Origin of the sequence: Kitasatospora sp. NPDC085879, assembly GCF_040686255.1 — a bacterium.
Taxonomy (GTDB): Bacteria; Actinomycetota; Actinomycetes; order Streptomycetales; family Streptomycetaceae; genus Kitasatospora.
Map to the genome: position 1 here is coordinate 1 of NZ_JBFBJZ010000043.1, position 55721 is coordinate 55721.

Below are 55721 nucleotides of genomic sequence, written 5' to 3' on the forward strand. Positions count from 1 at the left end.
CCCCGCCGCCCCGCCCCCCCCCCCCCCCGGGGCTCGCGGCGGTCGGCGCCGCGAGGGCGCCGACCGTGCGGCGGTCAGCCCTCCACGGCCGCCTCGGGCTCGGCGGCGGGCCGGCGGCCGCCGACCAGCTTGGTGCCGAGCCGGTCGAGGCCGACCACGACGGCCGCGAGGACGACGAACTCGACGGTGAGCCGGCCGATCTGGCCGGCCACCCAGCCGTAGCCGTCGGTGCTCGGGTCGAGGAAGAAGTAGGGGTACTTCAGCGGGAAGGACGGGAAGAGGATCGCCCGTGCCTCGGTGATCAGCGCGTACCCGAGCGGGAAGGCCAGCCAGAGCGGGAGGTCCTTCCAGCGGGAGGCGTTGCGGGGCTTGAGGAACAGCCAGTCGCCCACGACGAGCACCGGGGTGACGTAGTGCAGGAAGAAGCTCGACCAGTGCTGCAGCCGGTCCGGGCCGGAGACCAGGCCGGGCAGCGGGCTCTCGCCGTGCTGGAGCAGGATGTGCGAGACCAGACCGGTGATGACGATGTACAGCGTGGCGGCGCCGCGCAGCCGGGGCGCGGGCGCGTCGACCGTGTCGCGCTTGATCATCCAGTACACGGCGGAGATGAAGTAGCCGAGCACGACGACATTGCTCTCGACGGTGAAGTACACCAGTGAGCTGTTGCTGAGGACCAGCCCCAGGCCGGCCGAGAGCACGATGGCCATCCGCCACCACAGGGCGGGCTTGGTCCGGACTGTCATGGTTCACCAGTTCTCGTCGGAGTGCGGACACGGCCTGCCCGGGGACGGATGGGTCGAAAGGCGGACCGGTCGCCGCACTCTACCCGCCGGTAGGGTTGCTGTGGAAGCCGCGTGCGCGAGCGCAGTGGATCACCCGGCGGCCACGAATCCGGACCGGTAGGCGATCACCACGGCCTGGGTGCGGTCGCGGGCGCCGAGCTTCGCCAGAACGCTCCCGACGTGCGTCTTCACCGTCTCCGGGCTGACCACCAACTGCTCGGCGATCTCCGCGTTGTTCAGCCCGTCCGCCATCAGCCGGAGCACCTCGCGCTCCCGCCCGGTCAGCCGCTGCGGCAGCCCCGGGGCCGCCGCCTGCTCCGTCCCGGCGGCGGTGCTCTGCTGCCCCGGGTCCGGCACGAGCCGGCGCACCGTCGCCGGGAACACCAGGGAGTCGCCGCCGGCGACCGTTCGGACGGCCTGCACCATCTCCTCCGCGCGGGCCCGCTTCAGCAGGAATCCGGCCGCGCCGGCCCGCAGCGCCGCGTACACGTGGTCGTCGTGCTCGAAGGTGGTGACCACGAGGACCCGGGGCGGCTCGGGCTCGGCGGTGAGCAGTTCGGTGGCGCGGATGCCGTCCGTTCCGGGCATCCGGACGTCCATCAGCACCACGTCCGGTCGCAGCTCGCGGACCAGCGGCAGGACGGCGGCGCCGTCGGTGGCCTCGCCGACCACGGTGAGGTCGGCTTCGGCGTCCAGCACGACCCGCAGGCCGGTGCGCACCAGCCGTTCGTCGTCGGCGACCACGATCCGGATCATGCGCCCGCCTCCTGCCCCGCGCGGGCCGCGGTGTGCCGCGGGGAGGCCGGGCCGTCGGCGGGGAGCGGGATGCGGACGGCGAGCCGCCAGTGGCCGCCGGCCGGATCGGGCCCGGCGCTGCTGCGGCCGCCCAGCGCGGTGACCCGTTCGGTGATCCCGGGCAGTCCGCGTCCGCCGCCCGCCCTGGTCGGCCGTCCGGCCCCCGGCGGATTGGTCAGGTCCAGTTCCAGCTCCCCGTCGTCGACGACGATGCGCAGCCTGGCGGGCACCGGCCCGGCGTGGCGCAGCACATTGGTCAGGCCCTCCTGGGTGATCCGGTAGACCTCCCGGGAGAGTGCGGCCGGCAGCTCGCCGAGGCCGGGGCCGAGTCGGGTCTCCACCGCCGCCCCGGCCCGTGCGGTCTGTCGGAGCAGGGCGTCCAGGCGGTCCAGGCCGGGGCCGTGTCCGGCCGCGGCCCCGGCCGGGTCGTCCGGCGCGGCCGGTGCGGGCCCGGCCGTCGCGTCCTCGCGCAGCAGGCCGAGGACGGTGTCGAGTTCGCCGACGGCCTCGCGGGCGACGGCCTCGATCGCGGCGATCGCCTCGGCGGCGAACTCCGGGTCACTGCGGAGCACCCGGCCGGCCGCGGACGCCTGGATCGCCACGGCGCTCAGCGCATGCCCGACGGAGTCGTGCAGTTCGCGGGCCAGTCGGTTCCGCCGGGCGAGGTCGAGGGCCCGCTGCTCGGCGGCGGCGATCCGCTCGGCCGGAGTGGGGCCGAGCAGCGGGCGGGCCGCGCGGGCCAGGACGGCGCCGGCCGCCGCGTTCGTCCCCAGGAGGAGGACCAGCAGGCCGAGGGCCAGGAGCGGCGCGGGCGGCGGGTGCGCACCGAACCAGAGCCGGCGCCAGGCGCCGTTCGGCATGAACAGCAGCCCGACCACGGCGGGCGGGACGGCGAGGGACATGCCGGATGCCACTCCGCCGAGGAAGAGGTGCAGGGTGAACCAGGTGGCGGTGCGCCGCCGGGCGGCCCAGGAACGCGAGGGCGTCACGGACAGCTCGGCGGCCGCCGCGCCCGCGCAGAGTGCCCGGGCGGCGGCGCTCTCCAACGCCCGCACCGTCGGGACGAGCCCCGTCACCGCGGCCACCGGGAGCGCCCCGGCCAGGGCCAGCAGGTCCGTGACGACGGAGTGCCGCGGTCCCTCGCCCGGCAGCAGCACCCCGACCACGACGGTGGCCAGCAGCCAGAACGGCATCAGCAGCGCGCCGCCGAGCACCAGATGGACCCAGCGCAGCGCGGCCCGCCGCCCGAGCAGTGCGCTGGGCACGCCGCGACGGCGAGCGGTCACTGCGGTCGACGCGCGGGCCGCGGGTGCGGTGGGGCCGGTGGTGTCCATGGCCCCGACCCTGCCACTCCCGGCCCGGGGCGCGCATCGGAGGAGAGGAGGTGGTCGACTCCCCCTGTGGGGGGAGCCGGCCACCCGTCCTGTCGGAGGATCAGACGACGGTGCAGACCGCGCCGTTCAGCGTGAAGGCGGTCGGCACCGGGTTGCTCGCGCCCCAGCTGCCGTTGAAGCCGAAGCCGTAGGAGGCGCCCGGGGCGAGGGTGGCCGCCCAGGACGGGTTGGCCGCGGTCACCGTGGCACCGGACTGGGTGAACACCGCGCTCCAGCCCTGGGTCACCTGCTGGCCGGCGGCGAACTGCCAGCCGACCTGCCACGGCCCGATCGCCGTGGTGCCCTGGTTGGTCACGGTGACGTCGGCGGTGAAGCCGCCCGTCCACTGGTTGCCGATCCGGTACGCGACGGTGCAGCCGCCCGGCACGGGGGAGGAGCTGGGCGAGGAGCCGGGGGACGCGGAGCCGGACGGCGAGGCCGAGGTGGACGGGGACGGGCCGGCCGTGGAGCCGCCGAAGGCCGCGGCGACCGCCGCCCACGCGGGCTTGGCCTGCAGGTTCTCGTCGTAGAGGGTGGCCGCGCCGTAGCCGGAGAAGACGCCCGGCACCCAGGAGTCGGCGTCGTCCAGGCCCCAGACGGTCACGCCCACGCAGCGGGCGACGGCCCGGCAGGCGGTGACCACCTTGCGGTAGTCCTCGGCCTGGGTGGCGAGGGTGGTGGCGTTGGACGGGGTCTGCATCCGGACGTCCAGCTCGGTGACGGCGACGTCCACGCCGAGGTCGGCGAAGCGCTGCAGGTTGGTCGTGAGGTCGGCGGGCACCTGGCCGAGCACCAGGTGCGCCTGGAAGCCGACGCCGTCGATCGGAACGCCCTGCTGCTTCAGCGACCTGACGAGGTTGTAGAGCGCGGTGCTCTTCGCGTTGACGCCCTCGACGCTGTAGTCGTTGATGTACAGCTTGGCGGCCGGGTCGGCCTGGTGGGCCCAGGTCAGCGCGTCGGCGATCCAGCCGTCGCCGAGGTTGTCCTGCCAGATGCTGCTGCGGCGGGTGCCGTTGTCGTTGAAGGCCTCGTTGACGACGTCCCAGGCGTAGATCCGCCCGGCGTACCGGCCGGCCTCGGTGGCGATGTGCTGCTGCAGCAGGGTGCGCAACTGGGTTGCGCCGAAGCCGCCGTTGGTGATCCAGCCGGGCACCTGGCTGTGCCAGGCGAGGGTGTGGCCGCGGACGACCTGGCCGTTGGCCCGGGCGGTGGCGACCAGCCGGTCGGCGGCGGCCCAGTCGAGGTTGCCCCGGCTGGGTTCGACGGCGTCCCACTTCATCGCGTTCTCGGCCGTGACGGAGTTGAACTGCCCTGTCACGAGCGAGCTGTAGGCGGTGGAGCCGGTGAGCCGGTTGTCCGCGACGGCGACACCGATCTGGCGGCCGTCCGCCGACGCGAGGGCGCGCAGCGGCGTGTCGGCGCCGTGGGCGCTCAGCGAGGACAGCGGGAGGAGCACGGCGGCGAGCAGGGCGGCGAGTATCGCGACCAGGCTGCTGCGGCGCGGAGTGGAGGCCACGGGGGCGTCCCTTCTGCGTGAGGTGTGTACCGGGGGTACTGCGACACGCAGAGACCCGGAGGAGTGTGGTGGTGCCTCCGAGGGTTGGTGCGGACGCTACGGGTGGGGCGCGGGCACGTCAACGGGTCCGGCGCGGGTGCGCCGGACCCGCCGGGGGACTGCTGGGTCGGAAGAGCGGGGAGCGGGTCAGAAGGTCAGCCGGGTGGACTCGTGGGTGCGGGTCTCGATCCCGTTGGCGGCCTTGTCGATGAGCTGGTGCGCGAGGTTGGAGCAGGCGCGGGCGGCGGCGAGTTCCTCGCCGATGGTGGAGTCGGGGGAGTCGTCGGGGTTGCGGCGGGCGATGCCGATGCCGCGCACACCCGGTGCGCTGAAGCCGCTGAGCGAGGCGGTGCAGCTCGTCCGGCTCTCGTCCTCCTCGAAGTTCAGATCGACGATCCAGTGGTTGCGCATGCGGATCACCTTCTCGGGCGTCGGTCGTCAGCCCCAGAATCCGCCTGCCGGGCGAGGCCCGCAAGCGTGGCGGGGCGGCGGCGGGCCGGTCCGGGCGGACCCTTGTTACCGGCGGGTCACATGTCTATCATCGCGACTGTGACAGCTGAACTGTCAAACCAGACGGCCGCGACCCTCCCCGCCGCCCACGGCCCGCTGACCGGTGTGCGCGTGGTCGAACTGGCAGGCCTCGGGCCCGGCCCGTTCGCCGCCATGCTGCTCGCCGACCTCGGCGCCGACGTGGTGCGCGTCGACCGCCCCGGCCCGCCCCCGCTCGGCCCCGGGCCCGCCCTCGACGTCACCAACCGCAACAAGCGCTCCGTCGTCGTCGACCTCAAGGCGCCGGACGGTCCGGCCGCCGTCCTCGACCTCGTCGAACGCGCCGACCTGCTGATCGAGGGCTACCGTCCCGGCGTCGCCGAACGCCTCGGCATCGGCCCCGAAGCCTGCCTCGCCCGCAACCCCGCCCTCGTCTACGGCCGGATGACCGGCTGGGGCCAGGACGGCCCGCTCGCCGACCGGGCCGGCCACGACATCGGCTACATCGCCACCGCCGGCGTGCTCGGCCTGGTCGCCGGCGAGGCCGGCGGACCGCCCGGAGTGCCCGCCAACCTGCTCGGCGACTACGCGGGCGGCTCGCTCTACCTGGTCGTCGGCCTGCTCGCCGCCCTCCACCACGCCCGCGCCACCGGCACCGGCCAGGTCGTGGACGCCGCCATCGTGGACGGATCCGCCCACCTCACCGCGATGCTCTGGGGCCTGAAGGCGGCCGGCCACTGGCACGACACCCGCGGCGCCAACCTGCTCGACGGCGGCGCCCCCTACTACGCCGTGTACCGCACCGCGGACGGCGGGCACATGGCCGTCGGCGCGCTGGAACCGCAGTTCTACGCCGAGTTCGCCCGGCTGCTGGGCCTCCGCCCGGACGCCCCCGGCCAGCACGAGGTCGCCCGCTGGCCCGAGCTGCGCACCCTGATCGCCGCGCGCTTCGCCACCCGCACCCGCGCCGACTGGACGGCCGTCTTCGAGGGCACCGACGCCTGCACCGCCCCCGTCCTCTCCCTCGGCGAGGCCGCCGACCACCCCCAGCTCAAGGCCCGTGGCAGCTACACCGAGCACCACGGGCTCGTCCAGCCCGCCCCGGCGCCCCGGTTCTCCGCCACCCCCGGAGCGCTGCGCCGCCCGCCCGCGCTGCCCGGGGCGGACACCGCGGCGGTCGCCCGCGACTGGAACGTCCCCGCCCTCGCCGACCGCCCGCAGGACAGCGCGTCCGAGCGGGCCGGCACCGACCGTCCACACCACTGAGGAGCAGCAGGTGCAGCGCGAGATCTACACCGAGGAGCACGAGGCCTTCCGGGAGACCGTCCGGGCGTTCCTCGCCAAGGAGGTGCTGCCGCACCAGGAGCGCTGGGAGCAGGCCGGCATCGTCGACCGCGAGGCCTGGCTGGCGGCCGGCCGGCACGGGCTGCTCGGCCTCGCCGTGCCGGAGGAGTACGGCGGCGGCGGCACCGCCGACTTCCGCTTCCCGGCCGTGCTCGCCGAGGAGTTCACCCGGGCCGGGGTGAGCGGGCTGGCGCTCGGCCTGCACAACGACATCATCGGCCCGTACCTGACCTCGCTCGCCACCGAGGAGCAGAAGGAGCGCTGGCTGCCCGGCTTCTGCAGCGGCGACATCGTCACCGCGATCGCGATGACCGAGCCCGGCGCCGGCTCCGACCTGCAGGGCATCCGCACCACCGCCGTCGACGAGGGCGACCACTACCTGCTCAACGGCAGCAAGACCTTCATCTCCAACGGGATCATCTCCGACCTGGTGGTCGTGGTGGCCCGCACCACCCCCGAGGGCGGTGCGCACGGGCTCAGCCTGCTGGTCGTCGAGCGCGGCATGCCCGGCTTCGAGCGCGGCCGCAACCTCGACAAGATCGGCCAGAAGTCCCAGGACACCGCCGAGCTGTTCTTCGACGACGTCCGGGTGCCGAAGGCCAACCTGCTCGGCGAGGAGAACCAGGGCTTCGTCTACCTGATGCGGAACCTCGCCCAGGAGCGCCTGACGATCGCGGTCTCCGCCATCGCCGGCGCCGAGCACCTGCTGGAACTCACCACCCGGTACGTCCAGCAGCGCACCGCGTTCGGCAAGCCGCTCGCCAAGCTGCAGCACGTCCGCTTCGAGATCGCCGAACTCGCCACCGAGTGCGCCGTCACCCGGACGTTCGTCGACCGCTGCATCACCGAGCACAACCGGTACGCGCTCACCCCGGTCGACGCCTCGATGGCGAAGTGGTGGGCCACCGAACTGCAGAAGCGCACCGCCGACCGCTGCCTGCAACTGCACGGCGGCTACGGCTACATGGCGGAGTACCCGGTCGCGAAGGCGTTCACCGACGGCCGCATCCAGACCATCTACGGCGGCACCACCGAGATCATGAAAGAGATCATCGGCCGCTCCCTCCTCGGCTGACCGCCCCGGTCACCTACCGCGAAAGGCACCCACCGTGACCACTGAAGCGTTCGTCTACGACGCGATCCGCACCCCGCGCGGGCGCGGCAAGGCCAACGGCTCCCTGCACGGCACCAAGCCGATCGACCTGGTGGTCGGCCTGATCCACGAGCTCCAGGCCCGCTTCCCCACCCTGGACCCGGCGGCGATCGACGACATCGTGCTCGGCGTGGTCAGCCCCATCGGCGACCAGGGCTCCGACATCGCCCGGATCGCCGCCATCGCCGCGGGCCTGCCGGACACCGTGGCCGGCGTCCAGGAGAACCGCTTCTGCGCCTCCGGTCTGGAGGCGGTCAACCTGGCGGCCGCCAAGGTCCGGTCCGGCTGGGAGGACCTCATCCTGGCCGGCGGCGTCGAGTCGATGTCCCGGGTGAAGATGGGCTCCGACGGCGGCGCCTGGGCGATGGACCCGATGACCGCCTACGAGACGAGCTTCGTCCCGCAGGGCATCGGCGCCGACCTGATCGCCACGATCGAGGGCCTCGGCCGCACCGACGTCGACGCCTTCGCCGCCGAGTCCCAGGCCCGCGCCGCCAAGGCCCAGGCCGACGGCCACTTCGACCGCTCGGTGGTACCGGTCCGCGACCGCAACGGCCTGATCGTCCTCGACCGCGACGAGTTCATCCGCCCCGGCACCACCGTCGAGACCCTGGCCGGCCTCAAGCCGTCCTTCGCCGTGATCGGCGAGGCCGGCGGCTTCGACGCCGTTGCCCTGCAGAAGTACCACTGGGTGGAGAAGATCGACCACGTCCACCACGCCGGCAACTCCTCCGGCATCGTCGACGGCGCCGCCCTGGTCGCCATCGGCTCCCGCGAGGTCGGCGAGCGGTACGGCCTCACCCCGCGCGCCCGGATCGTCTCCGCCGCGGTCTCCGGCTCCGAGCCGACCATCATGCTCACCGGCCCCGCCCCCGCCACCCGCAAGGCCCTCGCCAAGGCCGGGCTCACCCCGGACGACATCGACCTCGTCGAGATCAACGAGGCCTTCGCCGCCGTCGCGCTGCGCTTCATGCGCGAACTCGGCTTCGGCCACGAGAAGGTCAACGTCAACGGCGGCGCCATCGCCCTCGGCCACCCGCTCGGCGCCACCGGCGCCATGCTCATCGGCACCCTCGTGGACGAACTGGAGCGCCGCGACCTCCGCTACGGCCTGGCCACCCTCTGCGTGGGCGGCGGCATGGGCGTCGCCACCGTGATCGAGCGCATCTGACCACCCCACTCCCTGGAGAGACTTCCCCATGACTGCAGCAACCGCCATCCGCTGGGAGCAGGACCAGGACGGCGTGGTCACCCTCGTCCTCGACGACCCGGCCCAGTCCGTCAACACCATGAACGCCGCCTTCACCGAGGCCCTCGACGAGACCGTCGCCCGGCTCAGGGCCGAGGACGGGCTGCGCGGCGTCATCGTCACCTCCGCCAAGAAGACCTTCTTCGCCGGCGGCGACCTCCACCTGCTCTCCTCCGTCGGCCCCGACCAGGCCGCCGAGACCTTCGAGCACGGCATGCGGATCAAGCGCGCCCTGCGCGCCCTGGAGACCCTCGGCAAGCCGGTCGTCGCCGCGATCAACGGCGCAGCCCTCGGCGGCGGCCTGGAACTCGCCCTCGCCTGCCACCACCGCGTCGCCCTGGACACCCCCGCCACCAAGATCGGCCTGCCCGAGGTCACCCTCGGCCTGCTGCCCGGCGGCGGCGGAGTCGTCCGCACGGTGCGGCTGCTCGGCATCACCGACGCCCTGCTCAAGGTCCTCCTGCAGGGGCAGCAGTACCGTCCGGCGCAGGCCCTGCAGCACGGCCTGGTCGACGAACTCGCCGCCACCCCCGAGGAGATGCTCGCCAAGGCGCGGGCCTTCATCGACGCCCACCCGGAGTCCGTGCAGCGCTTCGACGTCAAGGGCTACCGGATCCCCGGGGGCACCCCGGCCACCCCCGCGCTCGCCGCCAACCTGCCCGCCTTCCCGGCCAACCTGCGCAAGCAGCTCGGCGGCGCGCCCTACCCGGCGCCGCGCAACATCCTCGCCGCGGCCGTGGAGAGCGCCCAGGTCGACGTCGACACCGCGATGGCGATCGAGGCCCGGTACTTCACCGAGCTGGTCTGCGGCCAGACCGCCAAGAACATGATCCAGGCCTTCTTCTTCGACATGCAGGCCGTCAACTCCGGTGCCGGGCGCCCCATGGACGTACCCGCGCGGAAGGTCGAGAAGGTCGCCGTGCTCGGCGCCGGCATGATGGGCGCCGGCATCGCCTACTCCTGCGCCAGGGCCGGCATCGAGGTGCTGCTCAAGGACGTCACCGCGGAGGCCGCCGAGCGCGGCAAGGCCTACTCCGCCGCGCTGCTCGACAAGGCGGTGGCCCGCGGCCGCACCACCCCCGAGGAGCGGGACGCCCTGCTCGCCCGGATCACCCCCACCGCCGTGGCCGCCGACCTGGCCGGCTGCGACGCCGTCATCGAGGCCGTCTTCGAGAACCCCGAGCTCAAGCACAAGGTCTTCCAGGAGGTCCAGGACGTCGTCGCCCCGGACGCCCTGCTCTGCTCCAACACCTCCACGCTGCCGATCGGCCTGCTCGCCGAAGGCGTCGACCGCACCGCCGACTTCATCGGCCTGCACTTCTTCTCGCCGGTCGACAAGATGCCGCTCGTCGAGATCATCCGCGGCCCGCGGACCGGCGACGAGGCGCTCGCCCGCGCCTTCGACCTCGTCCGGCAGATCCGCAAGACGCCGATCGTCGTCAACGACTCCCGCGGCTTCTTCACCTCGCGCGTCATCGGACAGTTCATCAACGAGGGCGTGGCGATGGTCGGCGAGGGCCTCGACCCGGTCTCCGTCGAGCAGGCCGCCGCCCAGGCCGGCTACCCCGCCAAGGTGCTCTCGCTGATGGACGAGCTCACCCTCACCCTGCCGCGCAAGATCCGCAACGAGTCCCGCCGGGCCGTCGAGGACGCCGGCGGCAGCTGGCAGCCGCACCCCGCCGACACCGTCATCGACCGCATGGTCGACGAGTTCGGCCGCCCCGGCCGCAGCGGCGGCGCCGGCTTCTACGAGTACCGGGACGGGCAGCGCAGCCACCTCTGGCCCGGCCTGCGCGAGCACTTCACCCGGCCCGGCAAGGAGATCCCCTTCGAGGACATGAAGGAGCGGATGCTCTTCGCCGAGGCCCTGGACTCCGTCCGCTGCCTGGAGGAGTCCGTCCTCACCTCGGTCGCCGACGCCAACGTGGGCTCCATCCTCGGCATCGGCTTCCCCGCCTGGACGGGCGGCGTCCTCCAGTACATCAACGGCTACCCCGGCGGCCTCGCCGGATTCACCGCCCGCGCCCGCGAGTTGGCCGCCGCCTACGGCGAGCGCTTCACCCCGCCCGCCCTCCTGGACGAGATGGCCGCCGACGGCCGCACCTTCCGGGACTGACACCCGACCGCACCGCCCCGCCCCCCTCGGGCGGGGCGGTGTCCGCGGCGGCGGCTACCCTTGCTCCGAAACGATCATCCGGAGGAGGGGGACCGCGGATGAAGCCGCTGTCGTGGGACGAACTGACGGCGTACCGGGCGAGGGTCCGCGGCTGCCTGCTCGGCGGCGCGATCGGGGACGCGCTCGGCAACCCGATCGAGATGAAGTCCATGGTCACCGTCGAGGCCGAGTACGGCCCGACCGGCATCACCGGGCTCGTCCCGGACCGCGAGGGCGTGGTCGGCCGGATCACCGACGACACCCAGATGACCCTCTTCACCGCCGAGGGCTGGCTGCAGAGCTACCGCCGCATCATGGCCAAGGGCATCAGCGGCGCCGAGACCGCCATCGTCAAGGACGCCTACCTGCGCTGGCTGGACACCCAGCAGCACGCCGCCCCGCCGCCCGCCGACGGCCTGCGGCACCGCATCGGACAACTCCGCCACGAGCAGTGGCTGTACGCCCGCCGCGCCCCCGGCCGCGCCTGCGAGTACGGGCTTCAGCAGGACCACGTCCCCGACGCGCACGCCCCGGTCGACGGCACCCAGGGCCCGGTCAACCCGGACGCCAAGGGCTGCGGCTCGGTGATGCGCTCGGCCCCGTTCGGCTTCGTCGGCCGCGGCGCCACCGGTCGGGGCGACGAGTGGGCCTTCGAGGTCGCCGCCCGCTGCGCCCGGATCACCCACGGCCACCCGACCGCCCAGCTGGCCTCCGGCGCCTTCGCCGCGATGATCAGCCGGCTGGTGGCCGGGGACCCGCTGCCGGAGGCGGTGCGGCGCGGCATGGACCTGCTCGCCCGCTACCCCGGGCACCAGGAGACCCTCGCCGCGCTGCGGCGGGCCGTCGCCCTCGCCGAGGCCGGCCCGGCCACCCCGCTGACGGTCGAGAGCCTCGGCGGCGGCTGGACGGCCGAGGAGGCCCTCGCCATCGGCGTCTACGCGGCACTCGCCCGCACCGACCACTGGCGCCACCGCACCCCCGTCGAGTCCGCCTTCCTGCTGTCGGTCAACCACTCCGGGGACAGCGACTCCACCGGCGCGATCTGCGGCAACCTGCTCGGCGCCCACCACGGCGACGGCCTGCTGCCCCCGGAGTGGCTCTCCCGGATCGAGGGCCGGGCCGTGATCGCCGCCCTCGCCGACGACTTCGCCGCCGAGGTCCACCCGGGCGAGGACCGGCCCTGGCTGCACGGGATGCAGCTCGCGGGGTCCTGAGACCCGGTGGGAGTCCCCGCCGGGAGTCCCACCGGGCCCGGGCGGGCTACCCCAGGCGCGCGTCGGCGGCGAGCGACTCGACGAGCTGGTCGACGCGCGCCTCGGGCAGGCCCCGGGAGGCGAACCAGGCGCCGACGTTGCGCACGTCCCGCTCCAGGAAGGAGCGCGCGCGGGGGTTGGCGACGAGGTCCACGATCTGCGGGACGTCGATGATCACCAGCCGGCCGTGGTGGACGAGGATGTTGTACGCCGACAGGTCGCCGTGCGCGTAGCCGCCGAGCGCGAGCAGCGACAGGCTGCGGCCGAGCTGCTCCCACAGCTCCTCGATGTCGGCTTCCTCGGTGCGGAGTTGGGCGAGCCGGGGCGCGGCCGTGCCGCCCGCGTCGCCGACGAACTCCATCAGGATCTCGGTGCCCGTGATCTGCACCGGGTACGGGACGGCCACCCCGGCCGACCAGAGCCGGCACAGTGCCGCGAACTCCGCCGCCGCCCACTGCCCGGCGATCGCCTCCTTGCCGAACGCGGTGCGCTTGGCCATCGCCCGGCTGACCCGGGACTCCTTGTGCCGGCGGCCCTCCAGGTAGCCGGAGTCGCGGTGGAACATCCGGTGCTGGGCGTCCCGGTAGCGTTTGGCGGCCATCAGGGTGCGCCGCCCGGTGCCGGGCACACCGCGTTCCAGCAGGAAGACGTCGGCCTCCTTGCCGGTCTTCACGATGCCGAGCTCGGTGTCGACGGCCGCCAGCTCGGTCACCACCCAGGCGGGGCGCGGCTCGGGCCCCTTCTCGGTGGGCGTGGAGCGGTCCCAGGTGGACCAGCGGTCGCCCTCGGCGGGGCCGTCGGCGGCGGGGGAGGGCGAGGCGGGGTCGTCGAGGGCCTCGGGGAACCCGGCCGCTTCGAACGGGACGTACTCGGGCTCGAAGTCGTCGAACCGGTCGGACCTGCGGCCGCGCCGGGACCCGCCCTTGGGACGGATGCGGGAGAAGGAATCGCTGTCGGCAAAGCGCTCGCGCACTGCTGTGGCTCCTGAGGAGTGACCCACCGGGTGCGTCGGGTGCGACGCGCTGTCAGCCGGTGGGGAGATGACGGACGAGGAAGGCGTATGGCGCGCACACGAAGGCGCGCCGCGACACGGCGGCAACCATCCGGACACACCTCCTCGACGTCGGGTCCTCGCACGGCGTCCGCGAGAACGTCAGTACCCTAGCCACTTCCCCGCACCGCGCAACCGAATATTCCCCGCGGGTTCCCGTCGTTCCCCGGCGACGGCCCGTCAGCGGGCGATGCGGTGGACCACGCTCGGGCGCAGCGGGCTGCCCTCCGGGGCGTACGGGTCGTCGAAGTCCTCGGCCGGGTCGTGGGTCATTCCGAGGCGCCGCATCACGGCCTGGGAGCGGTGGTTGGCGGCGGTCGTCACCGCGAGGATCTCGGGCAGGCCGAGGACGTCGAAGCCGTAGTCCAGGCAGGCCCTGCCGGCCTCGGTGGCGTAGCCGTGGCCCCAGGCGGTGCGGGCGAGCCGCCAGCCCACCTCGACCCCGGTGAAGGGCATGTCCTCGTCCACGTCGTCCAGCCCGGCGAAGCCGAGGAACTCGCCGGTGGCCGTGACCTCCACCGCCCACCAGCCGTAGCCGCGCCGCGCGAAGTCCGCCCGGAAGGCCGCCACCGAGGCGTCCGCCTGCTCACGGGTGAGGACGTCCCCGAGGTGCTCGCGGACCTCGGGGTCGGCGTTCATCGCCGCCCAGGGGGCCAGGTCGGACTCCCGCCAGGGGCGCAGGGTGAGGCGTGCGGTGCGCAGTTCGGTCATGGCCCGAGCCAACCCCGGGCGGGCCGCCCTGTCGACCGGATTTCGGCCGCCGGGCGCTACTCGGCGCTTCCGGTCAGCTCCTCCGCCAGCGAGCGCTGGAAGGCGGTGACGATGGCCTGCACCACCAGCGGCTGGATGCGGTCGGTGAGGCTCTTCATCCTGTCCAGGTCGGCCGGGGCCGGACCGCTCTCCCGGTAGGGCTTCCACACCGTGTCGCGGAACAGCCGGTGCAGGTCGTGCGCGGTGGCCTGGCTGTGCAGCCGGACGACGGCACGGGCCGCCAGCAGGGTCTCCAGCGGGATCGGCACGTCGAGGATGCGGACGCCCAGCGGCAGCAGACCGGGGTCGATCTTGAAGACGTCCGGGTCCTCGGTGCGGTGCAGGGCGCCCATGGCGGCGAGCCGGTCCACGTCGGCGTCGGAGAGGTCGCGCCCGACCCGGCGGGCGAGCTGCCCGCGGTCGGCCTCCTCGGCGGCCTCCCGGGTCCAGGACGCGACCAGTGCCCGGTGGATGGCGAGGTCCAGCGAGCCGATGTCCTCGGGGAGTTGGGCGAGGTAGCGCTCGATCGCGGCCAGTGTGAGGCCCTGTCGCTGGAGCTCCTCGATGAGTTCCAGCCGGTCGAGGTGGTGCGGCCCGTACAGGCCGACCCGGCGCGGGCCGAGTTCGGGCGGCGGGAGCAGGCCCTTGGCGGCGTAGAAACGCAGGGTGCGGACGGTCACCCCGGCCCGGGCCGCCAGTTCGTCGACGGTGAGCCGCGATGTGCCTGCTGTCATCCGGTGCAACCTCTTCCGCCCGTTCGCCCCGCCGGGTGCGGCAGTCCTGCTGTGACAGCACCAGTGTGACAGTGCCCCGATCTGCCGGTCCACCGCGTCCCGGCGGCCGGCGCAGCGCACCCCCGCGGCACCACATGGCACCGCTTAGCGCCCACGTGACGCCATCTGGCGCCACGTGGTGCCATGTGGTGCCACCCCGCGCCTTCGCGAGTGCGTGCGTGCCGGGTCTCCCGTTCGGTGTTTCCGCAGGTAGGGCGGCCGTCGTCGACCTTGTTGTCGAGGCGGCGTTTCATGCCGCCGGAATCGGACACGTCCTCGGCAGCGTCATCCAGGCCGTCCTCAGCGTCCTGGTCGTCGGCGCCGTCGGCCTCGCCATCGGCTTCCGCTCCACCGACGCCACCGCCCTGGAACGGCTCGCCGCCCTCGGCCTGCTCGTACTCTTCTCCCTCGCACTCACCTGGATCGCCGTCGGCATGGGCCTGGTCAGCCCCACCGCCGAAGCCGCCAGCCCTCCGCGGCCTGCTCCTCGGCACCGCCATCGGCAACAACGGCTGGATCACCATCGCCTGGTGCCTCGCCCTCACCGCCCTCGGCTACCGCTGGTCCACCACCACCTTCAACCGCGACCCCAAGTGACCACGCACTTGCCAGCACCCCGCCCCGGGGCGGCGCACCCGACACCCGTCGGAGTCCGCTGCCCCGGCGGCACGTCCGCCCTAGGCTGGTGGTCATGAGCCCTTCGATTGCCACCAACACCCGGGTGGAGCTGGCCGAGTTGCTGGACTTCGTCCGTCCGCGGCACCGCGCGCTGCTGCTCACCCGGCGTGCCGACGGCACCCCGCAGGCGTCCCCGCTGACCTGTGGGGTGGACGACTCCGGCCGGATCGTCGTCTCCACCTACCCGGAGCGGGCGAAGACCCGCAATGCCCGGCGCGACCCCGCGGTGAGCGTGGTGGTGCTCTCCGACGAGTGGAACGGCCCCTGGGTGCAGGTGGACGGCGAGGCCGAGGTGCTGGACACGCCGGAGGCGGTGGAGCCGCTGGTGGAGTACTACCGGAACATCGCCGGCGAGCACCCGGACTGGGACGAGTACCGCGCGGCGATGCGCCGGCAGGGCAAGTCGCTGATCCGGATCACCCCGCGCCGCTGGGGTCCGATCGCGACCGGCGGCTTCCCGGCCCACCTGGTGCAGGACCAGGAGTAGCCGGACCCGGCGACCCGGCGAGGGCGGTGCGGACGAGCGCGAGAACCTCCTCGTCCGCAAGGCCCAGGGCGCGGGCCTCGGCGACCAGCGCCCCGGCCGTCTCGCCCAGGCGGGACCGGCCGGGTGACGCGGCGTCGGTGAGCTGCGCCCCACGCCCGCGCCGCAGGTCGACCAGCCCCTCCTCGCGGAGGATCTGGTAACCCCGCAGCACGGTGTGCATGTTGACGTCCAGTGAGTCGGCGAGGCCGCGGGCGGGCGGCAGCCGGTCGCCGGGCCGCGCGGTGCCGTCGGCGACGGCGCGGCGGACGCAGGCGGCGATCTGCTCGGCCAGCGGCTGCGGCGAGCCGGGGTTGACGCGGAAGAGCACGGGCGGTCCTAACGGGGTTGCCGGACGAGGGCGGTGAGCAGGCCGGCGGCGGTGGCGGCGTCGGGCACGGCGACCACGAACTCCCGGCCGTCGGTGAGCCGTAGTGCGACGGCCTCGCCGGCCCGCAGTACCAGGCCGCTGCGGCCGGGCCCGGACCGGTACCCCTCGTCGCCGAACACCCCCGTCTCCCGCACCTCCCGGCAGTCGGCCGCCGCGATCCGCTCCAGCGGCACCCGCAGCCACGGCCGGCGCACCAGGGGCAGTCCGACGGTCAGGCCGCGCCGGTCGACGGTGACCCGGACCCGGCCCACGGCCGTGGCCGCCGCCCCGACGACGGCGATCGGCAGCGCGCCGGCCCCGGCCCCGGCGACCAGCAGGACGGCGGCCAGCCCGAGCAGGGCGGGCCCGAGGGTGCGCAGCAGAGGCGAGCCGACCGTGCGGGACCAGGAGACGGCCTCCCCGGCGGTGAGCTCCACCGGGACGGGCACCGGGGGAGCGACGGGCTGCGGCGCCGGGCGGACGACCGGGCCGCCCACCAGCAGGCCGACCGCTCCGGCGAGTGCCGCGCCACCGCAGCAGACGGCCACGGCGAGGCCCGGCAGGCGGGCGTCGGCGGCGCGGGCGGCGTCCGCGTTGGCGGCCGGCACCAGGGTGCAGAGCGAGCCGAGCAGCGCGGCCGCGGCCCAGCCCCCGGCCAGCAGGGCCCGCCCGGCGCGCGGCGGGTGGCCGCCGGTGAGCACCGGGCGGGCGAGGGCGGCGCCGGTGATCGCGATCAGGCCGACGGCGGCGGTGAGGAAGCGCCAGGCGGGCAGGGTGCCGTCGGCGCCGCTGCCGGAGAAGTGCACGGCGAGCGGCTCGGGCAGCCGCGGCCGCAGCCGGGCGTACACCAGCAGGACCGCCGCGGCGGCGGCTGCGGGTGGCAGGACGGTGAGGACCACGGCGGTCCGGGACGGCCGGGTCGGCCGGGGTAACGGCAGGGCGGGCACGGAGATCCCTCCAGGGACGCGAACGATCGCGGATTGTTCGCACCATGCTAGAACAATCCGCGATCGTCGGTGTGCAGTTCTCTCCCGCCGCCCCGTTCCTTCAGGACCGCTTCAGGGCCGCCCCCGGGGCGGAGCCCGTCAGGCGGCGGTGAGCGGCAGCAGGTCGGCGTGGTGGCGGCGGGTGACCTCGGGGTGCGCCCGCAGGTAGCCCTTCAGCTCGTTCCGGCCGAACTCGGCGAACAGCGGGTTCGCCGGGTCCTGGGTGGCACCGGGCGCGTGGTGGGCCTGCGGGAACTCCAGCGGCTCGATGTGCGCGTCCAGCCGCGGGTTGTAGAAGAACGGCACCGAGAACCGCTCCCGGGCGCCGGGCGGGCTGACCACCCGGTGGCTGGTGGCCTTGAGGTAGCCGTCGGTGGCGACCTCCAGCAGCTCGCCGAGGTTGACCACGAAGGCGCCCTCCATCGGCGGCACCTCCAGGAAGGATCCGTCCTGGCGCTCCACCTGCAGGCCGCCGACGGTGTCCTGCAGCAGCAGGGTGATGAAGCCGTAGTCCTTGTGCGAGCCGACGCCCTGCCCGGCGCCGTCCGGCGCGGTGCCCGGGTAGCGCACCAGCTTGAGCCGCAGGTGGGGGTGGCCCTCGAAGGCGTAGTCGTAGAAGTCGGGCCGGGCGCCGATCGCGGTGAGCAGCTCGTGCAGCAGCCGGCGGCCGACGCCGCCGAGCCGGTCGATCCAGTGCAGCGCGGCCTCGCGCAGCGCGGGCAGTCGTGCGGGCCACTGGTTCGGGCCCTCCAGCCACCAGTACGGCGGCTCGCCGGAGGCGGGCACGTGGGCGGGCAGCTCGGCGCCGATGTCGAGCTGGTCGCGCCAGTCCTGGCTGCCGCCGGTGCGCTCGTCGCCGGTGCGGGTGTAGCCGCGGAAGTGCGGGGAGTTGAGGTTGCTCACGGCCAGCCGGTCGGCCTCGGGGAGGGCGAAGAAGGCGTGCATCGCGTCGGTGAGCGCGGCGGTCTCGGCCGGGGTCACGCCGTGCCCGACGAGCTGGAAGAAACCGACGCCGGTCGCGGCGGAGCGGAGGTCCGTGCGGAGCCTGGCGCGGTCCTCGGCGCTGCCGTCGGCGAGCGAGAGGTCGATGACCGGGAGGCCGGTGCTGTGGTCGCCGGCGGGGTCGGTGAAAGGGGACTGCTGGGTCATGGGTGACATCACCTGGGTGTCGAATGCCCCGGCGGGCCCGGCGGTCGCCGGGGACGCTGCCGCTGCCGCGCCGGGTGTGGCCGGTGCAGCGGGGCCGGGGGAGGGTGTGTGCCCGAAGGGCGGAGGACGAGCGGGATCAGCCGGAGCGTCGACAGGACATGCTCGTGACGCGGAGCAGGTCCACGTGGCGACGGCTGACGAGAAGAAGCACGTCACCAGCGTAACGGACCGCGACCGGCGGTGGCCGGGCCCGCACCCCGGGGGGCGCCGCCCGGCCTCGACCGGCCCGCGGTAACGGCCGGGGGCTCACCGGGCGAGCGCGCGGGCCGCCTGTTCCCTCAGCTCGTTCTTTCTCACCTTGCCGCTGACCGTCATCGGGAAGCCCTCGACCACGTGCACGTGGCGGGGGGTCTTGTAGTGGGCGAGGCGGCCGCGGCAGAACTCGGCCAGTTCCTCGGGGCCGAGGGTGCCGGCCGGGTCGCGCAGCACCACGAAGGCGCAGATCTCCTCGCCGTAGCGCTCGTCGGGCACGCCGACCACCTGGACGTCGGCGATCGCCGGGTGGGTGTGCAGGAACTCCTCGATCTCGCGCGGGTAGACGTTCTCGCCACCGCGGATGATCATGTCCTTGATCCGGCCGACGATCGCCAGGTAGCCGTCCTCCCGCATCACGGCGAGGTCGCCGGTGTGCATCCAGCCCTCGGCGTCGATCGCCTCGGCGGTGCGCTCCGGCTCGTTCCAGTAGCCGATCATCACGGAGTATCCGCGGGTGCACAGCTCACCGGGCTCGCCGCGGCCGACCGTCCGGCCGGTCTCCGGCTCGACGACCTTGACCTCCAGGTGCGGCAGCACCCGGCCGACCGTGCCGGTGCGGTGCTCCAGGTCGTCGTCGCGGCGGGTCTGGGTGGAGACCGGCGAGGTCTCCGTCATGCCGTACGCGATGGCCACCTCGGCCATGTGCATCTCGGTCTGGACGCGCTTCATCACCTCCACCGGGCACGGCGAGCCGGCCATGATGCCGGTGCGCAGCGAGGTGAGGTCGTACGTCGCGAAGTCGGCCAGGCCCAGCTCGGCGATGAACATCGTCGGCACGCCGTACAGCGAGGTGGCCCGCTCGGCCTGCACCGCGTGCAGGGTGGCGGCCGGGTCGAAGCCCTGGCCCGGGATGATCGCGCAGGCGCCGTGGGAGAGCGCCGCGAGGTTGCCCATCACCATGCCGAAGCAGTGGTAGAAGGGCACCGGCAGGCAGATCCGGTCCTGCTCGGTGTAGCCCACCAACTCGCCGACCCAGTAGCCGTTGTTGAGGATGTTCCGGTGCGAGAGGGTGGCGCCCTTGGGGAAGCCGGTGGTGCCGGAGGTGTACTGGATGTTGATCGGGTCGTCGGGGGCCAGGTCGGCGGGGAACTCCCCGTCCCCGTCGAGCTCCTGGAACTCCGGGTCGCCGATCCACAGCGTCTCGCGCAGGCCCGGGCACTCCTCGCGGACCTCGGCCACCATCGCCCGGTAGTCGCTGGTGCGGTAGGCGGGCTGGGCGACCAGCAGGCTCACCCCGGACTGGTTCAGCGCGTACGCCAACTCGTGCGTCCGGTAGGCCGGGTTGATGTTCACCAGGATCGCGCCGAGCCGGGCGGTGGCGTACTGCACCAGCACCCACTCGGGGCAGTTGAGCGCCCAGATGCCGACCCGGTCGCCCCGGCCGACCCCGCGCGCCCGCAGGCCGCGGGCCACCCGGTCGACGTCCCGGCCGAGTTCGGCGTACGTCCAGCGGCGCCCGCTCGGCACGTCCACCAGCGCCTCGCGCTCCGGGTGGGCGGCGACCGCGCGGTCCAGGCACTGCCCGATCGTCTCGTCGAGCAGCGGCACGTCGGTGCGGCCGTGCGCGTGCGACGCCTGTGCGGTCACCGTTGACCTCCTGGGCCGGGCATGGGCCGGGCGTGGGCTGGGTGGATCTGCCGGGACCAAGGCTTGCCACCGGGCGCCGCCGCGTCAAGAGCACGGCCGGTCCGGCGTGCCGCCCGACCGGTACGGGGGGCCTGTCGCGGACCTGTGACGAAAGCGGGAAGAAAATCGGGTTCTTGGTGGGCGAAGGTTCGCCTAAGGTCGATCCCATGGCGCGTCACAACTCCATCGGTTACCGCAAGAAGGTCCTCCTGGCTGCCCGTCTGGTCGGGGCGAGCGCCCTGGGCGGCGTCCTCGTCGCGGGGCTCGCACTCCCCGCCGTGGGGGCCGCCGGGCTCGGCGCGCAGTCGGCGGTGGAGGACTTCGACAGCCTGCCCGACGACTTCAGGACGCCGCCGCTCTCCCAGGCGTCCACCGTCTACGACGCGGCCGGCGGGACGATCGCCACCATCTACAGCCGGGACCGCACGGTCGTCGCCTCCGACGCCATGTCACCGCTGGTCAAGACCGCCCTGGTCGACATCGAGGACAGCCGCTACTACCAGCACGGCGCCGTCGACCTGAAGGGCGTGCTGCGCGCCCTCAACTCCAACGCGACCTCCGGCACCACCGCGCAGGGCGCGTCCACCCTCACCCAGCAGTACGTCAAGAACGTCTTCGTCGACCAGGCGGGCGACGACGTGCAGAAGGTCCAGGAGGCGCAGCGGCAGACCCTGGACCGCAAGGTCCGCGAACTCAAGTACGCCATCAAGGTCGAGGAGACCCTGAGCAAGGACCAGATCCTCGCCAACTACCTCAACATCACCTTCTTCGGCGAGAAGGCGTACGGCATAGAGACGGCCGCCCAGCGGTACTTCAGCGTGCACGCCAAGGATCTGTCGCTGCCTCAGGCGGCGCTGCTGGCGGGCCTGGTGCAGTCGCCGTCGGCCTACGACCCGATCGTCAACCCGGCCGCGGCGAAGACGCGCCGGGACACCGTGCTGCGCCGGATGGCCGAACTCGGACACGTCACCGCGGCGCAGGCGGCGGAGGCGATCGCCTCCCCGGTGGAGCTGAGGGTGACCCGGGCGCACCAGGGCTGCATCACCGCGGGGACGGGCGCGGGCTTCTTCTGCGACTACGTGCAGCGGGTGGTGCTGTCCGACCCGGCCTTCGGGAAGACCCCGGAGGAGCGGAAGGCGCTGTGGAAGCGCGGCGGGCTGCAGATCCGCACCACCCTCGACCCCAAGGCGCAGAAGGCGGTGAAGCAGGCCGTCACCGCGCACGCCGCGCCGTCCGACCGGCCGGCCGCGGTGATGTCGGTCGTCCAGCCGGGCACCGGCAAGGTGCTGGCGATGGCGCAGAGCCGCCCGTACGGGCTGGGCAAGGACGAGACCACGATCAACCTGAACGTGCCGAAGCGGATGGGCGGCGGCCTCGGCTTCCCGACCGGCTCCACCTTCAAGCCGATCGTGGCCGCGGCGGCGCTGGAGAACGGCATACCGGTCAGCCGCAGCTACACCTCGGGCTACAGCATGCCGTGGCCGGCGATGAAGGACTGCGCGGGCGGCCGTTTCCCGGAGGGCGGCGAGGTGCACAACGACAGCCGCGACCTGACCGGCAGCTTCGCCATGCCGGCCGCGATGAAGAAGTCGGTCAACACCTACTTCGCCAACCTGGAGGCCGAGACCGGCCTGTGCGAGGTGGCGAAGACGGCCGCCAAGCTGGGCATCACCCAGCAGGCCGGCGGCGAGAAGCTCGGCGTGGTGCCGTCGATGACCCTCGGCAGCAACGACCTGACGCCGCTGGAGATGGCGAGCGTGTACGCGGCGTTCGCCGCCCACGGCACCTACTGCGCGCCGACCGCGATCACCTCGGTGACCGGCCCGGACGGCAAGGCCCTCGCCGTGCCGAAGGCCTCCTGCACCGAGGCGATGTCGCAGACCACCGCGGACACCGTCACCGCGATGCTCCGCGGCGTGGTCGAGGACGGCGGCACCGGCACCACCGCCGGCCTGTCCGACCGGGCGACGGCCGGCAAGACCGGTACCACCAACGAGGGCCGGCAGGTCTGGTTCGTCGGCTACACCCCGGAGCTGGCCGCCGCGACGGTCGTCAGCGACACGGTGGACCCGGCCCCGCTGCAGGGGCAGCGGATGGGCGGCGAGCGGATCCAGGCGGCCTTCGGCGGCACGGTCGCCGGCCCGATCTGGCGGGACGCCGTCGAGGACGTCCTGGACGGTGTCCCGGCCGGGGAGTTCACCGTGGTGCGGCTGCCGTCCGCCGCCCCGGACACGTCCGACTCCGACCGGCAGGCCCCGGAGACCGGCCGGCCGACCCCGGGCGGAGGGCAGCCGACCACCGGACAGCCCACCCAGAGCGGGCGGCCCACCCCGGGCGGCGGCCAGACGACCCCCGGCCCGGGCCGGCCGAGCCCGGGCCCCGGGCGCCCGACCCGCGGCACCGGGGAGCCGACCGCGGGCGCGGGGCAGCCCAGCGGCGGCGGAGGTCAGTAGCCGGTCGCGCCGTCGAGGCGCTCGCGCAGGAGGTCGGCGTGGCCGTCGTGGCGGGCGTACTCGGCGATCAGGTGCACCAGGATGCGGCGGAGCGAGACCGGCTGCCCGGTGGCCCGGTGCACGCCGGTGGCGTCCAGCGAGGGGGCGGCGGCGACGATCTCCCGGGAGCGCTCGCACTGGGCCCGCCAGACGGCCAGCGCCTTCTCCGGGTCGCCGTCGAGACTCTCGAAGTCCTGGTCGGGGTCGTCGTCGGAGTAGTAGAGCATCTCCGTGTCCTCACCCGCGAACTGCAGGTGCAGCCACCACCGCTCGACCCCGGCGAGGTGCCGCAGCAGCCCGTGCAGGGTCAGCCGGGACGGCGGCACGGCGTGCTCGGACAGCTGCGCGGGGGTGAGCCCGACGCACTTGAGGGCGAGCGTCTCGCGGTGGTGGTCGAGGTAGGCGGTGAGGATCTCCCGCTCGTCGCCGACCAGCGGGAGCGGCGGTCGGGCGCCGCCGTCGGCCCAGCCCTGGGCGTAGTTCTGCGGCGGGATCTCGGGCACGGTCGCGGACGCGGGGTTCTCGGGCACGGGGTTCTCGGTCATGCCGCCAGCCTGGCACGGGCCACCGACAGCGCCCGGGAGGACCGGGGTGTCAGGACGCCCCGGCGCCGAAGGGGCAACCCCCGCCGCCGGTGCCCCGGTCCTCGGGCCCCTCGAAGGTGCCGAGCTCGGCGATCCGGTACCCGTCGGGGTAGCCGCGGACCTGCCGGCCGTCCCGGGCCAGGTGCGGCTTGCGGCGCGGCGGCAGCAGCCGGACCAGCCGGCCGCGCAGCCGCATCCCGCCGCGGACCAGCGCGGTGAGCGCCGCCGGCGGCCGGGGGTAGCCGAAGGCCTCCCGCAGCGGGTCGTCCAGCAGGCAGATCGAGGAGCGCCGCATCTGGGCGCCGACCGGGCGCGGGTACCAGCTCGCGGTGAGGTCCAGGGTGGCGTCGGAGACCGCCCGGCCGCCCTCGTCGAAGGCGAAGTTCGCCCGCTCGTAGTCGTCCAGCAGCCGCTCGAACTCCTCGTACGTCTCCGGGACGTCGCGCAGCCCCATGTGCCGGCCGAGCTCGCGGTAGTAGTTGACGGCGGCCCGGATCTCGGGCGCGGAGTACGGGCGCCAGCCGTAGTCGTCCAACCAGCGCTTGGGCACCACCACGAAGGTGGCGAGGACGTAGACGAAGTCCTCGTTCGCTATCCCGTACCGCCGGTGCATCCCGTTCATCCGGCGGATCGCCTCGCGGCCCGGCCCGGAGTCGAAGCCGTGCTCCAGCACGGCCTCCAGGATGAGGACGGTGTCGTCGTACCGTTTCTGCGCGCGCTCGGTGAACTCGCCGGTGCGGGCCAGCAGGCGGCCGATGGAGGGCACCGCGTACGTCCGGTAGAGCGCGAAGCCGAGCGACTGGTTGGTGTCCCAGGGGAACTCGTGCCAGCTGCTGATCCGGTAGATCTCGGCGTAGTCGGTCTCCGGGTCGAGCTGCCGGATGCGGTCCAGCCACGCGTGACGCTTCATCAGGGCCCTTTCGGCGGGCTGGGGGCGGGGAGCGGTCCCGACTGTAGGCGCTGTCCAAGATCACGGTCAACGCCGGCGGCCGGCTGCGGGGCCCGGACGGGGCCGCCGTGTCGCGGAGGTGCGCGGACGGCCCCGGGTGCAGGGTGGAGGGGTGACGGTGCACGGACGGCGGCACCCGGCTGCCCTGCGCGGGGCGTGGCAGCGTGCCCATGCGCTGGTGATGATCCCGCTGGGCTTCATCGTGCTGATCTCGGTGGTCGACCTGGCCTCCCCGAACGACGTGCACCTCGGCCCGCTGCTGGTGGTCGCCCCCGCCATCACCGCCTCCTTCGCCGGCGCCTGGCTCACCGGTCTGATCGGTGCGCTCGCGGTGGCCGCCCAGGTGGTCATCGGGATCTTCCACGGCGGTCTGTTCACCACCAACCACGAGACGCAGATCATCGCCCTGATCCTGGTCTCCACGGTGATCGTGCTGTACTGCCGCGTCCGGGAGAGGCGCGGGCGCGAACTCACCCGGGTCCGCTCCGTCTCCGAGACGGTGCAGCGGGTACTGCTGCGACCGCTGCCCGAACGGCTCGGCCCGCTCCGGCTCGCCGCCCTCTACCTGCCCGCCGAGGACGAGGCCCTGCTCGGCGGCGACCTGTACGCCGCGACCCGGGTGCCCGGAGCCACCCGGGTGCTGATCGGGGACGTCCGGGGCAAGGGGCTGACCGCCATCGAGGACGCCGCGCAGGTGCTCGGCGCCTTCCGCGAGATCGCCCACCACCACATCGCCCTGCCCGGTCTCGCGGCCGCCCTCGACGCCAGCTTCGCCCGCCACCTGGCCGAGACCGCCGAGAGCCCGGACGAGGACGACGCCGTCGAACGCTTCGTCACCGTGCTGCTCACCGACCTGCCGGACGACCCGGCGGAGCCCGTCCGGATCGCCAACTGCGGGCATCCGCCGCCGCTGCTGCTCTCCCAGGGGAAGCCCGTCCGCACCCTGGAGGCGGGCGGCTCCGCCCCGCCGATCGGACTCGGCACCCTGCCGGGCGCGCACTACCGGCAGGACGCCTTCGACGTGCACTCCGGCGAGACCCTGCTGCTCTACACCGACGGCGTCACCGAGGCCCGCGACGGCGAACGCGCCTTCTACCCGCTCGCCGAACGCGCCGCCCGGTGGGGCGGCGTCGAACCGTCCGGCCTGGTCGACCGGCTCCGCCGCGACCTGCTGGTCCACGTGGGCGGCCGGCTGAAGGACGACGCCGCGGCGGTCGCCATCGAACGGGCCTGAGCGGCGGGGCGTGTCGGGGCGGGCCGGGGTCAGGTGCCGGCCGGGCGCTCCTGGACGGCCCAGCCGTTGCCGTCCGGGTCGGCGAAGAACACGAAGGAGTTCCAGTCGCCGCCCTTGCCCTCGGCCTTCACCCCGTCCTCGAAGTGCTGCACCGGGCCGACCTCCACGCCCCCGGCGACGAGGGCCGCCCGGGCCGCCTCGATGTCGTCCACCACCAGCTGGAGGCCCTGCATCGAACCCGGCCGCGAGTCGCTGACCCCGGTGCCGATGATGATCGAACAGGCCGAGCCCGGCGGGGTCAGCTGGACGATCCGGGCCTCCGCGCCGATCCGGCTGTCGGTGTCGACCGCGAAGCCGACCTGCTCGGCGTAGAAGTGCTTGGCCCGGTCCACGTCGGAGACCGGGACCACCACCACTTCGAGCTTCCAGTCCACGGTTCCTCGCCTCCGCTCGTCGCCCCGGCCGGCTGCGGCCCGGCCGCAATCCCCGGCCCCACCCACTGTGCTCGACGGGCCACTCGGCGTCCCGTCCGACACGCAGGGTCGCGGTCCGTGTGTTTCTGCAGCTCACTCAGGCGATTCGGACTTGAAGAATGGCGAACGGATGTTCGATCCTGGGGGTGTGCCCGTTATCGAAAATGTGTTCGTACGGTCGGCGGCGACCCCGCCGGCCAGCGAGGACGCCCTGCTGCCGGTCCTCCCGGCCCTGGCCCCGCTGCTCCCCGGCGGCGCCCTGCGCCGCGGCACCGCGGTCTCCGTCACCGGCGACACCGCACTCCTGCTGGCGCTCGCCGCCGGCGGAGTCGCCGCCGGCGACTGGGCCGCCGCGATCGGCCTCCCCGACCTCGGGCTCGCCGCCGCCGCCGGCTACGGCCTCGACCTGCACCGGCTGCTGCTCGCCGACGACCCCGGCCCGCACTGGCCCGAGGTGGTCTCCGCCCTCGCCGGGGCCGTCGGCGTGATCCTGCTCCGCCCCACCGGCCCCGTCGCACCCCAGCTCGCCGCCCGCCTCACCGCCGTCCTGCGGCGCGGCGGCTGCGCCCTGCTGGTCGCCGGCCCCTGGCCCGGCGCGGGCCTGCGGCTCAGCGTCCGCTCCGGCCGCTGGTTCGGCCTCGGCGACGGGTACGGACAACTGCGCGGCCGCCAGGTCGAGATCGCCGCCGAGGGCCGCGGCACGGCCGCCCGGGTCCGGACGGCCCGGCTCTGGCTGCCCGACGAACACGGCACCGCCCGCCCGGTCGAGTCCGTCCCGCAGCCGCTCGGGGCGCCGCTGGACGGGTCTTCGAACAGGTCGCCCGGACGGACGGCCGAACCGGCCCGCCGGCCCGCCGCGGCGCCGGCCGTCGGCGCGATGGCGGTGGTCTGACATGGCCGAACCGCAGCCCCGGGTGCCCCGCGTCCTCGTGGTCTGGTGTCCGGACTGGCCCGTCGTCGCCACCGCACCCGCCGAGGGCGACCACGGGCCGGTCGCCGTGGTAGTCTCCGGCCACGTCCTGGCCTGCTCGGACGAGGCCCGCAGCGCCGGAGTCCGGCGCGGACAGAGACTCCGGCTCGCCCAGCGGCTCTGCCCCGAACTGCGCCTGCGCGAACGCGACCAGGAGGCCGAGGCCCGGCGCTTCGAACCGGTCGCCGCCGCCGTCGAGGCCTTCACCCCCCGGGTCGAGATCCTCCGCCCCGGCCTCTGCGCCATCCCCGTCAAGGGCCCCGCCCGCTACTTCGGCGGCGAGGAGGCCCTGGCCGGCAAAGTCCGCGCCGCCGTCGCCGCCGCCCTCGCCGCACCCGACGAGACCGCCGGCGCCCGCACCCCCTACGAGAACGAGCCCGCCGCCGGCACGGACGGGGCCGCCGCCGGGCGCCGCGACCCGCACCCGGGGGACGGAGTCGAACAGCCCGGCACCGTTCGGAGGCTGCACCCCGCCCCGGCCCCCCTGCACCCCGCCCCGGCCGCCGCGCCCGCCGTCCCCCTGCACGCCGTCCCCGGTGCCGCTCCTGCCGCCCACCCGCAGGCCCCTGCGGCGGAGGAACGTGCGCCGCAGGCCGTCCCCCGGCCCGCCCCCGTGCCGCCGTCCGGGCTGGTCGGGGTGGCGGACGGGTTGTTCGCGGCGGTGCTGGCGGCCCGGGCCGGGGTGCTGGTGCCGCAGGGACGGACGGCCGAGTTCCTCGCGCCGTACCCGGTGGCGGCGCTCGGTGACGAGGACCTCGCCGATCTGCTGGGCAGGCTCGGCATCCACACGGTCGGGGCGTTCGCCGTGCTCTCCGGCGAGGCGGTCGCCGACCGGTTCGGGCCGGCGGGGACGGCCGCGCACCGGCTGGCCCGGGGCCTGCAGGCCCGACCGCTGACACCCCGCAGGGCCGGCCCCGACCTGGCCGTCGAGCAGCTCTTCGACCCGCCGGAGGAGTCCTCCGAGCCGCTGGTCTTCGTCGGGCGGGCGCTCGCCGACCGGCTGCACGCCCGGCTCGGTGCGGCCGGCCTCGCCTGCCAGCGGGTCGCCGTCGAGGTGACCTGCGCCGACGGCGGGACGGCGTCCCGGCTGTGGCGGCACGAGGGGCGGCTGGGTTCGGCGGCGCTCGCCGAGCGGGTCCGCTGGCAGCTGCAGGCCTGGCAGGGCGCCGGACGCTTCCCGGAGGAGGCCGGCGGCTTCACCGCGCTGCGGCTCGTCCCGGACGGCCTCGTCCCGGACCGCGGGCGGCAGTTGGCCCTCTGGGGGCAGGCCGTCGTCGAGGACCGGGTCGAGCGGGCGGTGGCCCGCGTCCAGGCCCTGCTCGGGTACGCGGGGCTGCGCCGGGTCGAGCCGGCCGGTGGCCGCGGCCCCGGCGAGTGGGCGGCCCGCACCACCTGGACGGAGGACTCCGGGGAGCGGCACACCGCCGGTGCCACCGCCCCCTGGCCGGGCCGGGTGCAGGACCCGGCGCCGTCCGTGGTGCCCCGCGCCCCGCTGCCGGTCTCGGTGCTGGACGCGGCCGGACAGCCGGTCGGCGTCGACGGGCGGGCCGAGGTCTCCGCCCCGCCGGCCCGGATCGCCCTGGACGGCCGCGTCCTGGAGGTCACCGGCTGGACCGGGCCCTGGCCCGCCGTCGAGCACTGGTGGGACCCGGCCCTGGCCCGCCGCCGGGCGCGCTTCCAGGTCGCCGTCGCCGACGGCCGCGCCCTGCTGCTCACCGTCGAGGGCGGCCGCTGGTACGTGGAGGGCGCCTACGACTGACAGCACGGGACACGTCGGCACAGGACGCGCCGCACCCGGGCCACCGGGCACCACCGAACCACGACCGACCGGCCACAGGGGGAGACCGGCCCGGTACGACCGACGGAGCACCACCCCCGATGGGATTCACCAGCCACCCCTCGCTCCCCTGGAGCGAACTCCACCGCCGGATGTCCGGCCGCCCCGCCCCGGCCGGCGGCACCGTGGTGCCGCTGCGCCGCCGCCCGCCGCAGGAACCGCCCCCGCCGCCGCCCGGCACCCCGGCCTGGGCCGAACTGCACGTGCACTCCGCGTTCAGCTTCCTGGACGGCGCCAGCGACCCCGAGGTGCTGACCGCCGAGGCCGCCCGGCTCGGCGTGGAGGCGATCGCGCTCACCGACCACGACGGCCTGTACGGCGCCGTCCGGTTCGCCGAGACCGCCAAGGAGTCCGGGGTGCGCACCGTCTTCGGCGCCGAGCTCTCGCTCACCCCGGACGACCACCTGCTGGTGCTCGCCCGATCCCCGCAGGGCTACCGCCGGCTGTCCGCCGCGATCGCCGCAGCCCAGCTGCGCGGCGGCGCCAAGAACCGCCCCGCGTACGACCTCGCCGAACTCGCCGCCGCCCACCACGGCGAGTGGGCGGTGCTCACCGGCTGCCGCAAGGGCCGTGTGCCGGCCGCACTGGCCGCCGCCGGGGAGGACGCGGCGCTGTGTGAACTCCACGCCCTCGCCGAGGCGTTCGGACAGGAGAACGTCTTCGTCGAACTGATCGACCAGCGGCTGCCCGGCGACGACCTGCGCAACGACCGGCTGGCCGCCCTCGCCGCCCGCACCGGGATCACCGCCGTCGCCTCCAACAACGCCCACCACGCCGCCCCCGCCCAGGGACGACTCGCCCAGGCCCTCGCGGCCCTGCACGACCGCCGCACCCTGCGCGACGCGGCCGGCTGGACGATGGCCGCCGGCACCGCCCACCTGCGCTCCGGCCGCGAGATGGCGGCCCGGCTGGCCCGCTTCCCCGGCGTCCGGGAGGCCACCGTCGACCTGGGCCGGGCCTGCGCCTTCGACTTCGGCGGCCTCGAACCCCGGCTGCCCGGCTTCCCGGTACCCGAGGGGCACACCGAGATCAGCCATCTGCGCGCCCTGGTCGTCGAGGGCGGGCCGGCCCGCTTCGGCCCCGGCAACGAACCCGCGCTGCGCCAACTCGCCCGCGAACTCGACGTCATCGACCAGCTGGACCTGGCCGGCTACTTCCTCATCGTCCACGACATCGTGGCCTTCTGCCGCCAGCAGGACATCTGGTGCCAGGGCCGCGGCTCGGCCGCCAACTCCGCGGTCTGCTACGCCCTCGGCATCACCGCGGTCGACCCGCTGCACTACGGCCTGCTCTTCGAGCGCTTCCTCAGCACGGAGCGCGACGGCCCGCCCGACATCGACCTCGACATCGAGAACCGCCGCCGCGAGGAGGTCATCCAGTACGTCTACCGGCGATACGGCCGCGAACACGCCGCCCAGGTCGCCAACGTCATCACCTACCGGCCCCGGCTCGCGCTGCGCGACGCCGCCCGGGCACTCGGCTACCCGAGCGGCCAGATCGAGGCCTTCACCAAGCAGGTCGACTTCCGTTCCGCCCCCGCCGACGACGCCCTCATCCCCGCCGACGTCCTCGCCCTCGGCGGCCAACTCCTCGGCCTGCCACGGCACCTGGGCATCCACTCGGGCGGCATGGTGCTCACCCGGGAGCCGGTCGGCGAGATCTGCCCCACCGAGTGGGCCCGGATGCCCGGCCGCTCCGTCCTCCAGTGGGACAAGGACTCCACCGCCGGCGCCGGACTCGTCAAGATCGACCTGCTCGGCCTCGGCATGCTCTCCGCCCTGCACGACACCTGCGACCTGGTCGCCGCCCACTCCGGCGACCGCTACACCCTCGCCGACATCCCCGACGACGACCCGGCCGTGTACGAGATGCTCTGCCGCGCCGACACGGTGGGCGTCTTCCAGGTCGAGTCCCGCGCCCAGATGGCCACCCTGCCGCGGCTGCGGCCCCGGCACTTCTACGACCTGGTGGTCGAGGTCGCACTGATCCGGCCCGGGCCGATCCAGGGTGGCTCCGTCCACCCCTACCTGCGGCGCCGGGCCGGCACCGAACCCGCCCACTGCCCGCACCCGTTGATGGAACGCGCGCTCGGCAAGACCCTCGGCGTCCCGCTGTTCCAGGAACAGATGATGCAACTCGCCATCGACTGCGCCGGGTTCAGCCCCGCCGAGGCGGACAGGCTACGGCAGGCGATGGGCGCCAAACGCTCCCACCAGCGGGTCGCCGAACTCCGCGACCGGCTGCTGCGCGGCATGGCCGAGCGCGGCATCCCCGCCGAGACCGCCGAGGACGTCTACACCAAGATCGAGGCCTTCTCCAACTACGGCTTCCCGGAGAGCCACGCGATCAGCTTCGCCTACCTGGTGTACGCCAGCGCCTGGCTGAAGTACCACCACCCGGCGGCCTTCACCTGCGCCCTGCTGGCCAACCAGCCGATGGGCTTCTACTCGCCGCTCAGCCTGATCACCGACGTCCGGCGGCACGGGGTGCGGGTCCGCGGGGTGGACGTCAACGCCTCCGCCGCCGGACCCGTCCTGGAGCCCGAGGACGAGCCTTCCGCCCCGCCGCCGCGCACCGCCGGCAAACCGCAGCCGGCGATCCGGCTGGGCCTCTCCGCCGTCCGCGGCCTCGGCACCGCGCAGGCCGAACTCGTCGTCGCCGGGCAGCCCTACACCGACCTGGAGGACTTCGCCCGTCGCACCGCCCTGCCCACCCCGGTGCTGGAGGCGCTGGCCACCGCCGGGGCCTTCGGCTGCTTCGGACTGACGCGCCGCCAGGCACTCTGGACGGCAGGGGTGTACGCCACCTCGGGCCCGGACACCATCCCCGGCACCGCGCCGGGTGCCACCGCCCCGCCGCTGCCCGCGATGACCCCGGTCGAGGAGACCATTGCCGATCTGTGGGCGGTCGGCGCCTCCGCCACCAGCCACCCGGTGCAGCACCTGCGGGACGCGCTGAACCGCGGCGGCGCGCTCACCGCCGTCCAGCTGGCCGCCGTCCCGCCCGGCACACCGGTGGTGGTCGGCGGACTGGTGACGCACCGCCAGCGGCCGCCGACGGCCGGCGGAGTGCTGTTCATCAGCCTGGAGGACGAGACCGGCCTGATCAACGTCATCTGCAGCCGCCCGGTCTGGGAGTCCCGCCGCCGCACCGCCCTCGACCGGGCCGGCCTGCTCGTCCGCGGCCACGTGGAACGCCACCACGGCGCCACCAACCTGGTCGCCACCCGCCTCGACCCGCTGCGGATCGGGCTGTGAGACCTGCGCCCGGCACCCGACCGGACAAAGGGCCACCCTGGGGCGCGTCAGGCCAGGGCCGCCGCCACCGCCGCCTCGGCGTGCAGCCGGGTCGTCGGGAACACCGGCACCGGGCTGTCCTCCGGGCCGACCAGCAGCTCGATCTCGGTGCAGCCCAGCACCACGCCCTCGGCGCCGCGGGCCACCAGGCCGGCGATCACCTCCCGGTACGCGGCGCGGGACTCCTCGCGGACCACGCCCACGCACAGCTCCTCGTAGATCACCCGGTGCACCTCGGCCCGTCCGGCCGCGTCCGGCACCAGCACCTCCAGGCCGTGCCCGGCCAGCCGGCCACGGTAGAAGTCCTGCTCCATGGTGAACGCGGTGCCCAGCAGGCCGATCCGGTGCAGCCCGGCGGCCCGGACGGCCCCGGCGGTGGTGTCGGCGAGGTGCAGCAGCGGCACGTCCACCGCCGCCTCGACCCGGTCGGCCACCTTGTGCATGGTGTTGGTGCAGATCAGCAGCAGCTCGGCGCCGGCCGCGGCCAGCGAGCGCGCCGCCCCGGCCAGCGCCTCGCCGGCCTCGTCCCAACGGCCGGCGGTCTGCAGCCGTTCGATCTCCGCGAAGTCCACCGAGTACAGCACGCACTTCGCCGAGTGCAGCCCGCCGAGCCGCTCCCGAGTGAGCTCGTTCAGCAGCCGGTAGTACTCGGCGGTCGACTCCCAGCTCATCCCGCCGATCAGTCCGATCGTCCTCATCGCGCCACTCTCGCACACCGGCCGACCGCGCCGGGTCGGGGGCTCAGCAGCACCGCACCTCCGCCCCGGCCCGGGTGAAGTCGCCCGCCGCGAGGGCCCCGGCGGGGATCGTGAAGTAGAGCGACCCGGCATCACCCCAGCCCCAGCCGAGCTCGGCGTCGCCGGTGAGCTGGAGCAGGTGGACGGCGGGCCCGTCGGCGTCGCGCACGGTCACGGCGGAGCCGTAGGAGGTGTCCGGCCAGCCGAAGGCACGGTGGCGGTCGGCGGTGTTGCCGTCCAGGCCGTCCATGGCGCCGAGGATCAGCGAGGGGGCGCCCCAGTGCACGTCCCGGTCGAAGGTGACGTCCTCGTCCTCGACGTCCCAGCAGTCGGGGAGCATCACCACCCCGGCGGCGTGCAGCGGGACGGCCGGCCACCGGGTCGCCGATGCGGGCGCGTCCGTCTCCACCGCCCGCGCCGGGTCGGCAGGGAGCACCCGGTACATCGCGGGGGAGGAGGTGTCCAGCTTCGCGTACTCCTCGTACGGGATGTCCGGGTCGAGCTGGAAGAAGTTCAGCAGGCCCGGCCGGACGGGCAGTTGGTCGCCCAGCCAGGGGGCGAGCGCGTCCGTGTCCAGGACGGCCAGCAGGGAGAGCGGCATGCCGTCGTGGACGGGCCACGGGGTGCCGGGCTCCAGCTGGGCGGGGCCGCCGAGTCGGCAGCGGCCGGTGGCGGGGGCGCTGCCCGCCGCGCGCTCCAGCCGGAAGCCCCGGCGGGCCAGCGCGGCGAACTGCCGGCCCGCCTCCTCGCCGAGCCGTTCGGTGCTGATCCGGTGCAGGGCGGCGGTGTCGTCGAACTCCATGCCCGAGATCGTCCCAGTGCCCCGGAATCCGTTTGGCAGCGGGCGGCCGGGGCGGGTACCACTGGGTGCCATGACCCTCACCGAACCCGGATTCGTCCCCGCCCCGCTCGACCTCGGGGACGTTCGCCTCCTGCCGTGGGGTGCCGGGCTGCTGCGGTACGCGCCGGACGTCGCCCGGATCATCGCGGACGAGGAGGTCGCGCTCTGGAACCCGATCCGCGAGACCGACCCGGGGGCGTGGATCCTCGGGCACACCGCGGACGGCGCGAGCGGCGACGTGGCGGGCTTCGCGGTGCTGGACGCGGCCTCCGCCGCGCTGCTCGGCACCGTCGGCCTGTACTGGCCGAACCGGGCCGACGGCCAGGCCGCGATCGGTTACCGGCTGCTGCCGGAGGCCCGCGGCCGCGGCGTGGCGACCAGGGCCACCGCGGCGGCCGCCCGTTGGGCGTTCACCGCCGCGGGTGCCCGCCGGATCGAGCTGTGCCACGCCGTCGGCAACACCGCCTCGTGCCGGGTCGCCGAGCGGTGCGGCTTCCCGCTGGAGGGCACCCTGCGGGCCTCGCACCGCTACGGCGACGGCCGCCACCACGACGAGCACCTGCACGCCCGGCTGGCGGGCGACCCGGAGCCCGAGCCGTTCGGCCGAGCCCGCTGAGGGCTCACTCCCGGGCGGTCGGCATGCCGATCAGGACGGGCCCGGCGCCCGGGGCGCGGGTGCAGGCGTCGTGGCATTCGGCGTCCAGGCTGCAGCAGAGCGAGCAGACGGTGCCCTCGTGGAACGGGCAGTGCACGGTGTCCGGCACCTCGTACGCGGTTTCGCAGACGGTGCAGACCCGGGTGTCGGTGGCGTCGGCGTTGCCGGCGTCCGGGTTGGGCCGGGCCAGGTAGTAGCGGCCCTTGGTGGCCTTGGCGATCAGCGGGCTGAGCACCATCGCCAGTGCCAGGGCGATGAACGGGCTGAACGCCTTCGCGTAGGTGCCGAACCAGCCGAAGAAGGCGGCGATGGAGACCGCGGCGGCCACGCACATCGCCCCGAACCCGGCCGGGTTGACGGCGTACAGGTGGGCGCGCTTGAACTCGATGTGCCTCGGGCTCAGTCCCAGTGGCTTGTTGACGACCAGGTCGGCGGTGACGGCGCCGATCCAGGCGATCGCGACGTTGGAGTAGAAGCCCAGCAGGCTGCCCAGCGCGCTGAACATGTTCATCTCCATCAGCAGCAGTGCGATGCCGCAGTTGAGGAAGATGTACCAGACCCGGCCGGGGTGGCGGTGCGTCAGCCGGGAGAAGAAGTTCGACCAGGAGAGCGAGCCGGAGTAGGCGTTGGTCGAATTGATCTTGATCTGGGAGACGATCACGAACAGGCCGGCCACCGGCAGCGCCGCCGCACCCAGCCAGGGCCGCAGTGACTCCACGTACGGCGCGATCGGCTCCAGCGCCTTGGTCTCGCCGACCGCGCCCAGCGCGGCGAACGCCAGCAGCGCGCCACCGAGCTGCTTCAACGCGCCGATCACCACCCAGCCGGGGCCGGCGGCCAGCACCGCGAGGTCCCAGCGGCGCGCGTTCTCCGCCGTCCGCTTCGGCATGAACCGCAGGTAGTCGGCCTGTTCACCGATCTGCGCGATCAGGGACAGCGCCACGCCGGTGCCCAGCCCGAAGCCGAGCAGGGTGAACCCGGAACCGACCCCGTCGGTGCCGCCGAAGTGCGTGAAGTCGCCGAAGACCTCGGGGGAGTGGAAGGCCAGCACGACGAACGGCGCGACCAGGCCGACGATCCACACCGGCTGCGTCCAGGCCTGCATCCGGGCGATCCAGCTCATCCCCTTGAACACGATCGGGATCACGATCAGCGTGGTGAGCAGGTAGCCCACCGGCAGCGGGACGTGCAGCACCTCGTGGAGGGCCTGCGCCATGATCGAGCCCTCGAGGGCGAAGAAGATGAACGTGAAGCTCGCGTACACCAGCGAGGTCAGCGTCGAGCCGAGGTAGCCGAAGCCCGAGCCGCGGGTCAGCAGATCCATGTCGACGCCGTTCGCCGCGCACGCCCGGGCGATCGGGATGCCGGTCAGGAAGATCACCACGGCGGCGGTGAGGATCGCCGCCAGCGCGTTGGTGAAGCCGTACGACATCACGATGCCCGCGCCGATCGCGTAGTCCGCGAGATAGGCGATGCCGCCGAGCGCGGTGGACGCCACCGCCGTCGGCGACCAGCGGCGGAAGGAGTGCGGCGCGTACCGCAGCGAGTAGTCCTCCAGGGACTCGTCCGCCGCGCTGCCCCGGTACGAGCGGCGCGGCCCGGTGCGCGGCCGTCCGCCGTCGTCGGGTCGGGTGGGGGCGTGCGGGCTGGTCGTGTCGGTCATGTCACCGCTCCCGTCTGTCCTCGGGTTGTGCGGCGAGGGTAGGGACGAGGGGTTAAGCGCACCGGCGCGCCGCGGTTTCACCGCCGTAACCGCATCCGGTCGGTGACGCACCGTCAACCGGACACGCCGACGGGCCGCGCAGGCGGGGCCTGCCGGCCGGCAGCCCGGCAGGCCCGTGGTGGTCAGCCCAGCGGCTCGCGGCCCTTCCCGGGCGGGCCGGCGAAGGCCTGCACGATCGGCAGCCAGGCCCGCGCGGTGTCGCCGACCGCGGTCAGCGCGAGGTCGTCGGGGTGCCGCCGCCGGGTGGCGAGCAGGCAGAAGTCCAGCGCGGGCCCGGTGATCCGGTCGGCCGCGTCCTCCGCACCCCACGTCCACGACTCGCCCGCCGGGCCGCCGAGTTCGACCCGCACCGGCACCTGCGGCGCGGGCAGGCCGTGCACCGAGAAGGCGAAGCCCATGGTCCGTACTCCCAGGTGCGCGATGTGCCGCAGCCGGGCGGTCGGCGGCCGGACGGCGCCCAGCGCGTCGGCGACGTCCTGCCCGTGTGCCCAGGTCTCCATCAGCCGTGCGGTCGCCATCGACGGTGCCTTCATCGGCGGGCCGAACCACGGCAGCCGGGTGTCCGGTTCCACGGCCGCCAGTGCCGCCGCGAGTTCCGCCCGGCCCGTCCGCCAGCGTCCGAGCAGCACCTCCGGCGGCTCGCCGACCCCCTCCGCCGCGCCGCGCTCCACCACGTCGAACCCGGTCTCGAAGGCCCGTTGCGCCTCCGCGGTGAACCGCTCCGGGTCGCGCGCCGCGAGCAGTGACCACTGGTCGGTCCAGGCCAGGTGGGCCAGCTGGTGGGCGATCGTCCACCCCTCGGCGGGGGTGGCCGCCGCCAGCCCGGCGGCGTCCAGGTCCGCCACCAGGGCGTCGAGTTCGGCGCTCTCCGCCGCGAGGTCCGCGAGCAGTGCGGTGATGTCGGCCATCCGTCTCCCCTTGTCGGTCGTGCAGGCTTCGCCGTGCAGGCTTCCCGTGGTGCGGGCAGGCCCCATCCTGCTGCCGCAGATCTCCCCAAGCCAGGGGGCCCGTGTGAGAATCGCCCGGTGAGGAGCGCAGCCCCCGAACCCCCGGACACGCGCGCCGCCGAGCTGGTCCGCTCCGCGGTGCTCGCCGACCTGGCCCGCCGGGTGGTCGCCGACTGCGGCGCGGACGTCGGCCTGGTCGGCGTGCCGGACGGCGGGGACGCCATGGTGCTGCGCCACTGGGCAGGCACCCGGGCCGACCTGCTGCACAACCTCCGGGTGCCCTCCGGTACCGGCCTCGGCGGCCGGGCGCTCGCCGAACGGGTGCCCGCCTGGGTGCCCGACTACCGGGCCGCGACCACCATTTCGCACCACTACGACGCGGCGGTGGGCGCCGACGACCTGTACGCGATGCTCGGCGTGCCGCTCGTCCACGACGGCGCAGTGCACGGCGTGGTGTACGCCGCGCTGCGCGCCGTGGTGCCGTTCGGTGACGTCCGGATCGGCTCGGTCGCCGAGCTGGCCCGGACGGCCACCCGGGCGCTGGCCGGTGCGGCGGCCTGGGGCGGCCGGACGGCGGGCCGCCTCGCCGAGGCGGGGCTGACCCCGCGCGAGCACGAGGTGCTGCGCTGGGCGGCAACCGGCCGGACCAACCCGGAGATCGCCGCCCGCCTCGGCCTCAGCGGCCACACCGTGACCGGCTACCTGAAGAGCGCGATGCACAAGCTCGGCGCCCGCAACCGGGTCGAACTGGCCGTCGCCGCCCGCGAATGGGGCATCGTCGGCTGACCGGTGGAACTGGCTGCCCGTCAGCTGACGCCGCGTTCCCGGCCGGACCAGTACGGCTCGCGCAGCCGGAACTTCTGCAGCTTGCCGGTGGCGGTGCGGGCGAGTTCGGTGCGGAACTCCACCGAGGTCGGCGCCTTGTAGCCGGCCAGCCGTTGCTTGCAGTGCGCGATCAGCTCGGCCTCGTCGGCCTTGCCGCCGTCCCGGAGCACCACGAGTGCCTTGATCGTCTCGCCCCACTTCTCGTCCGGCACGCCGATCACCGCGACCTCGGCGACCGCCGGGTGGCCGTAGAGGCAGTCCTCGACCTCGATCGAGGAGACGTTCTCGCCGCCGGTGATGATGACGTCCTTCTTGCGGTCGGAGATGGTGAGGTAGCCGTCGGTGAGGGTGCCGCCGTCGCCGGTGTGGAACCAGTCGTCCCGCAGGGCGGCCGCGGTCTCGTCCGGGCGTTCCCAGTAGCCGTCCAGCACGGTGTTGGAGCGGACCAGCACCTCGCCGTCGCCGTCGATCCGCAGCTCGGTGCCGAGCGCGGGTGCGCCGGCCTGCACCAGCTTCTCGGCGCGGTCGGCGGGGGCGAGGGCGTCCCACTCGGCGCGGGTGCGGTTCACGGTGACCACCGGGGAGGTCTCGGTGAGGCCGTAGAGCTGCATGAACTCCCAGCCGAGTTCGGCCTCGACGCGCTGCACCACGGAGGTCGGCGGGGGAGCGCCGGCCACCACCATCCGCACTCTGTCCCGGCCGGGGACCGGCCCGTCCCAGGTCTCGGCGGCGGCGAGCACCGCGGCGACCACGGCGGGTGCGCCGCACAGGAAGGTCACCCCGTGCTCGTCCACCCGGCGCAGGATCTCGGCGCCGTCCACCTTGCGCAGCACGATGTGCCGGCCGCCGAGGCCGGTGACCACGTACGGCAGGCCCCAGCCGTTGGCGTGGAACATCGGCAGGGTGTGCAGGTAGACGTCCCGGTCGCTCGCGCCGAAGTGCAGGCCCATCAGGGTGGCGTTCAGCCACAGGTTGCGGTGGGTGAGCCGGACTCCCTTGGGGCGCGCGGTCGTTCCGCTGGTGTAGTTGATCGTCGCGGTGTCCGACTCGGCGACGGGGTGCCGCACCGGTGCGCGGTCGAAGTCGTACAGCTCGCGGTCGCTCTCCGCGCCGAGGACGAACCGGTGCTCGGCCGGCACCCCGGCCAGCGCGTCCGCCACCTCCGGGTCCATCAGCAGCACCGAGGCGCCGCTCTGCTCGACGATGTACGCCACCTCCTCCGCCTTCAGTCGGAAGTTGACCGGCACCAGCACCCGGCCGAAGCCGCTCACCCCGAAGAAGGAGGTCATCAGCCGGGCGGAGTTCTGCGAGACGACGGCGACCCGGGCGCCGGGGCCGACCCCGAGCCGGTCCAGGCCGGCGGCCTGGGCGCGGGCCAGTTCGGCCGTCCGCCGGTAGCTGAGCTCGCCCCAGGACGCGGCGGGCTGCAGCGGCTCGTCGACGATCCCGACCCGGTCGCCGTAGACCAGCTCGGCCCGGTCGAGGAAGTCCATCACGGAGAGTGGAGTCTGCATGGGGCCACTGTGCCCGCAGCCCCGGCCCCCGGACACCCCCGATCGGGGGTGTTACGCGCATCGGGGGACCGGCCGCCGACCGGCGACGGGCGGACGGCGGCGCCGCGCGTCGCACCGTCCCGGCGGGCGGCGCGGACCCATGCTGGGGGTGACAGGCGGCCGGACGGAGAGGCGGGCACACCATGGCGAGGATCGCGGTCTTCGGCGCCAACGGGTCGATCGGCCGGTGCATCGTCACCGAGGCGCTCGCACGCGGGCACCGCGTCACCGCGGCCGTCCGCGACCCCGCCCGCTACCAGGGGCTGAGCCCGGAGGTCGTCGGCGGCGACGTGCTCGACCCCCAGGACGTCGCCCGGGTCGCGGAGGGGCAGGACGTACTGGTCAGCGCGGTCGGCGGCGGGGACGGCCCCGGCACCCGCCGGCTGGTCGAGCCGGCCGCCCGTGCCCTGGTCGGCGGCCTGCGGGCGCTCGGCTCGGCCGCTCCGCGGCTGATCGTCGTCGGCGGCGCGGGCAGCCTGGAGACGGCGCCCGGTGTCCGGGTCTGTGACACCCCCGGCCTGCCCGCCGGCGTCCTGGACGTCATGCGGGCCCACGGCGACGCCCTCGCCTACTACCGCACCGTGGCCGACCTGCGCTGGACGGTGCTCAGCCCGCCGGCCGACCTCGTCCCCGGCGAGCGCACCGGCGCCTACCGGACGGACGCCGACCGGCTGGTGATCGACGCCGAGGGCCGGAGCATCATCAGCATCCCCGACTTCGCGGTCGCCCTGGTCGACGAGATCGAGCAGCCCCGGCACGTCGGCGAGCGCTTCACCTGCGCCCGGTGAGGCGTCCGGGGGCCGGCGGCTCAGCCGATCTGCACCGAGCGCTTGGCCAGGCCCATCCAGAAGCCGTCGATCACGCTGCGCTGGCTGCCGAGCTCGGCCTCGCCGGCGCCGAGCGTCACGAACAGCGGCGCGAAGTGCTCGGTGCGGGGGTGGGCGAACCGGCCGGCGGGCGCCTTGTGCTCGAAGTCGAGCAGCGCGTCGACGTCCTTCGCCTCCAGGGCGCGGCGGCCCCAGTCGTCGAACTCGGCCATCACCGAGGAGACCCGGCCGTCGGTGCTGAGCGCCCGCAGGTTGTGGGTGAAGAAGCCGCTGCCGACGATCAGCACCCCCTCGTCGCGGAGCGGGGCGAGCCGGCGGCCGATCTCCATCAGCCGCTGCGGGTCGAGGGTGGGCAGCGACACCTGCAGCACCGGGATGTCGGCGTCCGGGTACATCTCGACCAGCGGCACGTACGCGCCGTGGTCCAGCCCGCGGTCCGGGATGTCCTGCACGGGCATGCCGGCGGTGCGCAGCAGCTTGCGGACGCCGTCGGCGAGCGCGGGCGCGCCGGGCGCCGCGTACCGGACCCGGTAGTAGTGCTCGGGGAAGCCCCAGAAGTCGTACACCAGCGGTACGGCGGTGGTGGCGCCGAGGGCGAGCGGGGCCTCCTCCCAGTGCGCGGAGACCATGAGGATCGCGGTGGGCCGGGGCAGGTCGGCGGACCAGGCGGCGAGCTGGCCGGGCCAGACCGGGTCGTCGGCCAGTGGCGGGGCGCCGTGCGAGAGGTAGAGGGTGGGCATGCGCTCGGGGGCTGCGGTGCTCATGGTGGTCGTCCTCCGTGGCCTGTCACCGGTGGTTCAAATTTTAACCATCTTCTGTCGACGGTACACCCTCATTCAAATTTGAACAACAGCGGTAGGATCGACCCATGAACGAACCACGCTGGCTGAACGAGAACGAGATGGCCGCCTGGCGCGGCTTCGTCGCGGCCAGCAACCTGGTCGCCCGCCACCTGGAGCGCCAGCTCAAGGAGGACGCCGGCCTCTCGCACACCCAGTACGAGATCCTCGTCCAGCTCTCCGCCGCCCCCGACGGCTCGCTGCGGATGACCGAGCTCGCCGACCTCCTGCTCACCTCCAAGAGCGGACTCACCTACCAGGTCGGCCAGTTGGAGCGCGCCGGCCTGGTCTCCCGGCGGTCCTGCCCCAGCGACGTCCGCGGCGTCTTCGCCGAGATCACCGACCAGGGCTGGGAGGCGCTGCGCGCCGCCGCCCCCGGCCATGTCGCCGCCGTCCGCGAGGCCCTGATCGACGTCCTCACCCCCACCCAGCTCACCGCCCTCGCCGACAGCCTCGGCACCGTCGCCGCCCGGCTGCGCCCCCGCGGCGACTGACGGCCCGGGTCAGCGGCGCATCGCGCCGACGGAGGCGTGGGGGCGGGCGGCCGGCACCGGCTCCGAGCGGGGGGCGCAGAGCAGGGCGGCGCGGAGGTCGAGGCGGTCCTGGAGGCGGGCCAGACTCCGGCCGGTGAGCTCCTCGACCCGGCGCAGGCGGTAGTGCACGGTGTTGACGTGCAGGTGGAGCGCCTCCGCGGTGCGGGTCCAGGGGCAGTCGTGGGCGAGGAAGGCGTCCAGGGTGCCCAGCAGGGAGACGGCGTTGGCCCGGTCGTGCGCGGCCAGCGGGGCGAGCAGCCGGTGGTGGAAGGCGGCCCTCACCTCGGGCGGGGTGCCCTGCAGCAGGGCCGCGAGCGAGTCGGTCTCCGCGCTGCTGGCGACCGTCCCGGCGGGCGCCGACTCCAGCGCGTACGCGGCCTCGACCAGGCCCCGCGCAGCACGGCCGCGGAGCCGCCGCCGCCGGCCCGACACCCGCCCGCAGGCTGCGCCGGCCGGCCAGCCGGGCCTGCAGTCGCGGCAGCGCGGCCCGCAGCGCGCGGGCGGCCTCGGCGGGTGCGGCGGCGGTGAGCGCGCAGGCCCCGCCGCGGCGGTCGGGCGCGGCGGGGAACGGCACCCCGGTCTCGTGCAGGGCCTCGGCGAGCGCGGCGCAGGCCCAGCCGGCCGGTGCGCCGTCGATCCGGGTGGTCACCGCGGTCAGGGCGGCCGCCTCGGCGAGCCCGCAGCCGGCCAGCGCGTCGGCGGGCCCGGTCGCGTCCTGGGCGAGCGCCTCGAACAGCCGTGCGGCGTGCCCGCGCCGGGCCGCGGCCTCGGCGGCGGCCCGGGCGGCGGCGGGCCCGAGCAGGTCGGCGACCCCGTGCAGCACGGTGGCGGCCGGGGCGGCGGGGCGGGTGTGCGGCCGCAGCAGCCAGCCCTCGAAGGGCGATCCGCCGCGGGCGCCGATCGGGACGGACCAGGCCGCGTCGCCCTCCTCGGCCGGGTGGCTCTCGCCGGTCCGGGCGAGCACCCGCCCGCCCGCCGTGGTGATCGAGCAGTCGGGCAGGCCGAGCCGGGCGGCGGCGAGGTCGAGCAGCCGCTGCGGCGGCGCGTCGCCCTGGAGCAGGGCGGCGAGCTCCCGCCGGACGCCCTCCGGCACGGTCGCGGTGCCGTGCGAGGAGGCCTGCAGGTCGCCCCAGAGCCGCAGGTAGATCCGGTCGGTGACGGCCCGGAAGCTGGTGCCGGCGGGCACCGAGAGCAGCGGGATCCGGTGGGTGCGGCAGGCCTCGGCGAGCGCCTCCGGGACGGTGCCGTGGGTGCCCTCGCCGGCCAGCAGGGCGGCGACCCCGGCGCTGGGCAGCGAGGTGGCGAAGCGAACGGCGGCCGAGGTGTCGCCGGCGTTCCACCAGACCAGCCCGGTGAGGACGAGCTCGCCGGGCTGCAGGTAGCGGGCCGGGTCCTGGAGGTCGGTGGAGGTCACGCCGGCCACCGGCCGGCCCAGTGGTTCCGGGGTGGCCCAGGCGACATGGATGCCCAGCCCGTCCAGCTCCAGCAGGTCACCGACGATCATCTCTCGCTCCTTGTCGCTCCGCGCCCGCCATGCCTCGCCATTGCCAGGCGGAGCCGCGCCAAAGCATCGTAAATGCAAGCCTGGCCTGTTGGTTCCCCTCTCGTTCGATCGTCCAGCCGGCGGCTCGGCGGGGCCGTGGAGGCCCGGGCGTCCGCCCGATTGCGCCGCGCGCCGCGGCCTGCCGAGGCGGCCGCAGATGCCAGGTGGGAGGTCGGCTATACATGGCAGATGCCGGTGAATATCGCACTTCATGCGGGTAGCTGCGAGGTGTGGCGGGTACCACCCCTGCCGGGCCGCAGGGCGCGGCCGGAAGGGACGCCGATGCCTCGTGCCGCCAGACCCGCCGTGCGACTGACCGGGCGCCTGGACGCCCCGCTGGAGCTGACCGTGGCCGAACTGCGCGCGTTGCCCGCGCACCGGGTCGAGGTGGTCTTCGACTGCCTGGGCAGCGGCCCGCAGCGGCACGGCTTCGAGGGGCCGAAGCTGTGGGACGTGCTCCGTGCGGCCCGCCCCCGGGTGGACTTCCGCGGCCGCAAGCAGCGCCCGCAGCTGCTGCTGGACGTGACGGGCGCGGACGGGCACCGGGCGGTTCTCTCCTGGGCGGAGATCGATCCGGAGTTCGGCAACCAGCACGTGCTGCTGGCCACCAGCATCGACGGCAGCCCGCTGGACGAGGCGGGGCCGCAACTGGTCGTCCCGGCGGACGTCTGCGGTGCCCGCTACGTCAGTGGCATCACCGAGGTGTGGCTCGGCGAGCCGGTGCACTGAGCACCGGCCCGTCGGCGGGGGAGCGCCTCAGGCGGCGTCCAGCGACACCTCGGTCGACTTGATCAGCGCGATGACGGGCGTGCCGGCGGTCAGCCGCAGTTCGTCGGCGGCGTCCGCGGTGATGGCCGCGGTCAGCTCCACGCCGCCCTCGACGGCGATCCGCACACCCGCCATGGCGGGCCCGGTGGTGACCTCGGAGACCGTCCCGGGCAGCCGGTTGCGGATGCTCAGCCCGCTGATCGGACCGGTGGCCAGCGCCACCTCGGTGGCCTTGACCAGGGCGTGCACCGGGCTGCCGGTCTGCAGGCCGAGCTCGCGGACGGCCTCGGCGGTGACGGCCGCGGTGAGCTCCCGGCCTCCGGTGATGTCGATCCGTACGGTGGCCATCACGGCGCCGGTGGTGATCCCGGTGACCGTCCCGGGGATGCGGTTGCGGATGCTCAGGCTCATGGTCGGGCTTCCTGGCGGGGCGAGGAGGGGCGAGGAGGGGCAAGCTCAGTCGAGGGCCGCGGCGCGCACGCACAGCACGTCCGGCAGGTGCGAGGCCACGAGCGACCAGTGGTCGCCCTCGTCCGCGCTGCCGTAGACCTCGCCGTTGCGGTTGCCGAAGTACACCCCGGCCGGGTCGGCGTCGTCCGTGCACAGGGCGTCGCGCAGCACCACGCCGTAGTGCGGCTCGTCCGGGAGCCCGTCGGAGAGCGGCTGCCAGGTCTCGCCGGCGTCGCGGGTGCGGAAGACCCGGCAGCGGTTGTCCACCGGCAGCCGGGAGTAGTCCGCGTTGAGCGGGAAGAGGTAGGCGGTGCCGGCGGTGCGCGGATGGGTGGCCAGGCCGAAGCCGAACACCGCGGGCAGGTCGCCGCCGATGTCCGTCCAGCTCGCCCCGTCGTCGTCGCTGCGGTACACGCCGCCGTGGTTCTGCAGGTAGAGCCGGTCGGGCTCGCCGGCGTCCCGGGCCACCTTGTGCACGCACTGCCCGAACTCCGGGTAGTGGTCCGGCAGGAACTCGGCGCGGATGCCGGCGTTGGACGGGGACCAGCTCGCCCCGCCGTCCTTCGTCCGGTAGACGCCGCCGGTGGAGACGGCGACGGTGAGGGCCTGGGTGTCCCGCGGGTCGACGAGCACGGTGTGCATGCCCTGGCCGCCGAAGCCCGCGTTCCACTCGGCGCGCTGCGGGTGCTCCCACAGGGCGCGCACCAGCTCGAAGGTCTCGCCGCGGTCCGTGGAACGGAACAGCGCGGCGGGCTGCGTCCCCGCGTACACCACGCCGGGCGCCGCCTCGCCGGCCGGCTGCAGCTGCCAGACCCGCTCCAGCGAGGTGCCGGTGTCGTCGGGGAAGCGCACCGCGGGCCGGGCCGGCTCCTGCCAGGTCCCGCCGAGGTCGTCGGACCACCACACGGACGGGCCCCAGTGGCTGGAGTCCGCGCCGGCCAGCAGCCGCACCCGGCCGTCGCGGCGGTCGACCGCGACCGAGTAGACGGCGTTCATCGCGAAGTGGGGGCCGGTGAACTCCCACTTCTCGCGGTCGGAACTGCGGCCCAGGAACAGGCCCTTCTGCGTTCCGACGGCCAGCAACACCTCGGACATGCGCACCATCCGGTGAACGATCGCGGCCCCCGCGCCAGTCTCCTCCCCGCCCGGCACCGGCGCACGCCACCGCGCCGGTGCGCGTCCGCGACCACCCGGCGACCGTCCGCGACCACCCGGCGACCGCCCGCGCCGTCACGCCCCGTCGCGCCAGGCCTCCAGCAGCCGCAGCCAGATCTCGCTGACCGTCGGGTATGCGGGCACCGCGTGCCAGAGCCGGGCGATCGGCACCTCGCCGACCACCGCGACCGTCGCCGCGTGCAGCAGCTCCGCGACCCCGGGGCCGACGAAGGTCGCGCCGACCAGCACCTCCCGGTCGAGGTCGACCACCATCCGGGCCCGGCCGGTGTACCCGTCGGCGTACAGCCGGGCCCCGGCCACCGAACCCAGGTCGTAGTCGACGACGCGGACGTTCAGCCCCGCGGCCTCGGCCGCCGCCAGCGTCAGCCCCACGGACGCCGCCTCCGGCTCGGTGAACACCACCTGCGGCGCCCCGGCGGTGTCCGCGCTCGCGCTGTGCGCCCCCCAGCGGCCGCCGTCCACCCGCTCGCCGCGGGCCCGGGCCGCGATCGCCGAACCGGCGATCCGCGCCTGGTACTTGCCCTGGTGGGTCAGCAGCGCCCGGTGGTTGAGGTCGCCCGCCGCGTACAGCCAGCCGCCGGCCACCCCGGTCACCGCACAGCTGTCGTCCACCGCCGGCCAGGAGCCCGGCTCCAGCCCGACGGTCTCCAGGCCCAGATCGGCGGTGTTGGCCCGGCGGCCCGTCGCGAAGAGCACCTCGTCCGCGGTCACGGCGGAGCCTTCGGCAAGATCGATCCGCACCTCGCCGTCCCCCTCCCGGTGCACCCCGGCCACCCGCGCCTGCCGCACCTCGACGCCGGCCGCCCGGAGCCCGTCGGCGACCAGCTCCCCGGCGAACGGCTCCATCCGGCCGAGCAGCGGCCCGCGCGCCAGCAGTACGACCTCGCTGCCCAGCGACCGCCAGGCGGCGGCCATCTCGACCGCGACCACCCCGCCGCCGACCACCGCCAGCCGGGCCGGCACCCGCTGCGCCGACGTGGCCTCCCGGCTGGTCCACGGCCGGGCCTCGGCCAGCCCGGGCAGCTCCGGCAGGGCGGGCGAGCTGCCGGTGCACAGCGCCACCGCGTGGCGTGCCGTCAGCACCCGCCCGCCGTCCACCTGCACGGCCCGGTCGCCGACCAGCCGCCCGTGGCCGCGCACCAGCTCGATGCCGACCCTGTCCAGCCACGCCACCTGGTCGTCGTCCGTCCAGTAGTCGGCGAAGCGGTCCCGCCGGGCCAGTACCGCCGCCGCGTCCAGCCCGTCACCGACCGACACCCCGGCCACCGCCCGGGCGTGCGCGGCCGCCGCTCCCGGGCGGAGCAGCGCCTTGCTCGGCATGCACGCGTAGTACGAGCACTCGCCGCCGACCAGCCCGCCCTCCACCACGATCGTCCGCAGCCCGGCGGCAGCCGTCCGGTCCGCCAGGTTCTCGCCCGTGGAGCCGCCGCCGACCACCACCACGTCGTACTCGTCCGCCGCCACGTGCACCCTCGCTCTCCCCGGCCGCCTTCACCTGCGGACCATCCTGCCCGCTCGCCCCCGGCCGGGCCCGCACCAACGCTGCCGCCGGTCCGTCAGTGTGCGCTCAGGGGCAGGAGGTCGTCCCGCTCCGCCGGCCCCTGCTCCCGCATCAGCCGCTGCGGACGCCGCACCACCAGGTACCCGACCCCGACCAGCGTCACCACGCCGGTGCCGAGCACCGCCGCCCACACCTGGTACCAGGGCGCCCCCGGCGGTGCGAGCAGCGCCCGCGGCCAGCAGATGTTCACCACCTCCAGGCCGGTCCACAGCACGGCGAGCAGATTCAGCGCGGTGCCCCAGCGCCCGTACGAAACCTCGCCGGCCGGGCGCCAGGTGCCCCGCAGGCGGGCCACCAGCGCCACCGCCGTCAGCAGGAAGAACGGCAGGAAGGTGGCCGCGGTGCCGAAGGCGATCAGCGAGCCGATCGCGGTGGACTCCAGGCCGAGCGGCAGCGCCGCGCAGCTGACCAGGGTCGCCGCGACCAGACCGCCGATCGGCGCCTGGTGCCGGTTGACCTTCCGCACCTGCGCCGAGAACGGGAAGACCCCGTCGCGGGCCAGCGAGTACAGCCCGCGGGCGGCGCCGCCCTGCGAGGCCATCAGGCAGGCGGTGAAGCTGACCAGCACCACCAGCACGAACGGCTTGGCGGACCAGTCGCCGAAACCGGCGGTGACCGCGGTGGTGACCGGGTCGAGGTCGGTGCCGGCGACGACGGCCGCCGGGTCCGGGTGGGCCAGCGGGACGGCGACCGCGTTGAGGATCACCACCAGTCCGACGCCGAGCAGCGACCACCGCATCGCCCGCGGTACCTGGCGCGCGGCGTCCTTGGTCTCCTCGGCGGTCGAGACACAGGCGTCGAAGCCGATGAACGCCCAGCCGCCGACGGCGACCACCGCGAGGAAGGACATCAGGGTGCCGGTGCCGGTGGCCGCCGGTGCGCCCAGGGTGTCGGTGAGCAGGCCGAGCCCGTGCTTGCGGAAGAACAGCAGCAGCGCCAGGCCGACCAGCACCGAGGCGATCGCCTCCGCCGCGATGCCGAGCGAGACGAACCGGCGCAGCAGGGTGATCCCGTACGCGTTGACCAGGGTGCAGCACAGCATGAATCCGAGCGCGGTCAGCACCAGCTGCGGCGGTGTCGGGGTGGCGCCGAACAGCGCGAAGAACCAGGGTGCGGCGAGGTAGGCGACGGTGGTGTTGGCGAACATCACCGCGAACTGCCAGAGCCAGCCGGTCAGCCAGGAGAAGGTCGGCCCGGCGAGCCGGCGGCTCCACTGGTAGGCGCCGCCCGCCAGCGGCCACTGCGAGGCGAGCTCCGAGTACACGCAGACCACCAGCAGCTGCCCGAGCAGGCAGACCGGCAGGGCCCACACCCAGGCGCCGCCGGCCACCCCGATGCCGACCTGGGCGACGGCGTACAGGCCGACGACGGGGGAGACCACGGCGAAGCCCATGGAGATGTTGCCGAGCACGCCGAGGCTGCGTCGCAGCTCCTGCCGGTAGCCGAGCGCCGCCAGCCGGTCGGCGTCGGCCGGCCCGCCGGGTGCGTGCGGTGCTTGCGGTGCAACCGGCGCGTCCGGTGCGGAGGGTCTGTGCCGTCGTGGGGGAGTGGTCGTCATGCGGTCCGCCTTGCCGTCGCGATCCAAAAACTAACTTAGTTAGTTATGGACCGTAGCCCCGACCGGCCGGTAGCGGAAGAGGCCGACACCAGGCTGTAATGTGGCCGCTCGACCGGTACGCGCGAACAGGGGACGGGACACGTGGGGCGACCGACCAGGCCGCTGCTGGACAGGCAGGCCATCGCAGCGGCCGCCCTCGACGTGGTCGACACCGCCGGCCCCGACGGCCTCACCATGCGCGCCCTCGCCGACCGCCTCGGCGTCAAGGCCGCCTCGCTCTACAACCACGTCGCCGGCAAGGACGAACTGCTCGACGACATCGCCGAACTCGTCAACGCCGAGATCGACCTCACCCCGCTCGACGACCCCGACTGGCGCCGCGGCCTCGCCCGCTACGCGCACGGCTACCGCGCCGTCTTCCTGCGCCACCCGAACACCATCGCACTGCTCGCCCGCCGCCGCGTCGAGGCCGACCGCCAGCTGCTCACCTACGACGCGCTGCTCGCCGCCCTCACCCGGGCCGGCCTCGACCCGGCGGACGCCGCCGAGGCCGCCGCCGCCCTCGACTACCTCGTGCTCGGCTCCGCCCTGGAGACCTTCACCGCAGGCTTCACCCGCAGCCCCGCCGAGTACCGCCCCCGCCACCCCGCCCTCGCCGGCGCCCTGGAGGCGTCCGCCGCCCGCGGCCCCGGGCTCGACGACCGCGGCTTCACCCTCGCCCTGCGCCTGCTCCTCGACGGCCTCGCCGCCCGCACCGCGCACTGAACCGGTCGAGCCGGCCGCGCACACGGCGGCGCCCCCGGGTCCGGTGACCCGGGGGCGCCGCCGTCGTACGTCCGGCTCAGGCCTGCGAGGCGGCCTCCGCCTCGGCGCGGGCCTTCGCCACCTTGGCGTGCACCTCGGACATGTCCAGCTCCCGGGCCTGGCCGATCAGGTCCTCCAGGGCCGGCTCGGGCAGCGCGCCGGGCTGCGCGAACACCAGCACGCCCTCGCGGATGATCGCCAGGGTGGGGATCGACTGCACGTCGAAGGCCGCCGCGAGCTCCTGCTGCGCCTCGGTGTCGACCTTCGCGAAGACCAGGTCGGGGTGCCGCTCGGAGGCCTTCTCGAAGACCGGCCCGAACATTCGGCACGGACCGCACCAGGCCGCCCAGAAGTCGATCAGGACGAAGTCCTTGCCCTCCGCGCCGGGAACGATCTCGTCGAAGTTCGCCGTGGTCAGTTCGACCGTGCTCATGGTGTCCTACCTGCCCTTCCGGAGTGGTCCGGTGGCGTCAACCCGGCCCGGCGCCGAGGTATTCCGAAAAAAATTCGCGCGGCGTTGAGTCGATCCCCCGCGGCGCCCGTATTCCACGGTGAGGGCGCGGGGAAGGCGCCCGAATCACACGACACACGCACCGTGGGGGAACAGCCATGCCCGAATTCCGCCGTACCGCCCTGCTCACCGCCTCGGCCGCCGCCGTGATCGCCCTGGTCGCCGCCTGCGACCCCGGCGGCAGCTACAACTCGGGCGGCAGCAACAACGCCCCGGCGTCGAGCGCGCCCGCCGCGCCCGGCAGCCCGTCGTCGCCCTCCTCGACCGCGGCGACGCCCGCCGGCGGCGGTACGGCGCTGCAGACCGCCACCTCCGCGACGCTCGGCACCATCGTCACCGACGGCAACGGCTACACGCTGTACCGCTTCGACAAGGACACCGCCAAGCCGCCGGTCTCGAACTGCAACGGCCAGTGCGCCACCCTCTGGCCGCCGGTCGCGGCGAGCGACAACCCGCAGCTCAAGGGTGTCGACGCCAAGATCGTCTCCAGCGTCACCCGCGCCGACGGCAGCAAGCAGCTCACCCTGAACGGCTGGCCGCTGTACCGCTACGCCCCGGACACCAAGCCCGGTGACACCAAGGGCCAGGGCGTCGGCGGCACCTGGTGGGCCGTCACCCCGATGGGCGCCAAGGCCGCGGCCGCCTCGCCGTCCACCGGCGGCGGCTACTGACCCACCCCGCCGGCCGCCCGCCGCAGCGGGCCGGCCGACGGCGACGGGGTCGGGGGGGGGGGGGGGGGGCCCCCCCCCCCCCACCACCAAAAAAAGAAGGTAAACCCCCCCCGCCGGGGGGCCCCCGGCCCCGCGCGCCCCCCCCCCCCCCCCCCCCCCCCCGCCCAGGGGCGGCCCCACGGCGCCGGGGTCGGGTGCGGCGCGGGCGCCCGCGCCGCACCCAATCCCGTTATCGACAGGATCCGCCCCCGACTTGAGGGCCCGACGAGCCGGGCACGCCGACCCGCCCGGACCCGCCGCGAGCCGTGAACCGGTCCCGAACCGGCCCTCGGACCGGCGCCCGAACCGACCCTCGGACCGACTCCGGTCCCGAACCCGTCCCGAACCTGTTCCGATCCCGTCCCGACCCCGTCCCGGCGCGGGCAACGTCTCGACCTGGAGGTGCGCGTGCGCAAGGATGGCGCCGTGACCGAGCATCCGTACCGACGGAGGGCGGACGCGGGAGGCCCGCCGTCCGGCGGCCCGGCCGCGGCGCCCGACGAGGAGCTGATGCGCGCCCTCTACCGCGACCACGCCGGCCCGCTGCTCGGCTTCGTGCTGCGCCTGGTCGGCGGCGACCGGCAGCGTGCCGAGGACGTGGTGCAGGAGACGCTGGTCCGCGCCTGGCGCAACATCCACCGCCTGGACGAGACCGCGACCGGGTCGCTGCGCCCGTGGCTGGTCACCGTCGCCCGGCGGATCGTGATCGACGGCCACCGCAGCAGCATGGCCCGGCCGCGCGAGGTCGACCCCGCGCCGCTGGAGCTGCTGCCCGCCGAGGACGAACTCGAGAAGGCACTGCGGCTGATGACCATCTCCGACGCGCTCGACGACCTGACCGAAGCGCACCGCGAGGTCATCGTCGAGACGTATCTCAAAGGGCGTACCGTCAACGAGGCCGCCGCGGAGCTCGGCATCCCGGCGGGGACGGTCAGGTCGCGCATCTTCTACGGGCTGCGCGCCCTGAAGATCGCGCTGGAGGAACGAGGAGTGACATCGTGACGTCGCACCACGGGCAACACGTCGACGTCGGCGCGTACATCCTCGGCGTCCTGGACCCGGAGGACCTCGAACGCTTCGAGCAGCACCTGGCCGGCTGCGCGGTCTGCGCCGCCGAGATCGACGAACTCTCCGGTGTCGCACCCCTGCTGGCCGAACTCGCGGAGGCCGGGCCGGTCGCGACCCAGCCCTCGCCGCAGCTGCTGGACCGGCTGGTCGACGAGGTCTCCGCGAGCCGGCGGCGCAACCGCGTGCGCCGACTGGCGCTGGTCGCCGCCGCGGCGGTGCTGGTGGTCGGCGGCCCGCTGGCCACCCTGGCCGCGACCAGCGGTGACAGCCACACCCCGCCGCCCGCCGCGACCGCCCAGTTCGCCGCGACCGACCCGGCCACCGGGGTCTCGGCCCACGTCGGCGTCGAGCCGAAGAAGTGGGGCAGCAGCATCAGCCTGGCGCTGTCCAACGTGAGCGGGCCGAAGGACTGCGACCTGGTCGCGGTCTCCCGCACCGGCGAGCGCCAGACCGTCACCACCTGGTCCGTGCCGCCGACCGGCTACGGCAGCGAGGCCCTGCAGACCTCCGGCGGCGCCGCGCTCGCACCCGGGGACATCGACCACTTCGAGGTCCGCACGCTCGACGGCAACCAACTGCTGGTGTCCGTCCCCGCGAAGACCGCCTGAACCGCGGGGCGCACCCGGCAGCCACCGACCCCGCCCCGACCGGCACCGCGCCCACCCGGCCGGGGCGGGCCCGCGCTCAGGACGGGACGAACGTGCGGCGCAGCAGCGCGGTGAGCCCGTCCGGGTCGAGCGGGTGGACCCGGCCGCCGAGGTAGCCGTCCGGGCGGATCAGCAGGGCCTCCGAGTCGCGGGCCCCGTACGCCCGGCCGAACTCCCCCCGCTCGTCGCCGACGGTGGGCAGCAGCAGCCCGGCCGGGTCGGTGCCGGGGGTGAGCACCGCGTAGACGTCGAGCTCGCCGCCGGCCGCGTCGCGCGCGGCGTCCGCGCAGACGGCCAGCAGCCCGGCCGGCACCTTGGGCCCGGCGTGCAGCAGCAGGGTGTGGTGCGGTCCGCGGATCAGGTCGAACAGCCGCCGCGGGAAGGCGGCGAGCGGCTGGGCGAGGCCGCCGCAGTCGGGTGCTCGGTCGCCGGGACGGACGGGGAGGTCCTCGTCGGCGTCCGCGCCGTCGGGGCCGAGCAGCGGGCTGTCCGGGTAGCCGACGAGCAGCTGCGCCTCGCGCAGCAGCACGCTCTCCACGGTGCCGCCGTCGGTGCCGACCCCCTGCCGGGCGTGCCGGACGGTACGCCCGACGACCTCCTCACCGATCGGACGGCGCTCCGCGTCGTAGCTGTCGAGCAGCTCGTCCCCGGCGGCGCCGCGGAGCACCAGGGCGAGTTTCCAGGCCAGGTTGTAGGCGTCCTGGAGGCCGGTGTTCATGCCCTGGCCGCCGGTCGGCGGGTGGATGTGGGCGGCGTCCCCGGCGAGGAAGGCGCGGCCCTCGCGGTACCGCTCGACCAGCCGGTGGCTGATCCGGAAGACGGACGACCAGCGCAGCGCGGAGACGGTCGCCGGCTGCGGCGAGAGCCGGTCCACCACGGCCTGCAGGTGCCGCAGCTCCGGGAGGCCGCCGGCGTCGAGGCCGTGCTCGACCCCGTCGGGGCCGCTCGCCCGCTCGACCAGCTCGGGGTCGGCGACCATGGAGAGCCGGTAGCGGCCCTGCCCGGGCAGCGGGATGGCGACCAGCAGGTCGTCGGGCCCGCCGTCCGGCGCGTGCCGTACCACCCGCACCCCGTACCCGGCGGGCATGTCCCAGTCGAGCTCGACGTCGCCGAGCATGTACGACTCGGTGAACGCGCCGCCGCCGAAGTCCAGTCCGAGCCCCTTGCGCACCAGGCTGTGCGCGCCGTCGCAGCCCACCAGGTACCGGCAGCGGACGTCCTCCGTCCCCCCGGGAGTCCGCAGCACGGCGTCCACGCCGTCGGCGTCCTGCCGGAAGGAGACCAGCTCGAGGCCGCGCTCCACCCGCGTGCCGAAGCTCCGCAGGTGCTCGTCGAGCAGCTGCTCGGTGGCGTACTGCGGCAGCACGGCGAAGCCGTACGGGACCTCGGGCGGCAGCCGCAGCTCGATCGGCGGCTTCTGCTCGCCGTCGATCCAGCTCAGCTGGCCGCGCATCGGCAGCGCCGCGGCGAGCGCCTGCCGGGCCAGGCCCATGGTGTCCCAGATCTCCAGTGTCCGGGGCTGCACGCCGACGGCCTTGGCGTAGCCGTGCGGCGCGGCCAGCCGGTCGACGATCCGGCACTCTGCGCCGTGCCGCCTCAGCTCGGCCGCGGCGGTCAGTCCCACCGGCCCGGCCCCGACCACCAGTACGTCCGTGTCCACCATGATCGCTCCCATCCGGCGCGGCGCGCCCCGCCCACCAGCGTGCGCACCGCCCGCCGCGGGCTGCCACCCGCGGGCCGTCAGCGGTGGGGCGCGGTGCGGCGGGCGGTGAGCCGGCGCAGGGTGCGGCCGCAGTGCAGGGCGTAGAGGCGCTGGAAGAGCGGGACCAGCGGGCCGCCGAGGCGGGTGAGGCGGCGCCCGGGGCGGCTGAAGGCGGTGACGGTGAACCAGACCGTGCCGTCGCCGCCGAGTTCGACCAGGAAGGACTCCTCGCCGCACTCGGGGTGGCCGGGCAGGGTGCCGTAGGCGAAGCCCGCCCGCCGCGGCTCGTCGACGGCCAGCACGACCTCGCAGGGGGCGGTCAGCGCCAGCGGTCCGAGGCCGATCCGGCAGGTCACCCGGGTGCCGGGCAGGGCCCGCGGCCCGTCGGCGGTGATCCGGACCCCGGCCGCGCGGTGCATCCGCCAGCCCGTGACGGCACTGCCGGCGAAGGTGAAGTCCGCGGCCCCGCGGCCGACCGCGGTGCGGTGGCGCAGGTGGTGGTAGCCGGCCGGCAGCGGGCCGGGGCCGGCGGTGGCGCCGACCTCCGGGTAGGTGAGGGTCATCGGGCCTCCGTGCGAAGGGGCGGCGGTTCGCTGCCGACTCTACGGGCCGCAACTGAACGCGTTCAATGCGCGTTGGAGGCGATCCGGGGCACGGCTCGGGCGCACACTGGGATCGGAAGGAGGCCGTGCCCGGCCCGGACCGCCGGACGCCGGACGCGGACGCCGCCATGTCACCTGTAGCCCTGCTCTGCCCGCGTTGCGGCCGCCCGCAGCGCGTCGTCCCCGGAGGCCCGCAGCGCCCGGTCAAGGTCGTGCACGACGACACCGGACGGGAGGACTGCGAGCGGCCCGACCCGGCCGCCGGTCACCCGGCCCCGCCCGCCCGGTGAGGCGCCGGCGGCCCAAGTTGGCGGCCCTCCGGCGCGCGGCGCACGCTGGAGGGGAAACCCAGGAGGTGGCCGCCATGATGCACACACTCGTCGGATGGCACATCGAGTTGGAGTTCCAGGAGGAGGGCGACCGGACGAAGGCGGTCGCGCTCGTCCGTCTCTCGGACGGCAGCGAGATCCGCTCGCACGGCTTCAGCACCCGGCACCACGCCGACAGCCCGCAGCCCAGGGTGGGCGAGGAGGTCGCCGGGGCCCGCGCGCTCAACGACCTCGCGATGCAGCTGCTGACCAAGGCCCACGGCGAGCTCAAGCAGAGCGCCAAGGCGCCCGACCACCCGCTGATGTAACCCGCCGCCCGGTCGGCGCCTACCCTGCGGCCCCGACCGCCGGCTCGGCGTCCGCCCCGGGCACCACGTCGCCGCTCCCGGCCGGCACGGCCGCCGCCCGGGAGCGCTCGGCGAGGCGCACCGCGGGCGCCGTCGCCGCCCCCGCCAGCGCGAACATCCCGCCCAGCACCAGCCAGCCGACCGTCCCGCCGCCGAGCACCAGCGAGGTGAGCAGCACCGGGCCGACCATGCGGGCCACCGCCACCCCCGAACCGAAGAAGCCCTGGTACTGCCCCTGCCGGTCGGCCGGGGCCAGCCCGA

Annotated in this window: 52 protein-coding genes and 2 pseudogenes (1 of these 54 running past the window's edge); 23 read left to right on the plus strand and 31 right to left on the minus strand. The window is 74.8% G+C overall.

Annotated features, from left to right (window positions below):
• Positions 1-74: 74 nt before the first annotated feature.
• The 5 genes from AB0P35_RS27825 to AB0P35_RS27845 form a co-directional block, all read right to left on the minus strand.
• Complete coding sequence (locus AB0P35_RS27825; protein ID WP_363515874.1) at positions 75-743, minus strand: Pr6Pr family membrane protein; 669 nt, start codon at positions 741-743, stop codon at positions 75-77.
• A gap of 129 nt (positions 744-872) precedes the next feature.
• On the minus strand, positions 873-1538 hold the full coding sequence (locus AB0P35_RS27830; protein ID WP_363515877.1) for a response regulator transcription factor: 666 nt from the start codon (positions 1536-1538) through the stop codon (positions 873-875).
• Positions 1535-2911, minus strand: a complete 1377-nt coding sequence (locus AB0P35_RS27835) for a histidine kinase (RefSeq protein ID WP_363515880.1) — start codon at positions 2909-2911, stop codon at positions 1535-1537. The genes AB0P35_RS27830 and AB0P35_RS27835 overlap by 4 nt, the downstream gene beginning before the upstream one ends.
• Positions 2912-3011: 100 nt before the next feature.
• Positions 3012-4466 carry an endo-1,4-beta-xylanase gene (locus AB0P35_RS27840; RefSeq protein WP_363515883.1) on the minus strand — a complete coding sequence of 485 codons (1455 nt, stop codon included), beginning with the start codon at positions 4464-4466 and terminating at the stop codon, positions 3012-3014.
• Between the two features lie 186 nt (positions 4467-4652).
• Entirely contained in the window at positions 4653-4916 is a 264-nt protein-coding gene (locus AB0P35_RS27845; protein WP_363515886.1) for a DUF1876 domain-containing protein, read from the minus strand.
• A 138-nt stretch (positions 4917-5054) separates the two neighbouring features.
• Between AB0P35_RS27845 and AB0P35_RS27850 the strand changes: the two genes are divergently transcribed.
• The 5 genes from AB0P35_RS27850 (at position 5055) to AB0P35_RS27870 (ending at position 12109) form a co-directional block, all read left to right on the plus strand.
• Positions 5055-6260: a CaiB/BaiF CoA-transferase family protein gene (locus tag AB0P35_RS27850; RefSeq protein WP_363515889.1), complete on the plus strand. Its 1206-nt coding sequence runs from the start codon at positions 5055-5057 to the stop codon at positions 6258-6260.
• A gap of 10 nt (positions 6261-6270) precedes the next feature.
• Complete coding sequence (locus tag AB0P35_RS27855) at positions 6271-7413, plus strand: acyl-CoA dehydrogenase family protein (protein WP_363515892.1); 1143 nt, start codon at positions 6271-6273, stop codon at positions 7411-7413.
• A gap of 34 nt (positions 7414-7447) precedes the next feature.
• Positions 7448-8662 (plus strand): acetyl-CoA C-acetyltransferase, encoded by a 1215-nt coding sequence (locus AB0P35_RS27860; protein WP_363515895.1) that lies wholly within the window; start codon positions 7448-7450, stop codon positions 8660-8662.
• Between the two features lie 28 nt (positions 8663-8690).
• Positions 8691-10856 carry a 3-hydroxyacyl-CoA dehydrogenase NAD-binding domain-containing protein gene (locus tag AB0P35_RS27865; RefSeq protein WP_363515898.1) on the plus strand — a complete coding sequence of 722 codons (2166 nt, stop codon included), beginning with the start codon at positions 8691-8693 and terminating at the stop codon, positions 10854-10856.
• A 98-nt stretch (positions 10857-10954) separates the two neighbouring features.
• Positions 10955-12109 (plus strand): ADP-ribosylglycohydrolase family protein, encoded by a 1155-nt coding sequence (locus AB0P35_RS27870; RefSeq protein WP_363515901.1) that lies wholly within the window; start codon positions 10955-10957, stop codon positions 12107-12109.
• A gap of 46 nt (positions 12110-12155) precedes the next feature.
• On the opposite strand, the gene AB0P35_RS27875 is transcribed toward AB0P35_RS27870, so the two are convergent.
• The 3 genes from AB0P35_RS27875 to AB0P35_RS27885 all read right to left on the minus strand — a co-directional run bounded on the left by AB0P35_RS27875 (position 12156) and on the right by AB0P35_RS27885 (position 14683).
• Positions 12156-13121 carry an RIO1 family regulatory kinase/ATPase gene (locus AB0P35_RS27875; RefSeq protein WP_363515904.1) on the minus strand — a complete coding sequence of 322 codons (966 nt, stop codon included), beginning with the start codon at positions 13119-13121 and terminating at the stop codon, positions 12156-12158.
• 258 nt (positions 13122-13379) lie between these two features.
• Positions 13380-13910 carry a GNAT family N-acetyltransferase gene (locus AB0P35_RS27880; RefSeq protein WP_363515907.1) on the minus strand — a complete coding sequence of 177 codons (531 nt, stop codon included), beginning with the start codon at positions 13908-13910 and terminating at the stop codon, positions 13380-13382.
• A 56-nt stretch (positions 13911-13966) separates the two neighbouring features.
• A complete protein-coding gene (locus AB0P35_RS27885) occupies positions 13967-14683 on the minus strand; it encodes a MerR family transcriptional regulator (RefSeq protein ID WP_363515910.1) in 717 nt (238 codons plus the stop codon).
• A gap of 302 nt (positions 14684-14985) precedes the next feature.
• Here AB0P35_RS27885 and AB0P35_RS27890 point away from each other — a divergent pair.
• Both AB0P35_RS27890 and AB0P35_RS27895 read left to right on the plus strand, forming a co-directional pair.
• Positions 14986-15319 (plus strand): annotated as a pseudogene (locus AB0P35_RS27890) (ABC transporter permease); the annotation flags it as partial.
• Positions 15320-15413: 94 nt separating this feature from the next.
• Positions 15414-15887, plus strand: a complete 474-nt coding sequence (locus tag AB0P35_RS27895) for a PPOX class F420-dependent oxidoreductase (protein WP_363515913.1) — start codon at positions 15414-15416, stop codon at positions 15885-15887.
• Here AB0P35_RS27895 and AB0P35_RS27900 read toward each other — a convergent pair.
• The 4 genes from AB0P35_RS27900 to AB0P35_RS27915 form a co-directional block, all read right to left on the minus strand.
• Complete coding sequence (locus AB0P35_RS27900; protein ID WP_095876666.1) at positions 15817-16254, minus strand: GntR family transcriptional regulator; 438 nt, start codon at positions 16252-16254, stop codon at positions 15817-15819. The two genes, AB0P35_RS27895 and AB0P35_RS27900, sit on opposite strands and share 71 nt — an antisense overlap.
• 8 nt (positions 16255-16262) lie before the next feature.
• On the minus strand, positions 16263-17240 hold the full coding sequence (locus AB0P35_RS27905) for a hypothetical protein (RefSeq protein WP_363515917.1): 978 nt from the start codon (positions 17238-17240) through the stop codon (positions 16263-16265).
• 138 nt (positions 17241-17378) lie between these two features.
• Entirely contained in the window at positions 17379-18428 is a 1050-nt protein-coding gene (locus tag AB0P35_RS27910; protein WP_363515920.1) for a 2-oxoglutarate and iron-dependent oxygenase domain-containing protein, read from the minus strand.
• Between the two features lie 306 nt (positions 18429-18734).
• A complete protein-coding gene (locus tag AB0P35_RS27915) occupies positions 18735-20330 on the minus strand; it encodes an AMP-binding protein (protein ID WP_363515923.1) in 1596 nt (531 codons plus the stop codon).
• 206 nt (positions 20331-20536) lie between these two features.
• On the opposite strand from AB0P35_RS27915, the gene AB0P35_RS27920 reads away from it, so the two are divergent.
• Complete coding sequence (locus AB0P35_RS27920; RefSeq protein WP_363515926.1) at positions 20537-22822, plus strand: transglycosylase domain-containing protein; 2286 nt, start codon at positions 20537-20539, stop codon at positions 22820-22822.
• On the opposite strand, the gene AB0P35_RS27925 is transcribed toward AB0P35_RS27920, so the two are convergent.
• On the minus strand, positions 22816-23406 hold the full coding sequence (locus tag AB0P35_RS27925; RefSeq protein WP_363515929.1) for a DinB family protein: 591 nt from the start codon (positions 23404-23406) through the stop codon (positions 22816-22818). The two genes, AB0P35_RS27920 and AB0P35_RS27925, sit on opposite strands and share 7 nt — an antisense overlap.
• A 49-nt stretch (positions 23407-23455) precedes the next feature.
• On the minus strand, positions 23456-24355 hold the full coding sequence (locus AB0P35_RS27930; RefSeq protein ID WP_095876660.1) for an oxygenase MpaB family protein: 900 nt from the start codon (positions 24353-24355) through the stop codon (positions 23456-23458).
• Positions 24356-24575: 220 nt separating this feature from the next.
• Here AB0P35_RS27930 and AB0P35_RS27935 point away from each other — a divergent pair, with 220 nt between their 5' ends.
• Positions 24576-25628, plus strand: a complete 1053-nt coding sequence (locus AB0P35_RS27935; RefSeq protein ID WP_363516034.1) for a PP2C family protein-serine/threonine phosphatase — start codon at positions 24576-24578, stop codon at positions 25626-25628.
• 29 nt (positions 25629-25657) lie between these two features.
• Here AB0P35_RS27935 and AB0P35_RS27940 read toward each other — a convergent pair whose 3' ends face one another.
• Complete coding sequence (locus AB0P35_RS27940) at positions 25658-26062, minus strand: VOC family protein (protein WP_095876659.1); 405 nt, start codon at positions 26060-26062, stop codon at positions 25658-25660.
• Between the two features lie 187 nt (positions 26063-26249).
• Here AB0P35_RS27940 and AB0P35_RS27945 point away from each other — a divergent pair, with 187 nt between their 5' ends.
• The 3 genes from AB0P35_RS27945 (at position 26250) to AB0P35_RS27955 (ending at position 32165) form a co-directional block, all read left to right on the plus strand.
• Positions 26250-26993 carry a hypothetical protein gene (locus AB0P35_RS27945; RefSeq protein ID WP_363515933.1) on the plus strand — a complete coding sequence of 248 codons (744 nt, stop codon included), beginning with the start codon at positions 26250-26252 and terminating at the stop codon, positions 26991-26993.
• 1 nt (position 26994) lies between these two features.
• A complete protein-coding gene (locus AB0P35_RS27950) occupies positions 26995-28830 on the plus strand; it encodes a DNA polymerase Y family protein (RefSeq protein ID WP_363515936.1) in 1836 nt (611 codons plus the stop codon).
• Between the two features lie 119 nt (positions 28831-28949).
• A complete protein-coding gene (locus tag AB0P35_RS27955; RefSeq protein ID WP_363515939.1) occupies positions 28950-32165 on the plus strand; it encodes an error-prone DNA polymerase in 3216 nt (1071 codons plus the stop codon).
• A 47-nt stretch (positions 32166-32212) separates the two neighbouring features.
• Here the strand turns inward: AB0P35_RS27955 and AB0P35_RS27960 are convergent, their stop codons facing one another.
• Together AB0P35_RS27960 and AB0P35_RS27965 are read right to left on the minus strand one after the other, a co-directional pair.
• Positions 32213-32902: an aspartate/glutamate racemase family protein gene (locus AB0P35_RS27960; RefSeq protein ID WP_363515942.1), complete on the minus strand. Its 690-nt coding sequence runs from the start codon at positions 32900-32902 to the stop codon at positions 32213-32215.
• A gap of 43 nt (positions 32903-32945) precedes the next feature.
• A complete protein-coding gene (locus AB0P35_RS27965) occupies positions 32946-33743 on the minus strand; it encodes a DUF1963 domain-containing protein (RefSeq protein WP_363515945.1) in 798 nt (265 codons plus the stop codon).
• A 70-nt stretch (positions 33744-33813) separates the two neighbouring features.
• Here AB0P35_RS27965 and AB0P35_RS27970 point away from each other — a divergent pair, with 70 nt between their 5' ends.
• Positions 33814-34398: a GNAT family N-acetyltransferase gene (locus AB0P35_RS27970; protein ID WP_363515948.1), complete on the plus strand. Its 585-nt coding sequence runs from the start codon at positions 33814-33816 to the stop codon at positions 34396-34398.
• Positions 34399-34402: 4 nt separating this feature from the next.
• On the opposite strand, the gene AB0P35_RS27975 is transcribed toward AB0P35_RS27970, so the two are convergent.
• Together AB0P35_RS27975 and AB0P35_RS27980 are read right to left on the minus strand one after the other, a co-directional pair.
• A complete protein-coding gene (locus AB0P35_RS27975) occupies positions 34403-36100 on the minus strand; it encodes a hypothetical protein (RefSeq protein ID WP_363515951.1) in 1698 nt (565 codons plus the stop codon).
• Between the two features lie 182 nt (positions 36101-36282).
• Positions 36283-37068, minus strand: a complete 786-nt coding sequence (locus AB0P35_RS27980; RefSeq protein ID WP_363515954.1) for a TIGR03084 family metal-binding protein — start codon at positions 37066-37068, stop codon at positions 36283-36285.
• Between the two features lie 117 nt (positions 37069-37185).
• Here AB0P35_RS27980 and AB0P35_RS27985 point away from each other — a divergent pair, with 117 nt between their 5' ends.
• Complete coding sequence (locus AB0P35_RS27985) at positions 37186-37893, plus strand: LuxR C-terminal-related transcriptional regulator (protein ID WP_363515957.1); 708 nt, start codon at positions 37186-37188, stop codon at positions 37891-37893.
• 20 nt (positions 37894-37913) lie between these two features.
• Here AB0P35_RS27985 and AB0P35_RS27990 read toward each other — a convergent pair whose 3' ends face one another.
• Positions 37914-39446 (minus strand): AMP-binding protein, encoded by a 1533-nt coding sequence (locus AB0P35_RS27990; RefSeq protein WP_363515960.1) that lies wholly within the window; start codon positions 39444-39446, stop codon positions 37914-37916.
• Between the two features lie 182 nt (positions 39447-39628).
• On the opposite strand from AB0P35_RS27990, the gene AB0P35_RS27995 reads away from it, so the two are divergent.
• Complete coding sequence (locus AB0P35_RS27995; RefSeq protein WP_095876648.1) at positions 39629-40273, plus strand: NAD(P)H-binding protein; 645 nt, start codon at positions 39629-39631, stop codon at positions 40271-40273.
• A 20-nt stretch (positions 40274-40293) separates the two neighbouring features.
• Here the strand turns inward: AB0P35_RS27995 and AB0P35_RS28000 are convergent, their stop codons facing one another.
• Positions 40294-41076, minus strand: a complete 783-nt coding sequence (locus tag AB0P35_RS28000) for a class III extradiol ring-cleavage dioxygenase (RefSeq protein ID WP_363515964.1) — start codon at positions 41074-41076, stop codon at positions 40294-40296.
• A 104-nt stretch (positions 41077-41180) separates the two neighbouring features.
• Between AB0P35_RS28000 and AB0P35_RS28005 the strand changes: the two genes are divergently transcribed.
• The gene (locus AB0P35_RS28005; protein WP_363515967.1) at positions 41181-41645 is read left to right on the plus strand and encodes a MarR family transcriptional regulator; all 465 of its coding nucleotides are present in this window, start codon (positions 41181-41183) and stop codon (positions 41643-41645) included.
• Between the two features lie 9 nt (positions 41646-41654).
• On the opposite strand, the gene AB0P35_RS28010 is transcribed toward AB0P35_RS28005, so the two are convergent.
• Together AB0P35_RS28010 and AB0P35_RS28015 are read right to left on the minus strand one after the other, a co-directional pair.
• Positions 41655-42116: a helix-turn-helix domain-containing protein gene (locus AB0P35_RS28010; protein ID WP_363515970.1), complete on the minus strand. Its 462-nt coding sequence runs from the start codon at positions 42114-42116 to the stop codon at positions 41655-41657.
• A gap of 721 nt (positions 42117-42837) precedes the next feature.
• Positions 42838-43440, minus strand: a pseudogene (locus tag AB0P35_RS28015) (PucR family transcriptional regulator ligand-binding domain-containing protein); the annotation flags it as partial.
• A 69-nt stretch (positions 43441-43509) separates the two neighbouring features.
• Between AB0P35_RS28015 and AB0P35_RS28020 the strand changes: the two are divergent.
• Positions 43510-43956, plus strand: a complete 447-nt coding sequence (locus AB0P35_RS28020; protein WP_363515973.1) for a molybdopterin-dependent oxidoreductase — start codon at positions 43510-43512, stop codon at positions 43954-43956.
• Between the two features lie 27 nt (positions 43957-43983).
• On the opposite strand, the gene AB0P35_RS28025 is transcribed toward AB0P35_RS28020, so the two are convergent.
• From AB0P35_RS28025 to AB0P35_RS28040, 4 genes are all read right to left on the minus strand, one after another.
• Positions 43984-44406, minus strand: a complete 423-nt coding sequence (locus AB0P35_RS28025) for a TOBE domain-containing protein (protein ID WP_363515976.1) — start codon at positions 44404-44406, stop codon at positions 43984-43986.
• A gap of 45 nt (positions 44407-44451) precedes the next feature.
• The gene (locus tag AB0P35_RS28030; protein WP_363515979.1) at positions 44452-45540 is read right to left on the minus strand and encodes an exo-alpha-sialidase; all 1089 of its coding nucleotides are present in this window, start codon (positions 45538-45540) and stop codon (positions 44452-44454) included.
• Positions 45541-45675: 135 nt separating this feature from the next.
• Positions 45676-47091 carry an NAD(P)/FAD-dependent oxidoreductase gene (locus AB0P35_RS28035; protein ID WP_363515982.1) on the minus strand — a complete coding sequence of 472 codons (1416 nt, stop codon included), beginning with the start codon at positions 47089-47091 and terminating at the stop codon, positions 45676-45678.
• A gap of 86 nt (positions 47092-47177) precedes the next feature.
• Positions 47178-48740: an APC family permease gene (locus AB0P35_RS28040; RefSeq protein WP_363515985.1), complete on the minus strand. Its 1563-nt coding sequence runs from the start codon at positions 48738-48740 to the stop codon at positions 47178-47180.
• Positions 48741-48881: 141 nt separating this feature from the next.
• On the opposite strand from AB0P35_RS28040, the gene AB0P35_RS28045 reads away from it, so the two are divergent.
• Entirely contained in the window at positions 48882-49505 is a 624-nt protein-coding gene (locus tag AB0P35_RS28045; protein ID WP_363515988.1) for a TetR/AcrR family transcriptional regulator C-terminal domain-containing protein, read from the plus strand.
• A gap of 76 nt (positions 49506-49581) precedes the next feature.
• Here AB0P35_RS28045 and trxA read toward each other — a convergent pair whose 3' ends face one another.
• Positions 49582-49977: a thioredoxin gene (gene trxA, locus AB0P35_RS28050; protein ID WP_095876639.1), complete on the minus strand. Its 396-nt coding sequence runs from the start codon at positions 49975-49977 to the stop codon at positions 49582-49584.
• A 176-nt stretch (positions 49978-50153) separates the two neighbouring features.
• Here trxA and AB0P35_RS28055 point away from each other — a divergent pair, with 176 nt between their 5' ends.
• The 3 genes from AB0P35_RS28055 to AB0P35_RS28065 all read left to right on the plus strand — a co-directional run bounded on the left by AB0P35_RS28055 (position 50154) and on the right by AB0P35_RS28065 (position 52441).
• Positions 50154-50726 carry a hypothetical protein gene (locus AB0P35_RS28055; RefSeq protein ID WP_363515991.1) on the plus strand — a complete coding sequence of 191 codons (573 nt, stop codon included), beginning with the start codon at positions 50154-50156 and terminating at the stop codon, positions 50724-50726.
• A gap of 465 nt (positions 50727-51191) precedes the next feature.
• Complete coding sequence (locus tag AB0P35_RS28060; protein ID WP_257019443.1) at positions 51192-51767, plus strand: sigma-70 family RNA polymerase sigma factor; 576 nt, start codon at positions 51192-51194, stop codon at positions 51765-51767.
• On the plus strand, positions 51764-52441 hold the full coding sequence (locus AB0P35_RS28065; protein WP_363515994.1) for a zf-HC2 domain-containing protein: 678 nt from the start codon (positions 51764-51766) through the stop codon (positions 52439-52441). The genes AB0P35_RS28060 and AB0P35_RS28065 overlap by 4 nt, the downstream gene beginning before the upstream one ends.
• Positions 52442-52517: 76 nt before the next feature.
• On the opposite strand, the gene AB0P35_RS28070 is transcribed toward AB0P35_RS28065, so the two are convergent.
• Both AB0P35_RS28070 and AB0P35_RS28075 read right to left on the minus strand, forming a co-directional pair.
• Positions 52518-54143, minus strand: a complete 1626-nt coding sequence (locus tag AB0P35_RS28070; protein ID WP_363515997.1) for an FAD-dependent monooxygenase — start codon at positions 54141-54143, stop codon at positions 52518-52520.
• A gap of 77 nt (positions 54144-54220) precedes the next feature.
• Entirely contained in the window at positions 54221-54745 is a 525-nt protein-coding gene (locus AB0P35_RS28075) for a DUF1990 domain-containing protein (protein ID WP_363516000.1), read from the minus strand.
• Positions 54746-54870: 125 nt separating this feature from the next.
• Here AB0P35_RS28075 and AB0P35_RS28080 point away from each other — a divergent pair, with 125 nt between their 5' ends.
• The gene (locus AB0P35_RS28080) at positions 54871-55074 is read left to right on the plus strand and encodes a hypothetical protein (RefSeq protein ID WP_095876634.1); all 204 of its coding nucleotides are present in this window, start codon (positions 54871-54873) and stop codon (positions 55072-55074) included.
• 74 nt (positions 55075-55148) lie between these two features.
• Positions 55149-55421: a DUF1876 domain-containing protein gene (locus AB0P35_RS28085; RefSeq protein WP_179419659.1), complete on the plus strand. Its 273-nt coding sequence runs from the start codon at positions 55149-55151 to the stop codon at positions 55419-55421.
• A 19-nt stretch (positions 55422-55440) separates the two neighbouring features.
• On the opposite strand, the gene AB0P35_RS28090 is transcribed toward AB0P35_RS28085, so the two are convergent.
• Positions 55441-55721 carry the end of an MFS transporter gene (locus AB0P35_RS28090; protein WP_363516004.1) on the minus strand. Its footprint extends 997 nt past the window's final position, so the window shows 281 of its 1278 coding nt (coding positions 998-1278); its start codon lies beyond the right edge, outside the window — the gene reads right to left on this strand; the stop codon is at positions 55441-55443.

What these genes read in the sequence shown, in the direction of transcription:
- AB0P35_RS28020 (WP_363515973.1), top strand. Translation starts at nt 43,510, where the DNA reads ATGCCTCGTGCCGCCAGACCCGCCGTGCGACTGACCGGGCGCCTGGAC.
- AB0P35_RS28025 (WP_363515976.1), bottom strand. Translation starts at nt 44,406, where the DNA reads ATGAGCCTGAGCATCCGCAACCGCATCCCCGGGACGGTCACCGGGATC.
- AB0P35_RS28040 (WP_363515985.1), bottom strand. Translation starts at nt 48,740, where the DNA reads ATGACGACCACTCCCCCACGACGGCACAGACCCTCCGCACCGGACGCG.
- trxA (WP_095876639.1), bottom strand. Translation starts at nt 49,977, where the DNA reads ATGAGCACGGTCGAACTGACCACGGCGAACTTCGACGAGATCGTTCCC.
- AB0P35_RS27870 (WP_363515901.1), top strand. Translation starts at nt 10,955, where the DNA reads ATGAAGCCGCTGTCGTGGGACGAACTGACGGCGTACCGGGCGAGGGTC.
- AB0P35_RS27920 (WP_363515926.1), top strand. Translation starts at nt 20,537, where the DNA reads ATGGCGCGTCACAACTCCATCGGTTACCGCAAGAAGGTCCTCCTGGCT.
- AB0P35_RS27825 (WP_363515874.1), bottom strand. Translation starts at nt 743, where the DNA reads ATGACAGTCCGGACCAAGCCCGCCCTGTGGTGGCGGATGGCCATCGTG.
- AB0P35_RS28030 (WP_363515979.1), bottom strand. Translation starts at nt 45,540, where the DNA reads ATGTCCGAGGTGTTGCTGGCCGTCGGAACGCAGAAGGGCCTGTTCCTG.
- AB0P35_RS27970 (WP_363515948.1), top strand. Translation starts at nt 33,814, where the DNA reads ATGACCCTCACCGAACCCGGATTCGTCCCCGCCCCGCTCGACCTCGGG.
- AB0P35_RS28000 (WP_363515964.1), bottom strand. Translation starts at nt 41,076, where the DNA reads ATGAGCACCGCAGCCCCCGAGCGCATGCCCACCCTCTACCTCTCGCAC.
- AB0P35_RS27990 (WP_363515960.1), bottom strand. Translation starts at nt 39,446, where the DNA reads ATGCAGACTCCACTCTCCGTGATGGACTTCCTCGACCGGGCCGAGCTG.
- AB0P35_RS27925 (WP_363515929.1), bottom strand. Translation starts at nt 23,406, where the DNA reads ATGACCGAGAACCCCGTGCCCGAGAACCCCGCGTCCGCGACCGTGCCC.
- AB0P35_RS27960 (WP_363515942.1), bottom strand. Translation starts at nt 32,902, where the DNA reads ATGAGGACGATCGGACTGATCGGCGGGATGAGCTGGGAGTCGACCGCC.
- AB0P35_RS27895 (WP_363515913.1), top strand. Translation starts at nt 15,414, where the DNA reads ATGAGCCCTTCGATTGCCACCAACACCCGGGTGGAGCTGGCCGAGTTG.
- AB0P35_RS27830 (WP_363515877.1), bottom strand. Translation starts at nt 1,538, where the DNA reads ATGATCCGGATCGTGGTCGCCGACGACGAACGGCTGGTGCGCACCGGC.
- AB0P35_RS28070 (WP_363515997.1), bottom strand. Translation starts at nt 54,143, where the DNA reads ATGGTGGACACGGACGTACTGGTGGTCGGGGCCGGGCCGGTGGGACTG.
- AB0P35_RS27975 (WP_363515951.1), bottom strand. Translation starts at nt 36,100, where the DNA reads ATGACCGACACGACCAGCCCGCACGCCCCCACCCGACCCGACGACGGC.
- AB0P35_RS27965 (WP_363515945.1), bottom strand. Translation starts at nt 33,743, where the DNA reads ATGGAGTTCGACGACACCGCCGCCCTGCACCGGATCAGCACCGAACGG.
- AB0P35_RS28075 (WP_363516000.1), bottom strand. Translation starts at nt 54,745, where the DNA reads ATGACCCTCACCTACCCGGAGGTCGGCGCCACCGCCGGCCCCGGCCCG.
- AB0P35_RS27980 (WP_363515954.1), bottom strand. Translation starts at nt 37,068, where the DNA reads ATGGCCGACATCACCGCACTGCTCGCGGACCTCGCGGCGGAGAGCGCC.
- AB0P35_RS27950 (WP_363515936.1), top strand. Translation starts at nt 26,995, where the DNA reads ATGGCCGAACCGCAGCCCCGGGTGCCCCGCGTCCTCGTGGTCTGGTGT.
- AB0P35_RS27955 (WP_363515939.1), top strand. Translation starts at nt 28,950, where the DNA reads ATGGGATTCACCAGCCACCCCTCGCTCCCCTGGAGCGAACTCCACCGC.
- AB0P35_RS27935 (WP_363516034.1), top strand. Translation starts at nt 24,576, where the DNA reads ATGATCCCGCTGGGCTTCATCGTGCTGATCTCGGTGGTCGACCTGGCC.
- AB0P35_RS27910 (WP_363515920.1), bottom strand. Translation starts at nt 18,428, where the DNA reads ATGACCCAGCAGTCCCCTTTCACCGACCCCGCCGGCGACCACAGCACC.
- AB0P35_RS27835 (WP_363515880.1), bottom strand. Translation starts at nt 2,911, where the DNA reads ATGGACACCACCGGCCCCACCGCACCCGCGGCCCGCGCGTCGACCGCA.
- AB0P35_RS28055 (WP_363515991.1), top strand. Translation starts at nt 50,154, where the DNA reads ATGCCCGAATTCCGCCGTACCGCCCTGCTCACCGCCTCGGCCGCCGCC.
- AB0P35_RS27845 (WP_363515886.1), bottom strand. Translation starts at nt 4,916, where the DNA reads ATGCGCAACCACTGGATCGTCGATCTGAACTTCGAGGAGGACGAGAGC.
- AB0P35_RS28085 (WP_179419659.1), top strand. Translation starts at nt 55,149, where the DNA reads ATGATGCACACACTCGTCGGATGGCACATCGAGTTGGAGTTCCAGGAG.
- AB0P35_RS28005 (WP_363515967.1), top strand. Translation starts at nt 41,181, where the DNA reads ATGAACGAACCACGCTGGCTGAACGAGAACGAGATGGCCGCCTGGCGC.
- AB0P35_RS27885 (WP_363515910.1), bottom strand. Translation starts at nt 14,683, where the DNA reads ATGACAGCAGGCACATCGCGGCTCACCGTCGACGAACTGGCGGCCCGG.
- AB0P35_RS27930 (WP_095876660.1), bottom strand. Translation starts at nt 24,355, where the DNA reads ATGAAGCGTCACGCGTGGCTGGACCGCATCCGGCAGCTCGACCCGGAG.
- AB0P35_RS27995 (WP_095876648.1), top strand. Translation starts at nt 39,629, where the DNA reads ATGGCGAGGATCGCGGTCTTCGGCGCCAACGGGTCGATCGGCCGGTGC.
- AB0P35_RS27865 (WP_363515898.1), top strand. Translation starts at nt 8,691, where the DNA reads ATGACTGCAGCAACCGCCATCCGCTGGGAGCAGGACCAGGACGGCGTG.
- AB0P35_RS27880 (WP_363515907.1), bottom strand. Translation starts at nt 13,910, where the DNA reads ATGACCGAACTGCGCACCGCACGCCTCACCCTGCGCCCCTGGCGGGAG.